General features: G+C 68.7%; 55 protein-coding genes, 1 tRNA gene and 1 pseudogene (1 of these 57 cut by a window edge). 27 read left to right on the forward strand and 30 right to left on the reverse strand.

Features of this window, described 5'->3' with window-relative positions; genetic code table 11:
* Window positions 1–834, reverse strand: a pseudogene (locus AD72_RS20535) (hypothetical protein); the annotation flags it as partial.
* 141 nt (window positions 835–975) lie between these two features.
* Between AD72_RS20535 and AD72_RS20540 the strand changes: the two are divergent.
* Window positions 976–1,464: an inorganic diphosphatase gene (locus AD72_RS20540; protein WP_031468158.1), complete on the forward strand. Its 489-nt coding sequence runs from the start codon at window positions 976–978 to the stop codon at window positions 1,462–1,464.
* A 49-nt stretch (window positions 1,465–1,513) separates the two neighbouring features.
* Here the strand turns inward: AD72_RS20540 and AD72_RS20545 are convergent, their stop codons facing one another.
* Window positions 1,514–2,044: a MarR family winged helix-turn-helix transcriptional regulator gene (locus tag AD72_RS20545; RefSeq protein WP_031468159.1), complete on the reverse strand. Its 531-nt coding sequence runs from the start codon at window positions 2,042–2,044 to the stop codon at window positions 1,514–1,516.
* Between the two features lie 113 nt (window positions 2,045–2,157).
* Here AD72_RS20545 and AD72_RS20550 point away from each other — a divergent pair, with 113 nt between their 5' ends.
* On the forward strand, window positions 2,158–4,659 hold the full coding sequence (locus tag AD72_RS20550) for a COR domain-containing protein (RefSeq protein WP_051898832.1): 2,502 nt from the start codon (window positions 2,158–2,160) through the stop codon (window positions 4,657–4,659).
* Here the strand turns inward: AD72_RS20550 and AD72_RS20555 are convergent.
* Window positions 4,626–5,051 (reverse strand): nuclear transport factor 2 family protein, encoded by a 426-nt coding sequence (locus tag AD72_RS20555; RefSeq protein WP_082469069.1) that lies wholly within the window; start codon window positions 5,049–5,051, stop codon window positions 4,626–4,628. The two genes, AD72_RS20550 and AD72_RS20555, sit on opposite strands and share 34 nt — an antisense overlap.
* Before the next feature lie 54 nt (window positions 5,052–5,105).
* On the opposite strand from AD72_RS20555, the gene AD72_RS20560 reads away from it, so the two are divergent.
* The 10 genes from AD72_RS20560 to AD72_RS36725 all read left to right on the forward strand — a co-directional run bounded on the left by AD72_RS20560 (window position 5,106) and on the right by AD72_RS36725 (window position 12,372).
* Window positions 5,106–5,687, forward strand: a complete 582-nt coding sequence (locus tag AD72_RS20560; protein WP_031468162.1) for a TetR/AcrR family transcriptional regulator — start codon at window positions 5,106–5,108, stop codon at window positions 5,685–5,687.
* 34 nt (window positions 5,688–5,721) lie between these two features.
* Window positions 5,722–6,534, forward strand: a complete 813-nt coding sequence (locus tag AD72_RS20565; protein WP_031468163.1) for an NAD(P)H-binding protein — start codon at window positions 5,722–5,724, stop codon at window positions 6,532–6,534.
* A gap of 60 nt (window positions 6,535–6,594) precedes the next feature.
* A complete protein-coding gene (locus AD72_RS20570) occupies window positions 6,595–7,050 on the forward strand; it encodes a universal stress protein (protein ID WP_031468164.1) in 456 nt (151 codons plus the stop codon).
* Window positions 7,047–8,030 (forward strand): adenylate/guanylate cyclase domain-containing protein, encoded by a 984-nt coding sequence (locus AD72_RS20575; RefSeq protein ID WP_037346725.1) that lies wholly within the window; start codon window positions 7,047–7,049, stop codon window positions 8,028–8,030. The genes AD72_RS20570 and AD72_RS20575 overlap by 4 nt, the downstream gene beginning before the upstream one ends.
* 76 nt (window positions 8,031–8,106) lie before the next feature.
* Window positions 8,107–9,393 carry a hypothetical protein gene (locus tag AD72_RS20580; RefSeq protein WP_031468166.1) on the forward strand — a complete coding sequence of 429 codons (1,287 nt, stop codon included), beginning with the start codon at window positions 8,107–8,109 and terminating at the stop codon, window positions 9,391–9,393.
* A 334-nt stretch (window positions 9,394–9,727) separates the two neighbouring features.
* Entirely contained in the window at window positions 9,728–10,057 is a 330-nt protein-coding gene (locus tag AD72_RS20585) for a hypothetical protein (protein ID WP_031468167.1), read from the forward strand.
* Window positions 10,058–10,078: 21 nt separating this feature from the next.
* Window positions 10,079–11,164: an NlpC/P60 family protein gene (locus AD72_RS36720; protein WP_051898833.1), complete on the forward strand. Its 1,086-nt coding sequence runs from the start codon at window positions 10,079–10,081 to the stop codon at window positions 11,162–11,164.
* A 9-nt stretch (window positions 11,165–11,173) separates the two neighbouring features.
* Window positions 11,174–11,566: a YbaB/EbfC family nucleoid-associated protein gene (locus AD72_RS20595; RefSeq protein WP_051898834.1), complete on the forward strand. Its 393-nt coding sequence runs from the start codon at window positions 11,174–11,176 to the stop codon at window positions 11,564–11,566.
* On the forward strand, window positions 11,563–12,138 hold the full coding sequence (locus tag AD72_RS20600; protein ID WP_031468170.1) for a hypothetical protein: 576 nt from the start codon (window positions 11,563–11,565) through the stop codon (window positions 12,136–12,138). Before AD72_RS20595 ends, AD72_RS20600 begins: the two co-directional genes overlap by 4 nt.
* Window positions 12,139–12,207: 69 nt before the next feature.
* A complete protein-coding gene (locus AD72_RS36725) occupies window positions 12,208–12,372 on the forward strand; it encodes a hypothetical protein (RefSeq protein WP_156365300.1) in 165 nt (54 codons plus the stop codon).
* On the opposite strand, the gene AD72_RS20605 is transcribed toward AD72_RS36725, so the two are convergent.
* Window positions 12,347–13,552, reverse strand: a complete 1,206-nt coding sequence (locus tag AD72_RS20605) for an MFS transporter (protein ID WP_051898835.1) — start codon at window positions 13,550–13,552, stop codon at window positions 12,347–12,349. The two genes, AD72_RS36725 and AD72_RS20605, sit on opposite strands and share 26 nt — an antisense overlap.
* Window positions 13,553–13,639: 87 nt before the next feature.
* Entirely contained in the window at window positions 13,640–14,746 is a 1,107-nt protein-coding gene (locus AD72_RS20610; RefSeq protein ID WP_031468172.1) for an adenosine deaminase, read from the reverse strand.
* A 277-nt stretch (window positions 14,747–15,023) separates the two neighbouring features.
* Between AD72_RS20610 and AD72_RS20615 the strand changes: the two genes are divergently transcribed.
* A complete protein-coding gene (locus AD72_RS20615) occupies window positions 15,024–16,193 on the forward strand; it encodes a coiled-coil domain-containing protein (RefSeq protein WP_197285029.1) in 1,170 nt (389 codons plus the stop codon).
* 79 nt (window positions 16,194–16,272) lie between these two features.
* On the opposite strand, the gene AD72_RS20620 is transcribed toward AD72_RS20615, so the two are convergent.
* From AD72_RS20620 to AD72_RS20645, 6 genes are all read right to left on the reverse strand, one after another.
* Window positions 16,273–17,553 (reverse strand): thymidine phosphorylase, encoded by a 1,281-nt coding sequence (locus tag AD72_RS20620; RefSeq protein WP_031468174.1) that lies wholly within the window; start codon window positions 17,551–17,553, stop codon window positions 16,273–16,275.
* A gap of 4 nt (window positions 17,554–17,557) precedes the next feature.
* Window positions 17,558–17,950 (reverse strand): cytidine deaminase, encoded by a 393-nt coding sequence (locus AD72_RS20625; protein WP_031468175.1) that lies wholly within the window; start codon window positions 17,948–17,950, stop codon window positions 17,558–17,560.
* Window positions 17,951–17,952: 2 nt separating this feature from the next.
* A complete protein-coding gene (locus AD72_RS20630; protein ID WP_031468176.1) occupies window positions 17,953–19,218 on the reverse strand; it encodes an ABC transporter permease in 1,266 nt (421 codons plus the stop codon).
* Window positions 19,219–19,294: 76 nt separating this feature from the next.
* Entirely contained in the window at window positions 19,295–20,365 is a 1,071-nt protein-coding gene (locus AD72_RS20635; protein WP_031468177.1) for an ABC transporter permease, read from the reverse strand.
* Window positions 20,362–21,918: an ABC transporter ATP-binding protein gene (locus AD72_RS20640; protein ID WP_031468178.1), complete on the reverse strand. Its 1,557-nt coding sequence runs from the start codon at window positions 21,916–21,918 to the stop codon at window positions 20,362–20,364. Before AD72_RS20640 ends, AD72_RS20635 begins: the two co-directional genes overlap by 4 nt.
* Window positions 21,915–23,072, reverse strand: coding sequence for a BMP family lipoprotein (locus AD72_RS20645; protein ID WP_031468179.1), 1,158 nt, complete (start codon window positions 23,070–23,072; stop codon window positions 21,915–21,917). Before AD72_RS20645 ends, AD72_RS20640 begins: the two co-directional genes overlap by 4 nt.
* A 363-nt stretch (window positions 23,073–23,435) precedes the next feature.
* Here AD72_RS20645 and sdhC point away from each other — a divergent pair, with 363 nt between their 5' ends.
* The 6 genes from sdhC to AD72_RS20675 all read left to right on the forward strand — a co-directional run bounded on the left by sdhC (window position 23,436) and on the right by AD72_RS20675 (window position 29,159).
* Window positions 23,436–23,864, forward strand: a complete 429-nt coding sequence (sdhC, locus tag AD72_RS20650; protein ID WP_020496142.1) for a succinate dehydrogenase, cytochrome b556 subunit — start codon at window positions 23,436–23,438, stop codon at window positions 23,862–23,864.
* A 5-nt stretch (window positions 23,865–23,869) separates the two neighbouring features.
* Window positions 23,870–24,286 (forward strand): succinate dehydrogenase hydrophobic membrane anchor subunit, encoded by a 417-nt coding sequence (locus AD72_RS20655; protein ID WP_020496141.1) that lies wholly within the window; start codon window positions 23,870–23,872, stop codon window positions 24,284–24,286.
* A gap of 28 nt (window positions 24,287–24,314) precedes the next feature.
* Window positions 24,315–26,069: a succinate dehydrogenase flavoprotein subunit gene (gene sdhA, locus AD72_RS20660; RefSeq protein WP_031468180.1), complete on the forward strand. Its 1,755-nt coding sequence runs from the start codon at window positions 24,315–24,317 to the stop codon at window positions 26,067–26,069.
* A complete protein-coding gene (locus AD72_RS20665; RefSeq protein WP_031468181.1) occupies window positions 26,069–26,836 on the forward strand; it encodes a succinate dehydrogenase iron-sulfur subunit in 768 nt (255 codons plus the stop codon). The genes sdhA and AD72_RS20665 overlap by 1 nt, the downstream gene beginning before the upstream one ends.
* Before the next feature lie 175 nt (window positions 26,837–27,011).
* On the forward strand, window positions 27,012–27,782 hold the full coding sequence (locus tag AD72_RS20670; protein WP_156365301.1) for a DUF3800 domain-containing protein: 771 nt from the start codon (window positions 27,012–27,014) through the stop codon (window positions 27,780–27,782).
* A 123-nt stretch (window positions 27,783–27,905) separates the two neighbouring features.
* Window positions 27,906–29,159, forward strand: coding sequence for a D-alanyl-D-alanine carboxypeptidase family protein (locus AD72_RS20675; RefSeq protein WP_231644915.1), 1,254 nt, complete (start codon window positions 27,906–27,908; stop codon window positions 29,157–29,159).
* A 72-nt stretch (window positions 29,160–29,231) separates the two neighbouring features.
* Here AD72_RS20675 and npdG read toward each other — a convergent pair whose 3' ends face one another.
* From npdG to AD72_RS20700, 5 genes are read right to left on the reverse strand one after another with little or no spacing between them, the layout of a single operon-like run.
* The gene (npdG, locus tag AD72_RS20680; protein ID WP_051898836.1) at window positions 29,232–29,945 is read right to left on the reverse strand and encodes an NADPH-dependent F420 reductase; all 714 of its coding nucleotides are present in this window, start codon (window positions 29,943–29,945) and stop codon (window positions 29,232–29,234) included.
* A 29-nt stretch (window positions 29,946–29,974) separates the two neighbouring features.
* Window positions 29,975–31,387 carry an NAD-dependent succinate-semialdehyde dehydrogenase gene (locus AD72_RS20685; RefSeq protein ID WP_231644916.1) on the reverse strand — a complete coding sequence of 471 codons (1,413 nt, stop codon included), beginning with the start codon at window positions 31,385–31,387 and terminating at the stop codon, window positions 29,975–29,977.
* A gap of 32 nt (window positions 31,388–31,419) precedes the next feature.
* Complete coding sequence (locus AD72_RS20690; protein WP_031468186.1) at window positions 31,420–32,160, reverse strand: transglutaminase-like domain-containing protein; 741 nt, start codon at window positions 32,158–32,160, stop codon at window positions 31,420–31,422.
* A 35-nt stretch (window positions 32,161–32,195) separates the two neighbouring features.
* A complete protein-coding gene (locus AD72_RS20695) occupies window positions 32,196–33,236 on the reverse strand; it encodes a TIGR03619 family F420-dependent LLM class oxidoreductase (RefSeq protein ID WP_037346730.1) in 1,041 nt (346 codons plus the stop codon).
* A gap of 5 nt (window positions 33,237–33,241) precedes the next feature.
* On the reverse strand, window positions 33,242–34,063 hold the full coding sequence (locus tag AD72_RS20700) for an Rv0792c family HTH-type transcriptional regulator (RefSeq protein ID WP_031468188.1): 822 nt from the start codon (window positions 34,061–34,063) through the stop codon (window positions 33,242–33,244).
* A gap of 128 nt (window positions 34,064–34,191) precedes the next feature.
* On the opposite strand from AD72_RS20700, the gene AD72_RS20705 reads away from it, so the two are divergent.
* A complete protein-coding gene (locus AD72_RS20705) occupies window positions 34,192–34,503 on the forward strand; it encodes a putative quinol monooxygenase (RefSeq protein ID WP_031468189.1) in 312 nt (103 codons plus the stop codon).
* Here AD72_RS20705 and AD72_RS20710 read toward each other — a convergent pair whose 3' ends face one another.
* The 4 genes from AD72_RS20710 to AD72_RS20725 all read right to left on the reverse strand — a co-directional run bounded on the left by AD72_RS20710 (window position 34,504) and on the right by AD72_RS20725 (window position 38,164).
* Window positions 34,504–35,640, reverse strand: coding sequence for a methyltransferase domain-containing protein (locus tag AD72_RS20710; protein WP_031468190.1), 1,137 nt, complete (start codon window positions 35,638–35,640; stop codon window positions 34,504–34,506).
* Window positions 35,637–36,608 carry a YhjD/YihY/BrkB family envelope integrity protein gene (locus AD72_RS20715; protein WP_197285030.1) on the reverse strand — a complete coding sequence of 324 codons (972 nt, stop codon included), beginning with the start codon at window positions 36,606–36,608 and terminating at the stop codon, window positions 35,637–35,639. Before AD72_RS20715 ends, AD72_RS20710 begins: the two co-directional genes overlap by 4 nt.
* 130 nt (window positions 36,609–36,738) lie before the next feature.
* On the reverse strand, window positions 36,739–37,776 hold the full coding sequence (trpS, locus tag AD72_RS20720) for a tryptophan--tRNA ligase (RefSeq protein ID WP_082469072.1): 1,038 nt from the start codon (window positions 37,774–37,776) through the stop codon (window positions 36,739–36,741).
* A gap of 85 nt (window positions 37,777–37,861) precedes the next feature.
* Complete coding sequence (locus AD72_RS20725; protein WP_031468193.1) at window positions 37,862–38,164, reverse strand: hypothetical protein; 303 nt, start codon at window positions 38,162–38,164, stop codon at window positions 37,862–37,864.
* Between the two features lie 402 nt (window positions 38,165–38,566).
* Here AD72_RS20725 and AD72_RS36730 point away from each other — a divergent pair, with 402 nt between their 5' ends.
* A complete protein-coding gene (locus AD72_RS36730; RefSeq protein ID WP_156365302.1) occupies window positions 38,567–38,719 on the forward strand; it encodes a hypothetical protein in 153 nt (50 codons plus the stop codon).
* 84 nt (window positions 38,720–38,803) lie between these two features.
* On the opposite strand, the gene AD72_RS20730 is transcribed toward AD72_RS36730, so the two are convergent.
* From AD72_RS20730 to AD72_RS20760, 7 genes are all read right to left on the reverse strand, one after another.
* The gene (locus AD72_RS20730) at window positions 38,804–40,186 is read right to left on the reverse strand and encodes an MFS transporter (protein WP_031468194.1); all 1,383 of its coding nucleotides are present in this window, start codon (window positions 40,184–40,186) and stop codon (window positions 38,804–38,806) included.
* A 302-nt stretch (window positions 40,187–40,488) separates the two neighbouring features.
* The gene (gene pth, locus AD72_RS20735) at window positions 40,489–41,058 is read right to left on the reverse strand and encodes an aminoacyl-tRNA hydrolase (RefSeq protein ID WP_031468195.1); all 570 of its coding nucleotides are present in this window, start codon (window positions 41,056–41,058) and stop codon (window positions 40,489–40,491) included.
* Between the two features lies 1 nt (window position 41,059).
* Window positions 41,060–41,680 carry a 50S ribosomal protein L25/general stress protein Ctc gene (locus AD72_RS20740; protein WP_031468196.1) on the reverse strand — a complete coding sequence of 207 codons (621 nt, stop codon included), beginning with the start codon at window positions 41,678–41,680 and terminating at the stop codon, window positions 41,060–41,062.
* 239 nt (window positions 41,681–41,919) lie between these two features.
* Window positions 41,920–42,900, reverse strand: a complete 981-nt coding sequence (locus tag AD72_RS20745; protein ID WP_031468197.1) for a ribose-phosphate diphosphokinase — start codon at window positions 42,898–42,900, stop codon at window positions 41,920–41,922.
* 8 nt (window positions 42,901–42,908) lie between these two features.
* On the reverse strand, window positions 42,909–44,372 hold the full coding sequence (gene glmU / locus AD72_RS20750) for a bifunctional UDP-N-acetylglucosamine diphosphorylase/glucosamine-1-phosphate N-acetyltransferase GlmU (protein ID WP_156365303.1): 1,464 nt from the start codon (window positions 44,370–44,372) through the stop codon (window positions 42,909–42,911).
* A 10-nt stretch (window positions 44,373–44,382) separates the two neighbouring features.
* The gene (locus AD72_RS20755) at window positions 44,383–46,113 is read right to left on the reverse strand and encodes a GGDEF domain-containing protein (protein ID WP_051898837.1); all 1,731 of its coding nucleotides are present in this window, start codon (window positions 46,111–46,113) and stop codon (window positions 44,383–44,385) included.
* A 57-nt stretch (window positions 46,114–46,170) separates the two neighbouring features.
* Window positions 46,171–46,241: transfer RNA gene (locus AD72_RS20760), tRNA-Gln, on the reverse strand.
* A 236-nt stretch (window positions 46,242–46,477) separates the two neighbouring features.
* Between AD72_RS20760 and AD72_RS20765 the strand changes: the two genes are divergently transcribed.
* The 3 genes from AD72_RS20765 (at window position 46,478) to AD72_RS20775 (ending at window position 49,223) form a co-directional block, all read left to right on the forward strand.
* On the forward strand, window positions 46,478–47,431 hold the full coding sequence (locus AD72_RS20765; protein WP_031468200.1) for an acyl-CoA desaturase: 954 nt from the start codon (window positions 46,478–46,480) through the stop codon (window positions 47,429–47,431).
* 390 nt (window positions 47,432–47,821) lie between these two features.
* Window positions 47,822–48,454 (forward strand): TetR/AcrR family transcriptional regulator, encoded by a 633-nt coding sequence (locus tag AD72_RS20770; RefSeq protein WP_197285031.1) that lies wholly within the window; start codon window positions 47,822–47,824, stop codon window positions 48,452–48,454.
* On the forward strand, window positions 48,447–49,223 hold the full coding sequence (locus tag AD72_RS20775) for an enoyl-CoA hydratase/isomerase family protein (protein WP_031468202.1): 777 nt from the start codon (window positions 48,447–48,449) through the stop codon (window positions 49,221–49,223). Before AD72_RS20770 ends, AD72_RS20775 begins: the two co-directional genes overlap by 8 nt.
* Here AD72_RS20775 and AD72_RS20780 read toward each other — a convergent pair.
* Window positions 49,220–50,767 carry an APC family permease gene (locus AD72_RS20780; protein WP_031468203.1) on the reverse strand — a complete coding sequence of 516 codons (1,548 nt, stop codon included), beginning with the start codon at window positions 50,765–50,767 and terminating at the stop codon, window positions 49,220–49,222. The genes AD72_RS20775 and AD72_RS20780 overlap by 4 nt on opposite strands.
* 127 nt (window positions 50,768–50,894) lie before the next feature.
* Between AD72_RS20780 and AD72_RS20785 the strand changes: the two genes are divergently transcribed.
* Both AD72_RS20785 and AD72_RS20790 read left to right on the forward strand, forming a co-directional pair.
* Window positions 50,895–52,286, forward strand: a complete 1,392-nt coding sequence (locus AD72_RS20785) for an aspartate aminotransferase family protein (RefSeq protein WP_031468204.1) — start codon at window positions 50,895–50,897, stop codon at window positions 52,284–52,286.
* Between the two features lie 89 nt (window positions 52,287–52,375).
* Entirely contained in the window at window positions 52,376–53,806 is a 1,431-nt protein-coding gene (locus AD72_RS20790) for a hypothetical protein (protein WP_031468205.1), read from the forward strand.
* Here AD72_RS20790 and AD72_RS20795 read toward each other — a convergent pair.
* Window positions 53,785–54,423, reverse strand: a complete 639-nt coding sequence (locus tag AD72_RS20795; protein ID WP_231644918.1) for a spermidine synthase — start codon at window positions 54,421–54,423, stop codon at window positions 53,785–53,787. The genes AD72_RS20790 and AD72_RS20795 overlap by 22 nt on opposite strands.
* Window positions 54,424–54,526: 103 nt before the next feature.
* Here AD72_RS20795 and AD72_RS20800 point away from each other — a divergent pair, with 103 nt between their 5' ends.
* Complete coding sequence (locus AD72_RS20800) at window positions 54,527–55,516, forward strand: malate dehydrogenase (RefSeq protein ID WP_031468207.1); 990 nt, start codon at window positions 54,527–54,529, stop codon at window positions 55,514–55,516.
* A 127-nt stretch (window positions 55,517–55,643) separates the two neighbouring features.
* Here AD72_RS20800 and AD72_RS20805 read toward each other — a convergent pair whose 3' ends face one another.
* Window positions 55,644–55,843, reverse strand: the 3' portion of a protein-coding gene (locus tag AD72_RS20805) for a DUF3017 domain-containing protein (RefSeq protein ID WP_031468208.1). Its footprint extends 88 nt past the window's final position; only the last 200 of its 288 coding nucleotides appear in the window; the start codon falls outside the window, past its right edge — the gene reads right to left on this strand; its stop codon occupies window positions 55,644–55,646.

Raw genomic sequence — 55,843 nt, forward strand, 5'->3', positions numbered from 1 at the left:
CTGCCGCTGGACCGCGATCGGCTCGGGCGGCGCATCGGTACCCCGCAGGGCACTCGGCAGCGGCACCCCGATGCGGTCGGCGAGCCCGGGAACCCCGACCAGCGCCCCGGCCGCGAGCAGGATCACCACCACGACGGCCGCGGTGATGACCAGGCCGCGTTTGCGGCGCTTCGGTTTCGGCCGGTCCTGCTCGGGTTCCCAGTCCTCGGCGTGGTCCTCGGGGTGGTCGTGATCCCCCTCGTGTTCGTCCCGGGGCTCCTCGGCGGCTTCGCCCGCCGGTTCGATGCGCACCGGCATGGCGCGCTCGGTCGGCAGGTACCGGTCCTCGTCCTCCTCGGGCAGCGGCAGCATCCGCGTCGGCCCCTCGACCGGGTTCGGCACATCCCGCGGCTGCGGTTCGGGCCGTGGTGGTTCGGGCCGCGGTGGTTCCGGCGGCCGCGGGGCGTACCTCGGCGGCTCGTTCCCGGGCAGTTCGTGCCTGCGTGGTTCCGGCCTGGATGGTTCGACCGGGCGCACGGCCGCATCGGTCGGCGGGTCCTCGTAACCGGGCTCGTCGTACCCGGGCTCCTCGTGCCCGGGTTCCTCGAGGTTCCGGACCGGTTCGAGCACCGAGGTCACCTCGCCGGGGCGCGGACCGGGCTCCTCGTCCGGTTCCTCCTCCCGGTCCCCCTCCGCGGTGATCGCGGGAAACACCGTTGTGGACTCGCCGACGGTTTCGGCCTGCCCGGCCGGTTCCCGGTCCTCGTCCTGCCTGTCGGGCTCGCCGTCCACGTCCTCGTCGACCTGCGGCCACAACGGCGGCTGCTCGTCTTTGCCCGGTTGCTCGTCGGTCACCCGACCACCTTTACATCCTTGCCCGGTTCGGCGTCTGCCGCGCTCATGGTTCAGACTAGAGCGTCACATCGACAACACAGCGACGTGTTGACCGAACATCAGCGTTGGCGCATCGTTTCGCGCCGGGAGCGAGGACATTCCGTGGAGTTCGACGCCACTATCGAGATCCCCCGAGGGGAGCGCAACAAGTACGAGCTCGACCACGAGACTGGTCGCATCAAGCTCGACCGCACCCTGTTCACCGCGACGCAGTACCCGGCGGACTACGGGTTCATCGACGACACCCTCGGCCAGGACGGCGACCCGCTCGACGTGCTCGTGATCGTGCAGGAACCCACCTTCCCCGGCTGCCTGATCCGCTGCCGCGCGATCGGCATGTTCCGGATGACCGACGAGAAGGGCCCGGACGACAAGGTGCTCGCGGTGCCCACCGATGACCCGCGCCAGGAGCACCTGCGCGACATCCACCACCTCAACGAGTTCCACCGGCTGGAGATCCAGCACTTCTTCGAGGTGTACAAGGACCTGGAGCCGGCCAAGAGCGTCGAGGGCGCGAACTGGGTCGGCCGCGCCGAGGCCGAGGCCGAGATCAAGGCCTCGCTGGACCGCGCGAAGAACGCCGGACACTGAGCGAACCCGTCCGGGGCACCCGCGCCACGCGTGCCCCGGACGGACCGGTTCAGCGCCCCTCGGCCTGCTGGTTCACCTGCTGGACGAACGCCTCGAGCAGTTCGGGCATGCGCTGCTCGTAGTCCGCGGTGAACTGGTCGAACAGCTCGGCGAACCGCTCGCGCTGCGCCTGCGGCCAGTGCGCGACCACGCTCGCGATGCTGCGGTTGCGCCGCTCGCGGTGTTGCTCGAGCAGTTCGATGCCCTGCGCGGTGATCCCGAGCATGCTCACCCGCCCGTCACTGGGATCGGCCCGGCGTTCGACGAGGCCGTTCGTGACGAGACCGGCGACCTGCCTGCTCACCGTGGACTGGTCCACGAACACCAGCTCAGCCAGCGCGCTCGACCGGCAGGGCCCGTTCTTGGCCAGCTCGATCAGCAGCATGAACGCCGATCGCTCCAGTCCGCCGTTCGCGCTCGCCTTGGCCTGCGCGGCAGCCGACATCCGGCCGAGTCTCGCCATCGCCATCCCGATCGAGTCGGCGAGGCGCAGCTCCTCCTCGGTGGGCCCCGGAGCTCCGGAGGACTCGGCGAAGGTCATGCTCACAACCAATCCATGCGGGTCGCAACTACTTGTATGTACCAAGTATTGCTTCCGGAGTTCGGAACAGACAACGTGACCTCGCTCGCAACGGCCGCTACGCTCACCTGATCATGGGCAGCGCAGAGGACGAGGCGACCCGCCGCATCGAACGGGCCCTTGCCTCCAGGGACACCCGCCTGGACCTCTCCGGGCTTGGCCTGTACGAGCTGCCCGCCCGCCTGCGCCAGCTCACCCACCTGCGGGTGCTCAACGTCCGGTTCAACTCGCTGGCCGCGCTTCCCGAGTGGTTCACCGGCCTGCGCGAACTCGAAGTGCTGCACGCCAATGGCAACGAGCTGACCACCCTGCCGGATTCACTCGCCGAACTGCCGATGCTGACCGTGCTCGGGGTGCACGACAACCCGATCCTCAGCCCGCCACCGGAGATCACCGCTGCGGGTTCGGACTCGGTGCTCGAATTCCTGCGAGCCAGGGCCAAGGGCAGCACCGCGCAATGGGTGTCCAAGCTGATGGTGGTCGGCGAGGGCGGGGTCGGCAAGACCTCCCTGGTGCGCGCGCTCGCCGAGCAGCCACACGATCCGCACGAACCGTCCACGCACGGCCTGCGCATCGAACGCCTGGAGGTGGACCACCCGTTCCTCCCGGAGATCCAGATGCGGCTGTCCGCGTGGGATTTCGGCGGCCAGCAGATCTACCACGCCACCCACCAGTTCTTCCTCACCAACCGCTCACTGTTCCTGCTGCTGTGGAATTCCCGGCTCGGCTGGGAACAGGGCAAGCTGCGCTACTGGCTGGACATCATCACCGCGCGCGCACCGGAATCCCCGGTGCTGCTGGTCGCCACGCACACCGAGCACCGCGAGCCCGATCTTCCGCTGGACGAACTGCGCGCCGAATATCCCAATCTGCGCGCGCATTTCGCCGTGGACAACGCCTCCAGGACGGGCATTCCGCAACTGCACGAGCAGATCGCCGAACTGGCCGCGCGGCTGCCGCTGATGGGTTCGGAGTGGCCGACCAACTGGTTGCGCGCGGCCAACGCGGTGCGCGAGGCACCCGAACGCACCGCGGCCTACCGGCACGTGACCCCGACCCGGTTGTGGTCGATCATGACCGAGGCAGGGGTCACCGATCCCGCCCACCAGCACTACATCGCCACCGCGCTACACCAGCTCGGCGAGATCCTCTACTACGACCAGGACCCGGAACTCTCGCAAACCGTTGTGCTGCAGCCGGAATGGGTCAACGAGTACATCAGCAAGGTGCTCGACAGCCCGGAGGTCGCCGCGCGCAAGGGAGTGCTGTCCCGGCGCCATCTCGGGCAGTTGTGGGCCGATCTGGACATCGGCATGCGCGAGCATTTCCTTGGCATGATGGACAAGTACGACCTGTCCTACCGGATCGACGACGCCGAGGATGTGAGCCTCGTCGTCGAACGGCTGCCCTGGTCCGCGCCGGACTACGCGGCGCTGTGGGAGGAACTGGGCGAGCAGACCCAGATCCGGGTGCGCTATCAGCTCAACACCATGCCGCCGGGGATCCCGACCTGGTTCATCGCGCGCTCGCACCGGTTCTCCACCGGCATCCACTGGCGCACCGGCGCGCTGCTGCGGCACACCGACCGCCGCCATCTCGCCCTGCTGCGCGCGCACACCGGGCGCAACACCGTCGAGCTGACCGTGCGCGGGCCCATGCCGCTGGCGTTCTTCTCCATTCTCGACGAGGGCCTCAACCGCACCCTCGAACGGTTCCCCGGGCTGCACATCTCCCGGCGCATCCCGTGCCCCTGCCAGGACGGCACCGGGCGCGCCTGCGATGAGCTCTACGAGTACGAGGATCTCGTGCACCGGCTCACCCGCGATCCACCGCGCGAGGAGATCGAGTGCCACAAGACCGGGGAGTTCGTGAACGTGCGCGAACTGCTGCTCGGCCTCGCCCCTTCCGAGCACGAGCGGGAGAGCACCCGGCTGGACCGCATCGAGGCCAAACTCGACCAGCTGCGCGAGAACGGGGAATACAACCAGCTGGAATTCCTGCGGCTGCGCCGGATCATGCAGCACCAACAGGAAACCCGCTGCCCGAGCGTGTTCGCGATCGTGCCCGCCAAGCGGCGCAAGCTGTTCGCCACCGCCTACGAGCTGCACCTGTACTGCGAGCAGCCGGGCGCCTGGCACCGGCTGCCCGAACCCGAGGGCTGTTATCCGGTCTCCGAACCCGCGGAGTGGCTACGGAGATTCGGCCCCTATCTGAGCACCCTGTTGCGCGTGCTCAAACACGTCGCCCCGCTCGCGGGCCCGATCCTCGGCATGACCGTGGACCAGCTGGACGAGAGCCTCAAGGCGGACTGCGAGTTCATGAAGGAACTCATGCAGCAGGTGCCGGTCGAGCTCCCCGAATCCGGCCCGGCCGCCGCGTACCCGGAAACCGAGCCCGCCGCGCACGCCGCGACCGACGCGGATTTCCGCGCCCTGCTCGCCATGCTCACCGAGCTCGATCCCGCGCAGCGCTGGGGCGGGCTGAGCAGGCACACCACCCCGGAGGGGCTCACCCTGTACCTGTGCCCGCACCACCTCACCGCCTACGAACCCGCGACCAGCTCCGCGGGTGAGTAACCCAGGATTTCCATGCCCTGCAAGGGACTCCAGTAGTCCCGCCAGTGCGCGATCCGCCCGTCCCGGACGGTCAGCACGTTCACATACCGCAGCACATAAGGCTTTCCGGTCGCGGTGACCACCCCGTGCGCCGCGTACTCCGCGATCGCCACATCCGGATCGGTGGTCTCGTGCACCACGAGATCCGCGAACTCCCGGTGCTCCAGCGGCGCCTCGCGCACCGCGGTGACATAGGCCCGGATCTCCTCGCGGCCGGTGATCACCCGCGGCACCCCGGGCGGGGCGAAGGGCAGTTCATGCACCCCGTCCTCGGCGAACAGGTCCACGAACCCGTCCATGTCCTTGGCGAGGAACAGCGGGAAAAGCTTCTCGAACATCTCGACTGGTTTCATGAAACCAACGTACAACGAAACTGATGATTCAGGCAACGCTCGTACAATGAACTCATGGGACAGCACTCCCCGGACACCACACGGGCCGCACAGCGCAGGGAGACCGAACAGCGCATCCTCGACGTGGCAAGGGAAGCATTCGCCGAACTCGGCTACGACCGGGCAACGGTGCGGGCGATCGCCGAGGCCTCCGGCGTGAACCCGGGACTTGTCATGCACTACTACGGCAGCAAACAGCGGCTGTTCCGGACCGCCACCGCCGAACCACCGGACCCGGCACCGGGCGAACCGCCGGAGGACCCCGGCGAACGCTGGCTCGCCGCGCTGCGCGAGAAGCTGGCAAGCGAACCCACGGCCACCCTCGCCATGCTGCGCTCGATGCTCACCCATCCCGATGCCCAGGACGAGGTGCGCGAGTCGATGCGCGCCCAGCAGCGTGAACTGGCCGCGGAACTGGACGCCGCGGACGCGCTGCTGCGCACCGGACTGCTCGGGGCGCTCACCCTCGGCGTGCTCGTCTCCCGCTATCTGCTGCGCCTGGACGGGATGCCGGAGGCCGATCCGGACACGCTGCTCGACCTGCTCCGGCCCTGCGTGGATTCCCTCAACGGCAAGACACCCGGCGAGAAATCATAGGCGCGAGCCGCCCGAAATCCGGAGAATCGCCGCCATGACGATCCTGGTGACCGGCGCGACCGGCAATATCGGACGAATCCTGGTGGACAAACTCATCGAACAGGGCGCGGAGAACATCCGGGCGCTGACCAAGAACCCGCGCAAGGCCGCGCTCCCCGACGGTGTCGAGGTGGCCGAGGGGTACCTGCGCGAACCGGAGACCCTGCCGAAGGCGTTCGCGGGCGTGGAGCGGATGTATCTCGCCCCGACCCCGGACACGGTCACCGAGGTCCTGGCGCTCGCCCGCGCCGCCGGGATCGGGCACATCGTGGACCTCTCCGGGGAGAAGGACGGCTGGTGGGGCACGGTCACCCTGGCCGTCGAGGAGTCCGGGATCCCGTGGACCCACCTGTCGCCCGGCGACTTCATGGAGAACACGACCATCTGGGCCGAACAGATCAACCGCCTCGGCGAGGTGCGCGAGCCGTATCCGGACGGTTCCAGTGCCCCCATCGCGATGGCGGACATCGCCGAGGTCGCCGCGACGGCGCTGCTCGGCGAAGGACACCTCGGCGAGTCCTACCCGCTGACCGGGCCGGAGACCCTGCGCCGCACCGAACTGCTCGAGCACATCGGCGCGGCGCTCGGCAGGCGGATCCCGTTCGTGACCGCGAGCTCCGCGGAGACCGCCGAGGCACTGCGCCCGGTCATGGGCGAGCAGTCCGAGTGGTACGTGCAGAACATCCTGGACGACTTCGTGGCCGGGGCCGTCGGCGTGCACAACGACACCTTCACCCGGGTGACCGGGAAACCAGGGACCCGGTTCGGGGACTGGGCCCTGGCCAACGCCGAGAAGTTCCGCGGATGAACGCGAGCCCGATTTCCGGTACGGTCCACACCACCTACCCACCAGTATCAGGAGATCGCGATGGGGACCTACGGGACCGTACTCGTCGGAACGGACGGCTCCGATTCGTCGTACCGCGCCGTGGACAGGGCAGCCGAGATTGCCAGGGACACCTCGGCGAAGCTGGTCGTCGTGTGCGCCTACTACCCGGCGAGCAAGCGCGAGGTGGACGCGGCGGCCGATGAACTCGGCGACATCGCCTACCAGGTCGTCGGCTCCACCCCGGCGGAGGAGACCCTGCGCACCGCGAGCGAGCGGGCCACCGCGCAGGGGGCCGCCGACATCGTGACCGACGCGGTCGTCGGGGAACCGGTGAAGACACTGATCGAGGCGGTCGAGCGGCACAAGGCGAACCTGCTCGTGACCGGGAACCGGGGCCTGAACACCCTCGCCGGGCGCATCCTCGGTTCGGTGCCCGCCAACGTCACCCGGCAGGCGCCCGCCGACGTGCTGATCGTGCACACCACGGGCCGGTGACCGGGAACGAGGCCGAGCCGGACGACCGGGCGGAACTCGTCGGCGAACTCGAGAACACCCTGCTCGGCGGGCAGCGCCGGTACACCAGGGGCGAGGTCGCCGAGCTGAGCGGGCTCGATCCGGAACGCACCCGCAGGCTCTGGGTGGCGATGGGGTTCCCCGCCGCGGGTGACCAGGACCGGATCTTCACCGACGGGGATGTCACCGCGGCCCGGCTGCTCGGCAAGCTCGTCGAGTTCGGCGCCCTGGACTCCGAGGCGGAGCTGGCCATGGCCCGCACCCTCGGCCAGTCGCTTTCCCGGCTCGCCGAATGGCAGACAAGGGACATCACCGCGCGGATCGGTGAACTCGCCGCGAACGAGCAGGAAGCCCTGGAACTGGCCGTCGGGCTGCTGCCACTGATCGAGGAACTCATGTCCTACGTGTGGCGCAGGCACGTGGCCTCGGCAGCGGGCCGGGTGGTCGGTTCCGCCGAAGGACAGGACCGCCAGGACAAGACGGTCGGGTTCGCCGACATGGTCGGTTACACCAGCACCACCCGCAGGCTGCGCGCCACCGAGCTCTCCGCGCTGCTCGAGCGCTTCGAGGAGGACGCGAGCGAGATCATCGCGACCCGGCGCGGCCAGATCGTCAAGCAAGTGGGGGACGAGATCATGTTCACCGCCGACGATCCGGGCGACGCCGCCGAGATCGCGCTGGCCCTGTGCGCCGAGGACCGCCCGGAGCGGGGACTTCCCGAACTGCGTGTCGGGCTCGCCGCGGGGGACGTGCTGCTGCGCTACGGGGACGTGTTCGGTTCGGTGGTCAACCTGGCCGCGCGGCTCACCACGACGGCGCACCCTTCCTCGGTGCTCGTGGACGCCACGCTGGCCGAACGCCTCTCCGGGGACCCCCGGTTCGCGCTGCGGCAGCTGCGTCCGGTCTCCGTGCGCGGCTACCGGCACCTGCGCCCCTGGGTGCTGCGCGTGAACCGTGGGTGAGCCGCGTGCGCGGGCACCGTGGCGATGCCGATAGTGTGTGCGTTGTCCCCGCGCAGCCGACCAGGAGAGCGGTTACATGGCGTCCGACATTGTGCCGATCGAACTCGGCCTGCCCCAAGGTGATCTCGTCACCCTGTGGGCCCCGCGGTGGCGGGAGGACGGCGAGGAATGGGAGGCCTTCCTCGGCGACGAGGACGACCTCTACGGCTTCGAGAACCCCGCCCAGCTGGCGGCCTTCGTCCGTACCGTTCCCTCGCACGATCTGGCCGACCACCCAGCCTGGCACGTGGTAGCCGGCCTCGCGGCCAGCGAACTCGTGCCCGATGACGACCACTCCTACGACCTCGTCGGAGTGCCCGAGCTCGTGGCGGAGAACCCCGACTCGTGGACCATCTCCGAGCTGGACGAGATCGTCGGGATGGTGCGTTCCATCGCCGAGGTCTGCGAGCTGGAGAAGACCGAGGAAGTGCTCGGCTCGACCCAGGGATTCCGGCTGCTGCATCAGGGCACCCTGCCGTTCACCGGCAAGGACGGGCAGCGCGTCTGGGAGGAGCTCTGCGAGGTCGTCGCCGAGCGCTGGGACGAGGTGCTCGACGAGATCGACGAGATCGTCTCGGTCCCCGGCGTGGACGCCGCGGCCGTCGCCAAGGCGGACGAGGAGCTCGCCGCCTACTCCGCCGAGGTCAACGACGACGAGGACGAAGAGGACGAAGCCGGTCTCGTCGGTGTGGACAGCGACGACATCGACAGCGAAGAGGAAACCGCCACTCCGGCCCTCGGCAGCGAGGACGAGGAGGAGGAACCCGGCTTCTGGGCCGAGATCGGTATCGATCCGATCAAGATCATCGCCGACGGCACCGAGTACTACACCCTGCGCTGCTACCTCGACGACAAGCCGATCTTCCTCGGCTCCGAGGGCCGCATCGACGTGTTCGGCTCGCCGCGCGCCCTGGTCCGCCACATCGCCGGTGGCGAGGCCGCCGAATCCGGCTCGGCCCTCACCGAGGTCGCCACCTGGAGCGAGGTCGCCACCAAGGCCACCGCGGGTGAGCTCGAGGTGGAGGTCGACGAGGAGAACACCTACGTGCTCACCGGGATCGCCGAGGACATCGCCGAGGGCCCGGACGCGATCGACCCCAACCAGCTCGACCTCGCCGTCGAACTGTTCGGGGACGCGGCGCAGTGGGCCGGGGACGACTCGGTGGACGAGGCGCTGGCGCCCGCGGAGAGCCTCGGCTGGTTCATCTCCTTCGTGCTGCGCCCCGACCCGACCAGGCTGGCCCCCAGCGAGCCCTACACCGACGAGGAAGCTGCCTGGCGCGAGCTCGCCCAGAACTTCGAAGAGCGCCTCCGCACCCACTGAATTCCTGTTGCCGGCGGGCCTGAGTGGTGGGTCCGGTAGCGGAACCTCCGGCGCCACCTCGCTCCGGGATCGGCCTCCTCGTGTATCCCCCATACACCACGTCGGCGCTGTCCTCGGGAGGCGAAGCCGGAGAACCCGCCGCGGTGCCGGTTGCTTGGTGGCGAAGGCGCTACGCCGTCAAACCCGACGGTCCGAACCCCCTGATCGGTCGTCTCTCGCGCGCTGCTTTGCCGTTTCGGCACCGTTCGAGGAAAATATGCGCCATCATTCCTCTTGAACGGAACCGTGGCCGGAGCCGCCGCGTCCGAGGATTGGCCGACGAACGGGGAGCACGGTGGAGAACATCAGGGCGGATCTGAACGAACTCGGGAGCTATTCCTCGAAGGCTTCCGGGCTCTCCGAGCACATCGGCTCGATCGCGGGCAAGCACCTCGCCGATCAGCACATCGGCGCGGACATGCTCGGTGACCTCGGCGAGGAGTCCGGGCTGCACGGCAGGATCTCCGCGCACATCGGCTCGTTGCACGGCGCGACGAACACGGCCTCGAGTTACGTGCAGAGCCTGGGGCACGCGGTCTCCGGGGCGCACGGCGACTACCAGTCCGACGCCGAGGCGCACAAGGCCACCTTCGACAAGATCCGCAACGAGCAGCTGGGACAGTAGACCGAGGGGGAAGGCCAGGCGATGGGCGACATCAACGTCGAGTCCTACATGGGGCCGCTCAACACGGCCGTGCAGAAGCTGACCATCAACGAGGGCGCGGCAGGCAAGGTGCAGGGCAGCCTGAGCAGCGCCTCCTCCGCGCTGGACGACAGTGCCGCACAGGCCAAGGGGGACGCGGGCAAGCTGCGTTCGGAGTGGTCCGGCGGCAAGGGCACCACCTTCGAGGGCAAGGCGGGACCCGCGCCCAAGGAGCTGGAGCAGGCGAGCGCGGACGCGAAGAAGATCGCCGACATGGTCGGCAACGCCACCGCGAAGCTCAAGGCCGCCCAGCAGGAGGTGCAGCAGCTGCGCGACGAGTTCCGGCAGAAGGCGCAGGCCATCGCGGACGTGGCCAACGCCGCCAAGGACAATCCCAGCCTGCAACAGCAGGCCACCGGGATGCTCGAGCAGATGAAGGCCCAGTACGCGCAGGCCGCCGCCAAGATCGTGGCCGCGGCCAAGGGCGCGCTGTCCGAGGGCGGGGGCAACGCGGGCGGGACCACCACCGCGAGCGCCGGGCCCAGCAACGCGGGCAGCATCGGCTCCAGCGGTGGTGGAAGCGGGGGCACCGGCGGGGGCGGTGGCGGCGGTGGAGCAGGAGGAACCACCCCCTCCTCCGGGAAGGCCGAGTTCGTCGAACCGCCCAAGAACAACTACAACGACGGCACCAAGAAGGTGCAGCTGCCCGGCGGCAAGGAGGTCGAGGCGCCGAACGAGCGTGCGGCCGCCGCGGTGCGCGCCGCGCTCAGCCGCAAGGGACTGCCGTACGTGTGGGGCGGCACCAACCCGACCAAGGGCATGGACTGCTCCGGGCTGACCCAGTGGTCCTACGGCCAGGCCGGGATCAAGATCCCGCGCACCGCGGCCAGCCAGACCGTCGGGCAGAAGGTCGACCCGAAGGACATGCAGCCCGGCGATCTGCTCATCTGGACCGGGCACGTGGCGATGTACATCGGTGACGGGCAGATCATCGAGGAACCGCAGCCCGGGGAGAACTGCCACATCCGGCCGGTGCGCATGACGAACGCGGGCGAGAAGATGCTCGGCGTGTTCCGGCCCGCGGCGTAAGGTCGGCGCATGAACTTCGCGGAGTTCTCCCGCGCCGCGCAACACCAGCGCGAGCAGCGTGTGTACGAGCACAGCGAACGGGTCAAGGAATCGGTCGCCGGCTCCGGCCCGCTGACCGGTTCGGCGAGCAGCGCGGACGGAACGGTCACCGTCGAGGTCGCCGCGGGCGGGCTGCTGCGCGGGGTGCGGATCTCCCCGCAGGCACTCACCAGGGGCGCACCCGCGCTGCGGGCGAGCATCCTCACCGCGGCGAAGAAGGCGACCGCGCGGGCCAACCACCGCGCCCAGCAGGCGTTCGCCAAGGCGATGGGCGAGCCGGGCGCGGACACCGCCCGCCGGCTCGGGCTCGGCTACGATCCCGCGCTGCTCGAGGACGAGGAACCACCGAGGAGCTGGCGGTGACCGGACCGAACGAACCGAACGGGCCGCGTCCCGGAATGCGCCCGGACGCGATGGGGTATCTGCCGAACGGGCGCCCCACCACCGAACGGCTGGTGCAGGACGCAGAGGAACGCCTGGAGCGGGCCGAGAAGCTGCCCGAGGCGCTCACCTCCATCCGGGGCTGGGCGGTCAACGAGCCGGAGACGATCACGGTCACCGTGAACAACCTCGGCGAACTGGTGGACATCGACATCGCCGAGATCGTGCTCACCGCCGACCCCACGGCGATCGGCGAGCAGATCGTGCGGCTCGCCGCCGAGGCACACCGCGCTGCGCAGGCCGAAGGGCTCGGCGTGCTCGCCCCGGTCGTCGGCGATGCGCAGGTCCTCGAACTGGCGCGGGAAGCGGGACTGGCCGAGCGCATCGAGCCGGACGCCCCCGTGGTCGCACACGAGGACGGCATCCTCACCCCGGGTTCCGCGCTGGAGCCGGAACCGGTTCACAGCGATACATCCGCTCCGGGACGAGACTGGCAGGAAGACGAGGACGACATCAGCCAGTTCGACTTCTCCAGATTCCGCTCCGATCGCTGAACGCGACCTCGACCGCCGAAACCTGGCACAATCACCGCCACCACGCGCAACGGATGGATGTGGGCAACGATGACCGAACCCAGCACGCCGGAGACCCCGCGGCCGCCCGCCGAGTTCACCGACGACACCCCGACTCCCCCGAGCGGGCTGTCCATCGAGGCACGGCAGTGGCAGCAGGACGACCAGGAAGACGTGCGCGAGCTCGACTTCAACCAGTTCCGGACCGACCGCTGACCGGTTCCGGATCGGCCGTCATCCGCTCCCCGGAGACCGGGGTGACCACGATCGCGAGCAGCGGGAACGCGGTGGCGATCACGAACGCCATGCCATAGCCCGTCGCGCCGATCAGCGCGCCGAGCAGCGGCGGGGTCAGCGCGGCGGAGACGTTCTGCGCCGCGTTCTGCGTGCCGAGCGCCCGGCCCGCCCAGTCCGGGCCCGCCAGCTCGGCGACCGAGGCGAACGCCAGCCCGTTGTCCGCGACGGTGAGCACCGCGCCCAATCCGAGCGCGAGGATCGCCAGCCACGGGGTCCAGGCGTCCCCGAGCGCGAACAGCAGCAGCACCCCCGCGCTGGCCACGGCGAGCAGCCGCATCGGGCGCAGCCGGGACCCGGCCCGATCCGACCACCAGCCCGCACCGATCCGGCCGAACGCGCCCGCCAGCTGGAAGCCGGCCACCACCACCCCGGCGAACTGCGGGGCCCAGCCGTCCGCACGCACCAGGTACTCCAGCGCGAAGGCCGAGATCGCGAACTGCGGCACCACGAGCAGGGTGCTCGCCGCGTGCAGCCGGGCGAGCACCGGCGAACCGCGATAGGGCGAGCGGGACCGCCGGACCCGCCGCGTGCCCGCCGGACGGGCCGGGTCCCGCGCGAACACCGCGACGAGCGCCGCACCCAGCACCGAGAACAGCGCGGGGAACACCAGCGCGAGGCGGAACCCCCAGGCCGCGCCCAGCATCGGGAGCCCGAGCGAGGCGAGCGCGGCACCCACCGGCTGCGCGGTCTGGCGCAGCGCCATCGCCCTGCCCCGCTCGTCCGCGGCGAACCAGCCGAGCACCAGCTTGCCGCTGGCCGCGTTCACCGAGGCCGCCGCGGCACCCGCGACTCCGAGCAGCACGGTGAGCGCGGTCAGCCCGTGCACCGCGGCGGCCACGTACAGCACCAGCAGCCCGGAAACACCGAGCCCCAGGGCGAGCGGGTACCGCTCACCGAACCGATCCACGACCGCTCCCCAGGGGATCAGCCCGATGGTCAGCCCGGCGAGCGGGGCCGCGGCCACCACACCGGCCCCGGAAAGCGCGAGCCCCTCCTGCGAACGCAGCGCGGGGATCAGCGAGGGCATCCCGTAGAGGAACGAACAGCTCCCGACCTGGGCGAACCACCCGAGGCCGAGCATCAGCCAGCGATTACGCATCACGTCTCATATCTCAGGAACGGACTCCTGCCATATGGACGTTAGTGAGCAGGGCTCAGTAACCGCAACCTCCGTCCCAGCGAGTGGTCAGCCCTCGTGCCAGGTCAGTGCCGCGTAGCCGGGTTTGATCTGGTTATTGATGATCTCGAGCCGGTCGTCGAATCCGATGAAGGCCGATTTCATCGCATTCACCGTGAACCACTGAAGATCACTGAGCGTATAACCGAACGTGTCGGCGAGCTTGCGCATTTCGGAGGTCATCGTGCAGTGGCTCATCAAACGATTGTCCGTATTCACGGTGACCCGGAAACGAAGCGCGGAAAGCAGTTTGATCGGGTGCTCCTCGATCGAATTCGCCGCCCCGGTCTGCACATTCGAGGAGGGGCACATCTCCAGCGGGATTCGCCGGTCCCGCACGTAGGAGGCGAGCCTGCCCAGCTGGGCCGATCCGTCCCCGGCGGCCTTGATGTCGTCCATGATCCGCACCCCGTGCCCGAGCCGTTCGGCACCGCAGTGCTGGATGGCCTCCCAGATCGAGGGCAGCCCGAAGCCCTCACCCGCGTGGATGGTGAAGTGCGCGTTCTGCTGGCGCAGGTACTCGAAGGCGTCCAGGTTGCGGGTGGGCGGGAACCCGGCCTCCGGGCCCGCGATGTCGAACCCGACCACCCCGGAGTCCCGGTAGCGCACCGCGAGCTCGGCGATCTCCAGCGAGCGCGCGTTCTGCCGCATCGCGCACAGCAGGGTGCCGATCCGGATCCGGTGGCCGCCCTCGGCCGCCTCGCGCACCCCCTCGGCGAACCCGGCCTGCACCGCCTCCACGATCTGCTCGAGCCGCATACCCTGCTCGGTGAACAGTTCCGGCGCGTACCGGATCTCGGCGTAGACGATGCCGTCCGCCGCGTAGTCCAGCACGCACTCCTTGGCCACCCGGCGCACCGCCTCCTCGTGCTGCATGACGCCGACGGTGTGCACGAAGGTCTCGAGATACCGTTCGAGGGAACCCGAGTCGGCGGACTCGCGGAACCACGCGCCGAGCGCGTCCGCCTCCTGCGCAGGCAGTCCGGGGTAGCCGAACTGGTCGGCGAGTTCGATGATGGTGCCCGGCCGGGGTCCTCCGTCAAGGTGATCGTGCAGGAGAACTTTGGGGGCCGCGAGGATCTGCTCGTCGCTCGGACGATTCACTGGGTCGATCATGGGCCAACCTTACGCAATGCGACGGTAGCGGTACCATGACATCGGGTGGTCTTCACCAGCAAAAAAGCGCGCACGGCGAGTAGTTTCCGGCGATCGCGCACACCCTGCGTGTGCATGTATTGGGTACTAATCGAATGCTCATCCCGCGAACTGATGATATCGATTCCACTTGCCTGACAGACAATAGCGAACCCGGTGAAAAGCGCTCGCGGAATGGTGGCTAGGCTCGCGGCATCAATCAGCACGCACTCCCCAAGCCCGACCCTAGGTGGTTGCCGTGAACGAGATCACCCAGTCGACGATGTCTTTCGACAGGATGCGCACGATGTTGGTGCGCGCTGCCGAAATTCGGGAAAGCGAGCAGCAGCAGATCTTCGACACGCTCGACGAGATCCACGGCAAGCTCTCCTCTCTCGACTCGATCGGCGCCATCCGCAAGCGCATCTCCGAGCTGCCCGACCGCACCGAGATGAGCGTGCTCGCCGAGCGGCTCGACGAGACCGTGGCCAAGCTGGAGGCGAACGACACCGCCGTCGCCTCGCTGTCCCGCTCGGTCGAAGCGATCGTGGACAAGCTGGCCAAGCCCTTCGCCCAGCTGGACGGGCGCCTCGACGGCGTCGCCGGACGGTTCGAGGGCGTCGCGGGGCGGATGGACGGCCTCGAGGACAAGCTCTCCAACATTCACCGCAGGCTCGACGAGCTCGAACTGCACCTGGACAAGCAGGACAACAAAACCGACGGTCTGCCGCGCGAGATCAACGGCAACATCAAGGACCGGTTCGAGAACTTCGAGTCCAATCTCCAGGGCAAGTTCACCGATCTGGACTCCTCGGTGCGGGACACCGTCACCACGATGTCGAACAGCATCTCGGAAAGCCGCGAGGAACTGAACTCCATGCGCAGCGACCTGAGCGGGAAGATCAGCTCGGGTACCGAGGAACTGCAGGGCGCCATCGCCGAGACCACCGATGTACTGCACGGCAAGCTCGCCGAGAACCACGCCGCGGCGACCGACACCACGCAGATGGAACTGCTCGGTGAGCGGATCGAGGCACTCGCCGGTGCCATCGAGTCGATCACCTCGCGGCTGGACACCGTGGAGTCCGACCTCGGCTCCCGGGTCACCGGGCTCTCCAGCGAACTGCGCACCGAGATCGCCGGGGTCAAGGACACCGTGGAGACCCGTCCGGACGCGGAATCCCTGGATGCCCTGGTGCGCAAGGCCAACAACGAGTCCGAGCAGCGGAACGCGGGCCAGTTGGACGAGGCCATGGCCACCTTCGCCGAGCTGATCCTCGGCGGCGGAGCGGCGAACCTGCCCGCGGCCACTCCCTCGCTGCCCAAGCAGGCCGCCCGCAGGCGCACCTCGAAGGCGCGTACCAACGGGAACGGCAACACCAACGGGAACGGCAACGGCAACAAGGAGCCGGAAGACGAGTCGGTCTGAATTCCCCTTGCAGGAACCTGAAACGGGCCCCCGCTCACTGAGCGGGGGCCCGTTTTTCCGTTGCCCGGCTTTCGGTTGATCAGCCGCGCAGCACGTCGATGATCAACGGACGCGGTTCGGGCTCGGTCGCGGTGACGGTGACCGCGCCCTCGAGCTCGGCAAGCGCCGGTTCGATGGCCTCTTCGGTGTCGGTGTGCAGCCAGGCGAGCGGTTCACCGGCACGCACCCACGCACCGCGCTTGGCGTTCAGCACGATCCCGGCCGCGTGCTGCACCGGATCCTCCTTGCGGGTCCGGCCCGCGCCGAGCCGCCAGGCCGCGACCCCGAAGGAGTACGCGTCCAGTTCGGCGAGGTAGCCGTCCGCCGGTGCGGTCAGCTCGCGCACGTGGGCCGCGGCGGGCAGCGGCGCGTCGGGATCCCCGTCCTGGGCGCGCAGCATCGCCCGCCAGGTCTGGTACGCCGCCCCGGAGGCGAGCACCCCGGCCGGGTCGGCGGAGAGCCCGGCCAGCCGCAGCATCTCCTCGGCGAGCACCGTGGTCAGCTCCACCACGTCGGCGGGCCCGCCGCCGCGCAGCACCTCGACCGACTCGGCGACCTCCACGGCGTTCCCGATCGCGTAACCGATCGGGGCGGACATATCGCTGAGCACCGCGGTGGTGCGCACCCCGGAGGCGGCGCCGATGGAGACCAGGGTCTCGGCCAGCTCGCGCGCCCGCGGCAGGTCCTTCATGAACGCGCCCGAACCGACCTTCACATCCAGCACGAGCGCCGAGGTGCCTTCGGCGATCTTCTTGCTCATGATCGAGCTGGCGATCAGCGGAATGGATTCCACGGTCGCGGTGACATCGCGCAGCGCGTAGAGCTTGCGGTCCGCGGGAGCCAGGGTCGGGGTGGCCGCGGCGACCACCGCGCCGATCTCGGCGAGCTGACTCGCGATCTCGGCCGCGGAAAGGCCCGCCCGCCAGCCGGGCACCGACTCCAGCTTGTCCAGGGTGCCGCCGGTGTGCCCGAGTCCCCTCCCGGACAGCTGTGGAACCGCCGCACCGCAGTGCGCGAGCAGCGGGCCGAGCGGGAGCGTGATCTTGTCCCCCACTCCCCCGGTGGAATGCTTGTCCACCAAAGGTTTCACCAGTTTGGGCAAGCTCAGCCGTTCCCCGCTGTCCACCATCGCCGCGGTCCAGCGCGCGGTCTCGGCCGCGGTCATCCCGTTCAGGTAGATCGCCATCGCCAGCGCGGACATCTGCTCCTCGGCGACCACTCCCCTGGTGTAGGCATCGACGATCCAGTCGATCCGGTCCGGGGAGAGCTCGCCGCCGTCTCGTTTCTCGCGAATGATCTCGACGGCGGTGAACGGTTCCATCTACTCACTCCGGTAGGTGTTCGGGGCCAAAGGCGTACGGCAGGATCCGGGCCACGGTGACGATCCCGTCCGGGGCATCCACCAGGCAGTCGGGTCCGCCGTGTTCGTAGAGCAGCTGGCGGCACCGGCCGCAGGGCATCAGCAGCTGCCCGTCCCCGCCCCGGCAGGCGAACGCGGTGAGCCGCCCGCCGCCGGTCATCCGCAGCTGCCCCACGAGCGTGCACTCCGCGCACAGCGCGAGGCCGTAGGAGGCGTTCTCCACATTGCAGCCGGTGATGATCCGGCCATCGCCGACCACCGCGGCCGCTCCCACGGCGAGCCCGGAATAGGGCGCGTAGGACCGCGCGGTGGCCTCGATCGCCTTGGCGCGCAACAGCTCCCAGTCGATCCCGGCCACCCTCAGCCACCTCTGCCGCGTTGATAGATGAACCCGTCCGCGGCGGGCATCCGCAATCGCTGCGCGGAGACCGCGAGCACCGCGAGGGTCACGAAGTGCGGCGTGTAGGGCAGCAGCTCGCTCGGGATCTCGTCCACCGCCCAGTAGAACCAGTAGAGCAGCCCCGCGCAGGCACCGGCGATCACACAGGCCAGCCACTTGCGCTGGAGCAGCTTCCACACCGCGATCGCGCCGATGAGCAGCACCACCCCGTACACCAGCGCCATCACGATCTTGGGCCCGGTGGTCAGCTGCAGCCCGTCGGTGTAGCCGAACAGCGCCGAACCGGCGAGCAGCCCGCCCGGTTTCCAGTTCCCGAAGATCATCGCGGCGAGGCCGATGTATCCGCGGCCGTCGGTCTGCCCTTCCAGATAACCCGAACCACCCCGGTTGAGCACCAGGGTCGCCCCGCCGATCCCGGCGAGCGCCCCGGAGGCGATCACCGCGACGTACTTGTGCAGATAGACCCGCACCCCGAGGGATTCGGCGGCGACCGGGTTCTCCCCGCAGGAGCGCAACCGCAGGCCGAACCTACTGCGCCAGAGCACCAGATAGGTGATCGGCACCAGCGCGAGACAGAGCATGGTCAGCGGGGAGACCCCGGTGATCAGCCCGTGCACGATCCCGGCGAGATCCGAGATACCGAACCAGTTCTTGTTCTCCAGCCCCTCCAGCCAGGGGCCGATCCCCACCGAGGAATAGGTGTCGAACTTGGGCACCAGCGGGGATTCCCGCGGGTTGTTCGAGATCGGCTGGAAGATCAGCGTGGACAGGTACTTCGTCACGCCCTGGCCGAGCAGGTTGAGCGCGACACCGGAGACGATGTGGTTCACCCCGAAGGTCACCGTGGCCACCGCGTGCAGCAGGCCACCGAGCGCGCCGAACACCGCGGCGGCGAGCAGGCCGATCCACGGCCCGGCGAAATAACCGCCCCAGGCCGCGCCCCAGGTCCCGAAGATCATCATGCCCTCGAGGCCGATGTTGATCACCCCGGAGCGTTCCGCCCACACCCCGCCGAGCCCGGCGAGCAGGATCGGCAGCGCCCGCAGCAGCCCGTTCTGCACGGTGTTGGTCGAGGTGAGATCGACCGCGTTGGTCAGGTACTCGGCGAGGAACACCGCGAGCAGCGAGACCACGACCCAGATCAGCGAGGTGGTGCCGCGCGGCATCCGGCGGTTCGGCTGCTCGAGCGGAGCCGTGGCGGGAGCGGGCGGACTGAGCAGGCTCATGCCTCGCCTCCTCGCCCGGTCCGCTCCTCGCTCGCGAGGGCTCGCTGCGATGCTCCCGCGCTCGTCGTCTTCGGGCTCATGCCACACCTCCGGCCGTCTTACCGGAGAGGAACTCCGTACCGACCTGTTGCTGCTGGGTCTTGAGCTCCCTGCGCCGGAAGATCTCGTACGCGACGACCACGGAGAGCACGATCACCCCCTGCATGATGGTGACGATCTCCCGGGAAACCCCGATGTTGTCCAGGGAGACCGCCGACTTGTCCAAAAAGGACCACAGCAGCGCGCCGATCGCGATCCCGGTCGGCGAGTTGCGCCCGATCAGCGCGACCGCGATCCCGGTGAACCCGTATCCCTGAGGCGCGTTGATGCCGTAGGAGAAATCCCGGCCGAGCAGTTCGGGCATCGCGATCAGCCCGGCGACCGCCCCGGAGAGCAGCATCGCGATCAGCACCATCCGGCGGGCGTTCACCCCACCGGCCGCGGCCGCGGTCGCCGATTCCCCCGAGGCCTGCAGTTCGAAACCGAACCTGGTGCGCCCCAGCATGAACCAGTATCCGACACCGAGCAGTACCGCGAGGAAGACCAGCCCGAACAGGGTGCCCGCCGAGCCGAGCGGGATACCGGGCACCCGCCCCGATGGCGGGATCGCCGCGGTGGCCAGGTTGTTCCCGCTCTGCACCCCGAACATGTCCGGTTTCACCAGCACTCCGGTGATCCCGGCGACGATCGAGTTGAGCATGATCGTGGAGATCACCTCGCTGACCCCGCGATAAGCCTTGAGCAGCGCGGGAATCAGCGCGTAGAGCGCACCGGCCACCGCCGCGACGAGCAGGATGGTCAGCGTGTGGATACCCGGCGGCAGGTGCACCGAACCGCCGTAGATCGCCGCGACGATCACCGCGAACCGGTACTGGCCCTCGATGCCGATGTTGAACAGGTTCATCTTGAACCCGATCGCGACCGCCAGCCCCGCGATGAAGTACACCGCGCCGGTGTTGATCACGTTCACCGCGGTCTGGCCCTCGCCGACCTGGGTGATCATCGTGGCGAAGGCTGCCACCGGATCGTCCCCGGAGATCAGCAGCGCCACCGAGCACAGCAGCACGGCGAAGATGACCGCGAGGATCGCGGGAAGGATCCGGTTCACGAGGCGGCACCCCCTTCGCGGGCGCCGGTCATCGCGGCGCCGAGTTCCTGTGGGGTCACCGTCGCCGGATCGGCCTCGGCGACCAGTCGTCCGCGCAGCATCACCTGAATGGCGTCGGAGAGCCCGATCAGTTCGTCCAGATCGGCCGAGACGAGCAGCACCGCGAGCCCGGCCGAGCGCGCCGCGCGGATCCGTTCCCAGATCAGTGCCTGGGCACCGACATCCACCCCGCGGGTCGGATGCGCGGCGAGCAGCAGCACCGGATCCTGCGAGAGTTCCCTGCCCACGATCAGCTTCTGCTGATTGCCCCCGGAAAGCGCGGCCGCCTCCACGTTCACCGAAGGCGTGCGCACGTCGTACTCGGCGACGATGCGCTCGGTGTCCCGGCGCGCCCCCGCCGGATCGAGCAGCGCGCCCTTCGCGATCGGCGCGCGCGTCTGATAGCCCAGGATCCGGTTGACCCACAGCGACTGGTGCTCGAGCAGCCCGTGCCGGTTACGGTCCTCGGGAATGTAACCGATGCCGAGTTCCCTGCGGTGCAAGGTGTCCAGCTCGGTCAGCTCGTGCTCGCCGCCGTCCGAACCGCGCATGGTGATGGTGCCCGCGCTCGCCTTGCGCAGGCCCATGATCGTCTCCACGAGCTCGGTCTGACCGTTGCCCTCCACCCCGGCGATACCCAGGATCTCCCCCGCGTGCACCCGGAGGCTCACCCCGTCGAGCAGCTTGCGGGTGCCGTCCTCGCCGAGCAGGTCCAGCCCGGCGCATTCCAGGGTGACGGTCTCGGTCACCGTGCCGTCCTCGGTGCACGGGGAGGGCAGGCTCGCCCCGACCATCATCTCGGCCAGTTCCCTGCTGGAGACGGTGCGCGGATCCGCGGTGCCCACCGACTCGCCCCTGCGGATCACGGTGACCGAATCGGCGATCGAGCGGACCTCGTCCAGCTTGTGCGAGATGAACACGAAGGTGTAGCCGTCCGCGCGCATCCCGCGCACCGTCGCGAACAGTTCCTCCACCTCCTGCGGCACGAGCACCGCGGTCGGCTCGTCCAGGATCACGATCCGCGCGCCCCGGTAGAGCACCTTGAGGATCTCGATGCGCTGCCGGTCGGCCACCCCGAGCCGTTCGACGAGGGTGCCCGGATCGGCGCGCAGCCCGGTCTGTTCGGCGAGCTCGGCGATCCGCGCGCGGGCGCGCCTGCCGATCCCGTGCAGCGCTTCGGCGCCGAGGATCACGTTCTCCGCGACGGTCAGATTGTCCGCGAGCATGAAGTGCTGGTGCACCATGCCGATCCCGGCCGCGATCGCATCGGTGGGGCTGCGGAACCGCACGGGTTTCCCGCTCACCCGGATCGTGCCCTCGTCCGGAGCCTGCATCCCGTAGAGGATCTTCATCAGCGTGGACTTGCCCGCGCCGTTCTCCCCGCAGATCGCGTGCACCTCGCCGCGGCGCACCCGCAGCGACACGTCCGAGTTGGCCACCACACCGGGGAACCGTTTGGTGATCCCCTCGAGTTCGACGGCCGGTTCGGCCTCCTCGCTCCCCTTCTCGGTCACGGCTTGTCCTTGACCTGGATCTTGCCGTCGATGATCTGCTGTTTGTACGCGTCCAGCGGCCCGGTGATGTCGTTGATCTTGCCGCCCGAGCGGGTGTAACCGACCGCCCCGGTGGACAGGTCGAACCGCTTCGGATAACCGCCGAGCTTGTTCGAGGCGAAGGCCGCGAGATAACCGAACACGGCCTGGTCCACCTTCTTGACCATCGAGGTCATGATGATGTCCTTGTCATTGGCCACGGTCGGCTGAAAGTACTGGTCGGAGTCCACCCCGATACCGAGCGCGCCGCCACCGGCCTGCTTGACCGCGTCGAACACGCCCTTCCCGGAGGCGCCCGCCGCGTGGTAGATGACGTCGGCGCCCTTCTGCAGCTGCCCGCTGGCCTTCAGGCTCGCCGTGGAGGGATCGTTGAAGCCGGAGTTGTCCCCGGCCGGTTTGAGGTAGTCGTCCTCGATCCTGATGCCCGGCGCGGCGGCCTTCGCCCCCTGCAGGTAGCCCGCCTCGAAGGCCTGGATCAGCGGGGTGCGCACCCCGCCGACGAAGCCGATGTGGCAGTTCTTGGACTTGTACGCCGCGGCCACCCCGATCAGGAAGGACCCTTGCTCGGAGGCGAACACCAGCGGGTGCACGTTCGGCAGCTTGATCGTGTCGTCGTCCACGATCGCGAACTGGGTGTTCGGGCGCTGCTTCGCGACCGCCTTCAGCGACTCGGCGTAGGAGTAGCCGACGGTGATGATCGGGTTGAAGCCGTCGTCGGCGAGCTGGCGCAGCCGGGACTGGCGCTGGTCCTCGGTCTCGTTCGGCTGCGCGCTGACCTCGCGGCTGTCCTTGACCCCCAGCTTGGCACGCGCCTCCTCGAGGCCACGATAGGCGGCGTCGTTGAACGAGGCGTCCCCGCGCCCGCCGATGTCGTAGGCCAGCCCGACCCGCATCTTCGAGCCGTCCACCCCCGCACCCTGCTCCTGCGAGCTGGTGGCCGCCGCGGGCGCGGCGGGCGGCTGCGGCGCCAGCTTGCAGCCCTGCCCGGTGCTCGAACCACCGCCGGAGGAGGCGCCGGAACCCGGGCCGTTCACGTCCTTGGCACACCCGGCGAGCATCAGCGTGCCCGCGAGCGCGGCGACGCCAAGCGCCCCTAGGCGCCTCCTGTGCTTCATTGCTCGGCTCCCTCGTCACCTGCACTTGACGCGCGAACGGTACCCGGACGAGTGGTGAATTGGGTAACAGCCCGCCGATTCCGTTGCCAATAATTTTCGGATGGAGTACTCATCGTCCACACACGTGCGCACGTCGTGAACGGAGCGCTGCCCGTGTCTCCTCGATCACACGAGCGAGATGCCGTGTTCTCGGTGTTAAGACCCGGGACTAGCATCCGGAAACGTGCTGCTCGCGGTCGATTTGACCGCGCGGCGAACATACGTCCCGACTGTGAAGCGCGAGACGACGATCGAGTCCGGACCCCGCTGCCGGCGGGACCGGGCGAGTGAGGAGTCAAGCAATGGTTTGGAGGGCCCGACACCATGGCCACCAGTGAGGTAACGACCGCGGGCTCGGGAGGCCGCGCGCGGAAGAAGGCGGGCACGCTCTACCGCGGCGACATCGGCATGTGGTCCTGGGTCGCACACCGGATCACCGGGGTCGCGACCTTCCTGTTCCTGTTCGTGCACGTGCTGGACACCGCGCTCGTCCGGGTCTCGCCGAACACCTACGACTCGGTGATCGACACCTACAAGACCCCCCTGGTCAACCTGATGGAGCTCGGGCTGGTCGCCGCGGTGCTCTACCACGCGCTCAACGGCATCCGCGTGATGCTCGTGGACTTCTGGAGCAAGGGCGCGAAGTACCAGCGGCCGATGCTGTGGGCGATCATCGTCATCTGGGTCGTCGTGCTCATCCCCAGCGCGTACTTCATGCTGCGTCACAACGTCGAGAAGATCTTCGGGGCCTGATCACCATGACCACTACACCGAGCGAACTCGCCGCACCACGCACCCAGCGCCGCCCCGCCGCGCGCCGGTCCAACTTCGAGCTCTACAGCTGGCTGTTCATGCGGCTGTCCGGGCTCGTGCTGATCATCCTGGTGCTCGGCCACCTGCTGATCATGAACATCCTCGACGGCGGCGTGCACCGGATCAACTTCGCGTTCGTCGCGGGCCGCTGGTCCTCCCCGTTCTGGCAGTTCTGGGACCTGGCCATGCTCTGGCTCGCCGAGCTGCACGGGACGAACGGCCTGCGCACCGTGATCAACGACTACGCGCGCAAGGAGACCACCCGGTTCTGGCTGAAGATGCTGCTCTACGCCTCCGCGGTGCTGATCATCGCACTCGGCAGCTTCGTGATCTTCACCTTCGACCCGAACATCTCGAACTGATCCCTCGCGGACTACAGGAGCTCCCACCATGCAGGTTCACAAGTACGACGTGGTCATCGTCGGCGCGGGTGGCGCCGGGATGCGGGCCGCCATCGAGGCCGGTCCACGGGCCCGCACCGCGGTGCTCACCAAGCTGTACCCGACGCGTTCGCACACCGGCGCCGCCCAGGGCGGAATGTGCGCGGCACTGGCGAACGTCGAAGAGGACAACTGGGAGTGGCACACCTTCGACACGATCAAGGGCGGCGACTACCTGGTCGATCAGGACGCCGCGGAGATCATGGCCAAGGAAGCCATCGACGCGGTGCTCGATCTGGAGAAGATGGGGCTGCCGTTCAACCGGACCCCGGAAGGCAAGATCGACCAGCGCCGGTTCGGCGGGCACACCCGCGAGCACGGCAAGGCCGCGGTGCGCAGGGCCTGCTATGCGGCCGACCGCACCGGGCACATGATCCTGCAGACGCTCTACCAGAACTGCGTCAAGCACGGCATCCAGTTCTACAACGAGTTCTACGTGCTCGATGTGCTGCTCACCCCGGACGCCGAGGGCAACCCGGTGGCCTCCGGAGTGGTCGCCTACGAGCTGGCCAGCGGCGAGATCCACGTCTTCCACGCGAAGTCGATCGTGTTCGCCTCCGGCGGGGCGGGCAAGATCTTCAAGACCACCTCGAACGCGCACACCCTCACCGGTGACGGGCTCGGCATCATCTTCCGCAACGGCCTCCCGCTCGAGGACATGGAGTTCTTCCAGTTCCACCCGACCGGGCTGGCCGGGCTGGGCATCCTGATCTCCGAGGCGGTCCGCGGCGAGGGCGGCATCCTGCGCAACGCGGACGGCGAACGGTTCATGGAGCGCTACGCCCCGACCATCAAGGACCTCGCCCCGCGCGACATCGTGGCCCGCTCGATGGTCCAGGAAGTGCTCGCCGGGCGCGGCTGCGGACCGGACAAGGACTACGTGGTCCTGGACGTGACCCACCTCGGCGAGGAAGTCCTGGAGTCCAAGCTCCCGGACATCACCGAGTTCTCCCGCACCTACCTCGGCGTGGACCCGGTCAAGGAGCCCGTCCCGGTGTACCCGACCTGCCACTACGTGATGGGCGGTATCCCCACCAACGTCGAGGGCGAGGTCCTGCGGGACAACGAGAACGTGATCCCCGGCCTGTACGCCGCCGGTGAATGCGCCTGCGTCTCGGTGCACGGCTCGAACCGGCTGGGCACCAACTCGCTGCTGGACATCAACGTGTTCGGCCGCCGCGCCGGGATCGCCGCCGCGGAGTACGCGGTCAGCCACGACTTCGTGGAACTGCCCGAGGAAGCCACCAAGACCGTCGACGACCAGCTCGCCCTGCTGCTCTCCGAGCACGGCCACGAGCGGGTCGCCGACATCCGCACCGAGCTGCAGGCCACCATGGACGCCAACGCCTCGGTGTACCGCACCGAGGAGACGCTCAAGCAGGCGCTCAACGATGTGCAGGCGCTCAAGCAGCGCTACGAGCACATCCAGGTGCACGACAAGGGCAAGCGGTTCAACACCGACCTGCTCGAGGCCGTCGAGCTCGGCTTCCTCCTCGAGATCGCCGAGGTACTCGTCGTCGGCGCACTGGCCCGCAAGGAATCCCGCGGCGGGCACGCGCGCGAGGACTACACCAACCGCGACGACACCAACTACATGCGCCACACCATGGCCTACAAGCAGGGCAGCACCCTCGCCGCGGACATTCGCCTGGACTACAAACCGGTGACCCAGACCCGCTACGAACCGATGGAGCGCAAGTACTGATGACCACTACCGAGGCCGCACCGAAACCGGCACCCGTTCCAGAGGGGTCGCGCACCGTCACGCTGAGGATCCAGCGGTTCAACCCCGAGGTGGACGATGCACCGCACTTCGAGACCTACGATGTGCCCGCGCTGCCCACCGACCGGGTGCTCAACCTGCTCTTCTATGTGAAGAACTACCTGGACGGTTCGTTCGCGTTCCGCCGCTCCTGCGCGCACGGGGTGTGTGGTTCGGACGCGATGCGGATCAACGGGGTCAACCGGCTCGCGTGCAAGGTCCTGATGAAGGACATGTTCGCGGCGAACGGGAAGCAGACCACGCTGACCATCGAGCCGATCAAGGGTCTGCCGCTGGAGAAGGACCTCTACGTGGACATGGAGCCCTTCTTCGAGGCCTACCGCGCGATCAAGCCGTACCTGATGACCTACCGCAACGAGCCGACCCGCGAGCGGATCCAGTCGGCCGCGGACCGCGCGCGGTTCGACGACACCACCAAGTGCATCCTGTGCGCCTGCTGCACCACGTCCTGCCCGGTGTACTGGAACGAAGGCTCCTACTTCGGCCCGGCCGCGATCGTCAACGCGCACCGGTTCATCTTCGACTCCCGGGACGAGGGCGCCGAGGAGCGGCTGGACATCCTCAACGACGTCGAGGGTGTCTGGCGCTGCCGGACCACCTTCAACTGCACCGACGCGTGCCCGCGCGGCATCCAGGTCACCAAGGCCATCCAGGAGGTCAAGCGCGCGCTGCTGTTCAAGCGCACCTAGCGGGGAGAGCGATCCGAAACGGGCGTCGTACCGGCCGGTACGGCGCCCGTTTTCCATTTGCCCAGGTAGGACGAATGGAGGACGGGCGATCACTCGGTCAGCCGCTACCGGCCCAGACGACACCGGCGGCACGATGAAGTGACCGGGTGTGACGAGTCGGTCGGAGGTGGTCGCGATGAGCCTGAAACCTCCCGGCAAGCCAAGGCTGCTGGCGTTCGTGGACGAGTCCGGACACAGCTCAAGGTCGGAGACCGCGAGCACGCACTTCGTGCTGACCGCGGTGGCCTTCTCCGAGACCGACGAACCGAAGGCCGCCGAGCTGATCGCCGACCTCAAACGGGACACCGGCCAGCGGGACAAACTGCATTGGCAGAAAGCATCGCATCACTTCAAACGGCTACGGATGGCGCAGCTGCTCGGCTCCGCCGAATGGTTGACGATCGCCAGCGTCGTCACCTGCAAGACCCGGCTGCGTCCCTCGGGTCTCGACGCTCCAGGTGCCTACAACTACGCGGCGAAGTTCTTGCTCGAGAGGCTGACCTGGCTGGCGAAAAGCCGCGACCACGAGCTCGACTGCACACTTTCCCACGTACGCGGCGGCCACCTCGAAGAACGCCTCGGCGACTACCTCCGCACCCTGAGGAAGCAACGCGAAGAAGGCATCGAGTGGGACTGGGTGCACGCCATCGATGTCCGTGGCCAGGAAGACGACGAGCGCCTGGACCTTGCCGATATCGCCGCCTCCGGGATCGCGAGCGCCTTCGAGGTCGACGAGTTCGGCAGCTACGAGACCCGTTACCTGCGGCGGATGCGCGAGCGCTTCTACCGGAAGGGGCAGAACCTGTTCTCCTACGGGCTCAAGGTCTTCCCCCATCCCGACGACGCCGATACCCATCCCTGGCTGCCGAAGCTCGCCCGCGCCATGGGCGTAGACGCACCGAGCTGACACCGCGACCAGCGCCTTCTTTCTGTCCGGATGTCGGAGTTCACCTCCCCCTCGGCGGGAGAACCACCCTCGGTAATCCCCCGCGCGGGCCCGCAGCGCTTTCCTGCAAGCTAGCCTGTCGCGGTGCTAGTGACACGCGCAAGCAAGGCCCTGGTCGCGTTGTTGATCGCGGGGCTGCTCGGCGGCCTCTCGGCGCCGCTCGCCGCCGCCGCGCCGCACCGGCACTCGGTGCCGCTCACCGACACACGGCCGAACACGACGCACTGCCCGCAGAAGCAGGCGCCGCCGAAGGCCGTGGACACCTCGGAGAAACCGAAGCCGGGTGCCACCGCACCGCAGCCGCTCCCGGTCCCCGCGACCCCGGCGGGCGGCCCGCGCATGGCCGAGTGCGGCTTTGTGCTCCCGGAGGGGGCCGGTCCGCTGCCGAAACACCTGGACTTCGGCTCCTGGGTGCTGTTCGACCTGGACAGCGGGAACGTGCTCGCCGCGAAGGACCCGCACGGACGGCAGCGCCCCGCCTCGATCCTCAAGAGCCTGTTCGCCCTGGTCGTGCTGCGCGATCTGAAGATGAACAAGGTCGTCACCGGCACCCAGGCGGACGCGAACGCCGAAGGCACCCGGGTCGGCATCGTGCCCAAGGGCCGGTACACGGTCGAACAGCTGCTCACCGCGCTGCTGCTGAAATCGGGCAACGACCTCGCGCACGCGCTGGCCATGCAGCTCGGCGGGATGGACAAGGCCGTCGAGAAGATGAACAAGCTCGCCGCGCAGCTCGGCTGCAAGGACACCAGGGCGGCCACGCCGTCCGGCCTGGACGGGCCGGGCATGTCCACCTCCGCCTACGACATGGCCAACATCTTCCGCACCGCCATGGGGAACCCGACCTTCGCCAAGATCGTGCGCACCCAGAAGATGAGCTTCCCGGACGGGCACGGCAAGTCCTACGAGGTCGCGAACGACAACAAGCTGCTCGGCAAGTACCCGGGCGACCTCGGCGGGAAGACCGGGTTCACCGACGACGCCCAGCACACCTTCCTGAACGCGGCCGAGCGCGACGGGCACCGGGTCGGGCTGGTGATGATGCGCGGAATGAACCACCTCGAGGGCATGTACCAGAACGCGACCGGGCTGATGGACTACGGATTCGCGCTCTCCGGGGCGAACGTGGCCCCGGTCGGGCATCTCGATCAGCCGGCCCCCGCCGCGCAGGAGCAGCACAACCAGGGTTCCCCCGCGATGGCGAACTCGGCGAACGACAGCTCGAACCCGACCTGGTTGATCGTGGTCGCAGTCCTCGCGGTCATCGTGCTGGCCCTGCTGGTGGTGCTGTGGCTGTACCGTCGCGGCCGCCGCAAACCCGCCGCGGACACCGACTGAGGCGACAACCAGGGCGACAACCAGGGCGACAACCAGGGCGAGACCCGGCCCGGCGCACGGCCATCGGGGCGATCAGGCGGGCCGGTCGAGGCCCGAGCACGTCTGCGGCGCGGGCAGTCCCGTGAGGCGGATACCGGCGTGGGTCTTGTACCGGCGGTTGACTCCGACCAGCAGTGCGGTGATCCGTTCGCTGACGCCGCTGATGTCCAGCGGGCCGCAGTCGATGGCGCGCAGTCCCCGGATGCGCTCGATGAGGGTGGCGGCCACGGCTTTGTCGGCGGCCGTGTCGCCGCAGATCAGCACGTCCTCGTCGAGAGTCTGCTCGAGGTCCCGCAGGGTTGCGGCGCTGACGGTCTGCATCGCGGAGACGATGGACACGCCGGCCGGGAGCAGGTCCTGGGCTTGTTCGGCGGCCGAACCGGACCACGGGGTGATGGGGCGAAGCCCGCGGCGGGCGGGCACCATCGGGGCGGTCGTGTCGATCAGCAGCTGACCCGGCTGGATGACTTTGGCGATCGAGCGCACCGTTTCGACGTGCGCGCTGAACGGCACCGCGACGACCACGACCGGCGCGCCGTCGATCACCGCGGCGTTCTCACCGCCGGAGGCCCCCGGGAGTGCAGCGGCGGCGGTTTGGGCGGCCTCCGGACGGCGCGAACCGATGCGGACGTTGATCCCGGCGTGCGCCCACCGTGTCGCGAGTCCGAACCCGAGGGCACCGGTACCGCCGACGATGGCGACGGTGTCGGTGCGCTGGGGCGACTCGCCAGGCTGTGGGGATGTCATGGGAGCTCCTTAGTGCTCGGCTTGGTGGTCTATTCGCTGAGCGGGTGGTCCTGGCCGTTCTGCGCGGGCCCGGTCCAGACGCTCTTGACGTTGGTGAACTGCCGGGCTCCGAACACTCCCAGCTCGCGCCCGTAGCCACTGCGCTTGACTCCGCCGAAGGGCAGCCGCGGGTCGGAGGCGACGATCCCGTTGACGAACACGGCACCCGCGTCGATGGAGGGCACGAGGTGGCTCGCGCGATCGAGGTCCGAGGTCCACAGGGCGGCACCAAGGCCGAACTCGGTGCCGTTGGCGATGTCGACGGCTTCAGCCGGACCCTTCGCCTGGATGACCGCGGCCACCGGACCGAAGGTCTCCTCGGCCGCGACGGCCATCTCCGGGGTGACGTTGTCGAGCACGGCGGGCCGGAAGTAGAAACCCGGACCGTCCGGCGCCGTGCCGCCGGTGACGACCCTGGCGCCCGCCGAGATGCTGCGGCGCACCTGGTCGAGCAGGTCCGTGCGGATGCTCGCCCTGGCCAAGGGGCCGACCCGCACATCGCGGTCGAACGGGTCGCCGACGGTGAGCGCGGCGACTCCCGCGGCGAACGCCTCGGTGAACTCTTCGGCGACCGCGTCCTCCACGATGAAGCGCTTGCCCGAGATGCAGCTCTGCCCGCCGTTGAGGGTCCGCGCGGTGACGGCGGCGGCCGCGGCGGCGGGGATGTCGGCGTCGGCGAGCACGATGAACGGATCGGAGCCGCCGAGCTCGAGCACCTGCGGCTTGAGGTGTGCGGCGGCCATGGCCGCGACCTGGGCTCCGACCTCGGTGGAGCCGGTGAGGGTCAGGGCGCGGATGCGATCGTCGGCGATGAGGCCCGGCACGGCGTCCGGACCGGCCAGCAGTGTGCTGAACAGCCCGGCCGGGCAGCCCGCCTGCTCCCAGATCTCGGCGATCGCGAGGGCGCAGCGCGGCACGTTCGACGCGTGCTTGAGCACGGCACCGTTGCCCGCCAGCAGCGCGGGTGGGGCGAACCGGAACACCTGCCAGAGCGGGAAGTTCCACGGCATCACGGCGAGTACGAGACCCAGCGGCTCGTAGGTGATGTGACTGCGGGTCGCGGTGGTCTCGACCGGCTCGTCGGCGAGCATCGCCGGGCCGTGCTCGGCGTAGTACTCGCAGCACCAGGCGGACTTCTCGACCTCGGCCTCGGCCTCGGCGATGGGTTTGCCCATCTCCTCGGTGATCAGCGCGGCGAGCCGGTCCCGGTCGGCGCGCAGGATGGCCGCGGCGCGCTGCAGGTGCTGGGCGCGGACCTCGATCGGAACCGAGCGCCACTGGGCGGCGGCGGTCGCGGCCTTGGCGAGGGCGGCCTCGATCCGGTCCGGGGTGTGCGGGTCGAAGCGGCCGAGGACTTCTTCGGTCGCGGGATTGACAGAGGTGATCTGGCGAACGGACATCATGGTGTCTTTCTCGAGTGGGTACGCGGGGCTGATCAGGCGACGGCCTGGCGGCGGACGAGTTCGGGGTCGGGCCCGCTCCAGAGCACGTCGTCGTTCGCGACGCGGTCGTGCGCCGCCCGCGATTCGAGTGCGGCGAGCACTTCGCGGGCCACGCGCAGGTACCAGTCCGCGACCTCGGCGGGGTAGTCGGCGTAGCTGCCGTTCTCCCGCAGCACCGGTCCCTCGACGGTGGGAATGTCGGTGCGGCCGTCGAACTCGACCGTGTAGGGCTTACCGAGCTTGGTCGCGGTGGGCGCGTCGATCGTGGCGTCGAGCTTGACCCACCGGCCGTCGATGAAGGCCTCGCCGAGCGAATGCCAGGGCAGCGGGCGGCCGACGGGCCCGCCCCAGAGCACGCGCACCTCCGGGGACAGGAACTCCATCTCCGGCGCGTCCAGCGCCTGGAAGGCGACGCGCGCCGGGATGCCCGCGGCCCGGGACAGAGCGACGAAGGAACTGGCCTTGCCCATGCAGAACGCCACACCGTTCGCCAGGACGTCGCTGGCCGCCGTCTGCCCCTTCGCGAGATAGCGGAGCGAGGCCAGGATGTCGTAGGGCAGGTCGCGGACGTAGTGGTAGATGCGGCCCAGCCGGTCGACCTCGGTCGTGGCGCCCTCGGTGATCCGGCGGGCGGCCTCGACGATCCTCGGGTGGTCGGAGTCGATGTAGGCGGTCGGGCGGAGGTATTCCGCCCCGGCGGTCGCGGTTTTCCGGTCAGTGATGTCGGAGGTCATCGTGAAACTCGCTTTCAAACGGGTGCGCGCGAAGGTCAGGCGGCGTCGAGGTGCGGCAGGATCTGTTCGCCGACCACATCGAGGTGGTCGGAGTCCGCTACATCCGGGATCGTGAACAGGAAATGGTCGATCCCGGCGGCCTGGTACTCGCGGATCTGTTCGAGGCAGGCCTGGGCGGAACCGGTGATCAGGCCGCTGTCCGGGATCGAGCTGAACCGCGCACGCAACCGTTCCGCGGCCTCGGGCGACTCGGTGGGCGCGAGCAGCAGCGTCACCGACATCCCGAAGCTCGACGGATCACGGTCGATCGCCTCGCACTCCCGGTCGAGCAGCGCCCGGCGCTCGGCGCATTTTCCGGCCGACCACCACCGGACATTGACCCCGTTCGCGTGCCGCACGGCGATGCGGCTGACCCGCGGCCCTTCGCCACCGATCCACAGCGGCGGATGCGGCTGCTGAACCGGCGGCGGATCGCAGATCGCGCCGTCGATCGTGTAGAACTCGCCGTGAAACTGCGGGTTCGCCTCCGTCCAGACGCTGCGCAGCACCTGCAGCGACTCGGCGAGCGCCGAAACCCGGTCACCGGTCGAGGGAAACGGGATCCCGTAGGCCTCGAACTCCTGCTGGAACCAGCCCGCCCCCAGCCCCAGATCCACGCGCCCCTCTGAGATCACATCCAGGGTCGCGGCCATCTTGGCCAGCACGGCGGGATAGCGGTACGAGTTGCACAGCACGCTCGTCCCCAGGCGCAGCGAGGTCGTGTCCCGGGAAAGCGCGGACAGCGCCGTCCAGCACTCGAGCAGCGGAATCGAGGAGGGCCCCTGGGACTCGGGTGCCTCGCCGCTCGCCTCGGCGGTGATCCCGGCATCCCGGACGTAGTCGTCGGGGCTCAGGGTCAGGAAATGATCACACAGCCACGCGGAGTCGAACCCGTGGGACTCCGCCGTCCGCGCGACCCGGGCCATGTCCGGGTAGTTGCCCACGGACAGGCCCCGGATGGTCAGGGCGAGGATCAACCCGACGTGCGGGCCACCCCCGCGAGGGGGTGCCGGTGTGCCGGGATCCGTGTCAGTCATTGGCGTTACCTCTCTGTTCTCTCTGTCATGCCGACCGGGCCGCCGGAGATGATGCGGGGAAGCGTCACCGAGAAGCCGTAGCGATCCGGCCGGTAGTGGAAGACAACGACCTCGAGCGGCCGGTTGTCGTGGTCGTAGCTGACGCGATCGAGCACCAGGACCGGTGCCCCCTCGTCGACGCCGAGCGCCGTCGCGACCTCCGTGGAAGCGCCCGCGGCATGGATCTCGTGCCGGGCCTCCGCGATGCGCGTGCCCAGCCGCTGCTCCCACATCGTGTACGTGGTCTCGGTGGCCGGTTCCGCCGACCGCAACGGCTCGGCGGCGTCCCGCACCCGGCTCGGAAGGTGGATCGTCACCAGCGCCAGGGGCTGCTCGCCGTCGCTGTAGCGGCGGCGGATGGTGAGCACCTCGGGCTCGCCGAGCGTCCGCTCGACGTACGCCGGCGAACGCTCGACCCCGAAGCTCATGACCTCGATCTGCGGGGTCACCCCTCGATCGAGCAGGACCTCGGTGATCGTGCGGACCCCCGAGGACAACTCCTGGTCAAGCGGTTCGGACACGAACGTGCCCAGGCCCTGCTTACGCACCACCCACCCTTCGGACTCCAGGGCACCCACCGCCGCGCGGACGGTGATGCGGCTCAGCCCGGACTCCTCGATCAGTTCCTTCTCGGTGGGCAACCGCGCCCCCGGGGGCAGCTGCTGCTTGACGATCAGGGTCTTGATCCGTTCGGCCAGCTGAACCGTTGCCGATGTACTGCCGCGCTGAATCCGCAGATCGGCCTCGGACAGGTCCAGGTGGGCCGCGGAATTCTCAGGTGATGTCATAAGTCGTATTGAACCAGGCGCCGGACAGCCCGCCCGCTCCTCAACCTTGACACCGTCCATAAGACGTTTTATAACGTATTATCGACAGCGGCGCAAGAGTCGCCCCACCCCAACCGACTGGAGACACCGTGCCCGACGAGAACCCCGTGACCGTGATCGCCCGCTTCACCCCGGCCCCCGAGCACGCCGAGCAGCTGCGGAAACTGCTCGAGGGGATGGTGGCGCCCACCAGGGCCGAAGCGGGCTGCCACTCCTACAACCTGTTCACCACCCAGACCGAGGACACGCAGTTCGTGCTCGTTGAGCGCTACCGGGACTCCTCCGCGCTCGAGGCACACCGCGCGTCCGCGCACTACAAGAACTACCGGGCCCAGCTCCCCGACCTGCTCGCGACACCGCTCGACGTCACCGTCCTGGCCCCGGTCGACGTGCGCGACTGATCACTCGGGCGGCACCGGCGAACCGAGCACCCAGCTCGGTTCGCCGCCCGGTTCACCGAACCACACGGTCTGCCGCTCGGGGGTGACCGTGAGGCCGAAGGCGTCCCACCCCGGCTTACCGAGCGCCACCCAGTGCTCGTGCGCCGCCTCGACGATCCGCCACAGCTGCCGAGGTCCGTACTCGCGCACCTGGTGGACACCCGAACGCGGGCGCACCGAGACCGAGGCGAGCGAGCCGTCCGCGGTCGCGAGCCGGAACTGCCGCCGTTCGTAGCCGAAGAACCCGGAGACGGTTCCCGGTCCGAGCTCGAGGCAGGCGAGAAACCACACCACCAGTCCGTGGTCGAACAGCGGCCCGGGCGCGAGCTCGCTCTCTCTGCGCTGTCCCTCGCCCCGTGGCGGCGGCCAGCCCGATTCGGCGACCAGGCCCGCGGTTTGGCGCAGGTCCATGAAGGTCGCGTAGCCGCGCTCGAACCGCCCCTGCGCCCGCTGTCTGCCGACCCGCACCAGCCGCACCAGGTTGCCCGCCGAGCGCACCGGTTTCAGATCGCCGAGCAGCACCCCGCCGATCCGGCACTGCTCGACCCAGGCGAACGGGATCGCGGGCACCGCGCAGGTCGCCAGCACCCGGTCGAACGGGGCGTGTTCGGGCAATCCGGCGGAACCGTCCCCGACCGCGAGGTTCGGGTGATAACCGAGCCCGGCGAGCCGGTCCCTGGTGGTGGCGACCAGTTCCGGTTCCACGTCGATCGAGTACACCCGCCCGGCGCCGAGCCGATGACAGAGCAGGGCCGCGTTGTAGCCGGATCCGGTGCCGATCTCGAGCACCCGCATCCCGTCCCGGAGCGCGAGCGATTCCAGCATCCTGGCCATCACCCCCGGCTGCGAGGACGTGGAGAGCACCTCGCCGTCCCCGCCGACCGCGGTGACCAGAACCGTGTCCGAGTAGACGGTGGCCAGTTCGCGCGCGGATTCCCGGCGCCGCCAGCCGTGTTCGGTGCGCTCCAGGTAGACCGGGACGAGCACGTGCCTCGGCACCTCGCGGAAGGCCGCGCCGAGCCGCGGATCGGTGAGCAGGCCGGCAGCGGCCAGTGCCCCGGTCAGTCGCCGGGAGCGGCGCCGCCAGCCGCCGTTCACCGTCTGCGCCAGAGCAGGATGCCCAGCAGCGCGCCCGCGCCGAACAGGCCCGCGGCCTGTCCCCCGCTCGGCCCGGTGTGCACCCCGAGCACCGGACGGACCACCGCTCCCGGTGCGGGCACCTCGACGTGCTGGTTCTCCTTCGCGGTCGCGGTCCACGCGGTGAGGAACAGCAGCAGCTGGGAGACGAAATTGGCGAACACCATCAGCCCGAGGATCGGCCCGAACAGCGTGAACGCCGGGTTGCTCTGCAGCGAGCGCAGGTAGATCGTCATCACCTGCTTCAGTATCTCGAATCCGACCGCCATCACCAGGGCGCCGCGGACCGCGGTACGCATCGAGACCCTGGCCCGTGGCAGGCGGGCGATCACCCACAGGAAGATCAGCCAGTTCGCCGCGATGGAGAGCAGCAGCGAGACGACCACGAGCACGTACCTGGCCGGGCCGTGCGGGTCGAAGCCGGCGAACGTGACGATCTGGCGGGTGAACCCGCTGCCGAGCGCGGTGAGCCCGAACGACACCATCAGCGCGACGCCCAGACCGAGCATCGCGAGCAGATCCTTGACCAGGGTGGACAGGAACGGCAGCGCGGGCTTCTTCAGTCCCCACTGCGCAGTGAGCGCATTGCGCAGGTTGCCCATCCAGCCGACCCCGGAGTACAGGGCGATCACCAGGCCGACGATTCCGGTCCCGCCGCGCTGTTTGATCGCCGTGTCCATCACGTCGCCGATCAGCTCGCGCAGTGCGCCGGGCGGGAGCGCGGCCTTGATGCCGTCCCGGATCTGGTTCTGCAGCGCCATGTCCCCGGCGAGCACGAAGCCGAGCACGGAAAAAGCCAGCAGCACCATCGGGAACAGGGACAGCACGCTGAAATAGGTCAGCGCGGCCGCGTAGTGCACCCCGTAGCGCTCGGTGTAGGCGTCATAGGCGCGCAGGACGTGATCGATGCCCGGCCTTCTGCGGCGCAACCGCGTGATGAACCCAGGTCGTTCCTCGGCAGGTTTCGCACCCGTGTCTACTCGTGTACCGCGCGCCACGGATGGACCGTATCCACCGGGACGGACTACCGCAAAACCGACGCACCGAACGCACGCGGAGCTACCGCGCCGGGGCGAACCCGACCTTCTCGTAAGCCTCGGCGAGGGTGACCGCGGCGGTTTCCCGGGCCCGCGCGGCGCCCTTCGCGAGCACCCTGCCGAGCTCGGCCCGGTCGTCGAGGTACTCGTGCACCCGGTCCCGGATCGGGGTGACGAACTCGACCAGTACCTCGGCGAGCGCCTTCTTCAGGTCCCCGTATCCCTTGTCGGCGAAGGTGTTCTCGAGTTCGGCGATCTTCTCCCCGGTCAGCGCGGAGTAGATGGACAGCAGGTTGGAAACCCCGGGCTTGGCCTGCTCGTCGTAGCGGATCTCGCGGTCGTTGTCGGTGACCGCGGACCGGACCTTCTTCGCCGAGCGCTTCGGGTCCTCGAGCAGTTCGATGATCCCGTTCGGCGAGGAGGCCGACTTCGACATCTTCGCCGTCGGGTCCTGCAGATCGAAGACCTTGGCCGTCTCCTTGAGGATGTAGGCCTCGGGAACGGTGAACGTGGCACCGTACCGGCTGTTGAACCGCTGCGCGAGGGTGCGGGAGAGCTCCAGGTGCTGGCGCTGGTCCTCGCCGACCGGCACCTGATTGGCGTTGTACAGCAGGATGTCCGCGGCCTGCAGCACCGGATAGGTGAACAGCCCGACGCTGACGTGATCGCTTTCCTGCTTGGCGGACTTGTCCTTGAACTGAGTCATCCGCGAGGCCTCCCCGAATCCGGCGAGGCATTCGAGCACCCAGCTCAGCTGTGCGTGCTCGGGAACGTGCGACTGCACGAACAGGGTGCTCACATCCGGGTCGATCCCCGCGGCGAGCAGCTGGGCGGCCGAGACGAAGGTGCGCTCGCGCAGTTGCGCCGGATCCTGCTCCATGGTGATCGCGTGCAGGTCGACGACGCAGTAGGTGGTCTCGTGAGTCTCCTGCAGAGCGACCCATTGCCGGACCGCGCCGAGGTAGTTGCCGAGGTGGAAGGAATCGGCCGTCGGCTGGATACCGGAGAACACCCGGGGCCGCTCGGGAAGCGAGGATTCGTTACTGGCAGGCACACTCACGAAGGGAATCTTGCCAGGCGTACTACGAGCACCTCTGGCAGCCCCATGTCCTGCTACGGCGAACGAGGGCTCCCAGACGCACTCCTCAGCCGCGGTGTGCGCGCATCCGGACCTCGGTCTCACCGCGCGGGTGCGGGATCCGCTCGGCCCGTTCCCTGCGGGCGGCCTCGGCGACCTGGCGGCGTTTCCGCACCAGCCCGAAAACCAGGCCGATCGCGCCGAGTCCGATCGCGCCGATGGCGACCGGACCGGTCAGCGGCATCGAGGCATCAGAGCTTTCATCGACGGCGAGCGTTGCCGCGTTGCCGACGCCGCCGGGGAGCGTCAGCGCGCACGCGAGGACAGCCAGAGCGAGCACTCGGACCTGCCAGCGCAGGCGGGAGGGCATCAGTCATTCCTCCTGGTTTGACTTTCTCAGAACACGTCTCGCCCGCCACCCCGACATGGCTTCGGTGAGCACGTAGCGCCGCACCCTATCGAGAGCCGTCACCCGAACAGCGGCACCCCCTCGAACCGGCGTGTCACCCGGCGGTGATCCGGAGCCGCCGTGACCGGATGGTTATCTGCTTGCCGCGCGACTACCAGGTAAGACATAAAACAAATGTGTCATAGCACACAGGAAATCCCTAGTGCATCACGAAACGGCGTCGGGCATGCTTGCGATGTACGGGATGAAGACACCAACCAGGGTTCTTACGGCAGTCTCGCCGCCTGGGTAAGGCCTTCCCGCTACACCCAACCCCATACCTTCAAAGACCTTAGATCTTTCTGCCCAAAAAAGGAGTCCATCATGGCTAGCATCATCATTGCCATCGGCGCGGAGGCCCTGGCGCTGTTCGGTGTCGCAGGCATCATCACCAAGGCGACGCGCAGCCACATGCGCAAGAGCTCGGTCGAGACCGTCGAGGCCACCCCCGCTCCGGCCCTCGCGATGGCCGAGTAAGCCGCCAGGTACAGACGACGAAGGGGCGTGGCGCCCGGAAGCGCCACGCCCCTTCTTCTGTCTCTGTCGTTGCTATCGCCTGACTCAGGCCTTCTCCGCGGCCCGCTGGCTCGCCTCGACGAGCTCGCGCGCCTCCTCCTCGGTGGCCACCGCGGGCGGAGTGCCCTGCATCGGCCGGTTCGCGGACTCCTTCATGAAGAACAGCGCCACGAGGCCGAGCACCCCGACGAAGATCAGGTAGTAACCGGGCCAGTTGTGGTCCCCGGTCGCCGCGATCAGCGAGGTGATGATCACCGTAGCGGTCCCGCAGAACGCCGAGATCGAGATGTTGAACGCGACCGAGAGACCGCCGTAGCGCACTTCGGTCGGGAACAGGCTCGGCAGCGTGGACGGTGAGGTGCTGTTGAAGCACAGCAGCATCAGCGTCATCATCACCATGCCGCCGGCCACCATCGGGACCGAGGTGGACTGGGTCAGCAGCGTGGACGGAATGGCGAGCACGATGATCAGCCCGACACCGGTGAACATGACCGGCTTGCGGCCGATCTTGTCGGAGAGCTTCCCGATGAACGGGATGATGAACAGCATGATCGCCAGTGAACCGATCTGCAGGTACTCGCTGACGTGGTTCTCGGTGATCGGCTTGTTGTAGGAGTTGAAGTAGGCGGGCATGGTCGTGGTCAGCACGTAGTTGACGCCGTTCCAACAGACCACGAGGCCACCGCAGATCAAGATCGGCTTCCAGAACTTGATCGCGATCTCCTTGAGCTCCTTCAGCGACTGGCTGCCCTCGCGGGCCTCGGATTCCTTGGCCACCGCCTGGAAAGCCGGGGTCTCCTCCAGCTTCATCCGCAGGTACAGACCGATCAGACCGATCGGCCCGGCGACCAGGAACGGGATCCGCCAGCCCCAGGACATCACGAAGTCGTGCGGCATCAGGCTGACACCGAGCGACATGATCGCGCCCATCAGGTAACCGATCGCGGTGCCGTACTCCAGGAAGCTGCCGAAGAAACCGCGGCGCTTGTCCGGGGCGTACTCGGCGATGAACGTCATCGCGCCCGCGTACTCGCCACCGGTGGAGAAGCCCTGCACCAGTCGCAGGAACACCATCAGTAACGGTGCCGCCATTCCGATCGTGTTGTAGTCCGGAATGAACGCGATCAGGAAGGTGGCCGACGCCATCAGGATGACGGTGATCGCCAGTACCTTCGTCCGGCCGATCCGGTCCCCGAGCGGACCGAAGAACAGCCCGCCGAACGGCCGGACGGTGAACGCGATGGCGAACAGGATCGCGGTCCCGATCGTCTTCATGGTGTCACCGGCCGGTGAGAGGAAGACGTCTCCGAGCGTCGCCTCGAGGTTGGCGAAGACACCGAAGTCGTACCACTCGGTGATGTTACCGACCATCGCTGCGCCGACCGCGCGCTTGACGACTCCAGGATCGGTGACGGTCACATCCTTCATCGTCAGCGGCTTACCGCCCCCAGCTGCTGCTGCGCTCGTCAACGGCTCAACTCCCGTCTTGCGTTCGTGCTCATGCTTCGTGGACGCGAACCCCGATCGGTGGCCATGTGGGCCACTACGCGCCGTCCGCTGCAGACGCACCTTAGTTGCCAAGACACCGAGAATGTCCATGCACCCGCAAAATACGCACGAATCTACGGGATCTTTCCCAATAAATCGGACAAATCGGACACATGTTGATCGCCCGATGAACCGGGACTATCACCCGGCGCGATAACCGTGGGGAGATCCGGACCGATTCGTCAGCTCGCGTTGACGGTGTTCTGTGCCGCCTCGAGGCCCTTCGCGAGGACGGCCGCCACGGCATCCGCCCCGGCGTCGACGGCGAACGGGAGTTCCTTGCGCTCGACGCTGGAGAAATCGCGGAGCACGAAGTCTGCGGGGTCCATCCGGCCGGGAGGACGTCCGATACCGAAGCGGACCCGGGCGAAGTCGTTCGTGGCCAGGGATTTGGCGATCGAGCGCAGGCCGTTGTGGCCGCCGAGACCGCCGCCGAACTTGAGCCGGATGGTGCCGAAGGCGAGATCGAGCTCGTCGTGCACGACGAGGATCCGCTCGTTCGGGATCTTGTAGAACTTGGCGGCCGAGGACACGTGGCCGCCGGAGAGATTCATGTACGAACGCGGTTTGGCGAGCACGACCCGGTGCCCGTCGAGCTGCCCTTCGAGCACCTCGGCACCGGATTTGTGCGCCTTGAACTTCCCGCCGAGGCGGGTTGCGAGCTCGTCGAGCACCAGGAAACCGGCATTGTGCCGGTTTCCTGCGTGCCCGGGGCCCGGGTTACCGAGCCCGACTACGAGGTGTTGCTCCAACTCAGCTCTCGTCCGAGGACGCGGACTCTTCACCGGCCTCGGCGGGCTCCTCGGCGCTCTCGTCGCCCTCGGTGTCGGCGTCCTGGATCGCCGCGATGTGCGCGACCAGGTACTCGCCGTCGGTGACCAGTTCGACGTTCGGCGGCAGCTGGATCTCGGAGGCGTGGATCTGGGTGCCTGCCTCGGCGCCCTCGATGGAGACCTCGAACTGCTCGGGAATGTGCAGCGCCTCGGCCTCGACCGAGACGGTGTCCATGTCCTGGTAGTACTCGGCGCCGGCGCCCGGCTCACCGGTGACCACCACCGGCACGTCCACGGTGACCTTCTCACCGCGCTTGACCACGAGCAGGTCGACGTGCTCGATGTAGTTCTTCAGCGGGTGCACGGCGACCGTCTTGGTCAGCGCGAGCTCGTTGCGCCCCTCGATGCTGAGCGTGAGCACGGCGTTCTGGCCGTTCTCCCGCAGCACCCTGGCGAACTCGATGGTCGGGAGCGCGAGGTGACGCGGGTCCTCGCCGTGGCCGTACAGCACGGCCGGGACCTTGCCCGCGCGCCGGGCACGGCGGGCCGCGCCCTTCCCGAACTCGGTGCGTTGTTCGACGTCGAGACGAACCTCGGACACGGAAAACTCCTTGCGATGCTTGGGACAACTGGGCAGCGGTAGTGGTCGCTGGCGAAGGCTGAGCGGGCGCGCGAATCACGCGCGCACTGCGCGAGAACGCCACGTCGATCACGGTCACGCGATCGACACGCGGACCCTCGCCGAGACAACCCGGAAAGTATACGTGCCCGCCTGGCAGGTAACCGAATCGGGGTCCGCGTGAACACCGCGGACCCCGATTCGGAACAGCTGGAAAACGGTCAGGCGTCGCCGTCGAACAGGCTGGTCACCGAACCGTCGTCGAAGACCTCCTGAATCGTGCGCGCCAGCAGCGGAGCGATCGAGAGCACCGTGAGGTTGGCGAACCGCTTCTCCTCGGGGATGGGCAGCGTGTTGGTGAAGATGACCTCACGCGCGCCGCAGTTGGCCAGCCGCTCGGGCGCCGGACCGGAAAGGATGCCGTGCGTCGCGGCGATGACCACACCGGACGCGCCCTCGTCGAGCAGCTGCTGCACCGCCTTGGCGATGGTGCCCCCGGTGTCGACCATGTCGTCCACGACCACGCACAGCCGGCCCTTGACCTCGCCGACCACCCGGTTTGCGACGACCTCGTTCGGCCGCAGCGGGTCCCGGGTCTTGTGCACGAAGGCGATCGGGCAGCCGCCGAGCCGGTCGGCCCACTTCTCCGCGAGCTTGGTGCGCCCGGAATCCGGGGAGACCACGGTGATGTCCTCACCGCCGTAGGTCTCGGAGACGTGCTCGGTGAGCACCTTCTGCGCCCGCATGTGATCGACCGGCCCGTCGAAGAAACCGGTGATCTGGTCGGTGTGCAGGTCCACGGTGATCAGCCGGTCCGCGCCCGCGGTCTTGAACAGGTCGGCGATCAGCCGCGCGGACACGGGCTCGCGGCCCTTGTGCTTCTTGTCCTGGCGCCCGTACGGGTAGAAGGGCATGACCACGGTGATGCGCTTGGCGGAACCGCGCTTGAGCGCGTCCACCATGATCAGCTGCTCCATGATCCACTTGTTGATCGGATCGGTGTGCGACTGGAGCACGAAGGCATCGGTCCCGCGCACCGACTCCTGGAAACGCACGAAGATCTCGCCGTTGGCGAAATCATAGGCGTCCTGCGCGGTCACGGAGATGTCGAGCTCCTTGGCGACCTCGTCGGCCAGCTCCGGGTGCGCGCGCCCGGAGAAGAGCAGCAGATTCTTTTTCGGTGTGCCGGACTTGGAACTCATGACCGCTTCTACTCCTGATCGTTCGAATCAGCGGACGCCTGTGCTGCCTCGGCGGCCTTCGCCGCCGCTGTTCCCGGACGCTTCTTCGCGACCCAGCCCTCAATATTGCGCTGCGGTCCCCCGGACACCGCGAGCGCCCCCGGTGGCACATCCTCACGGATCACCGCACCGGCCCCCGAGTACGCCCCGTCCCCCACCGTCACCGGGGCCACGTACATGTTGTCCGAACCCATCCGCACGTGCGAGCCGATCACCGTGCGGTGCTTGTTCGTGCCGTCGTAGTTCACCACGACGCTCGCCGCCCCGATATTGGAGTGCTCGCCGACGGTCGCGTCCCCGAGGTAGGACAGGTGCGGAACCTTCGAACCCGCCCCGATCGAGGACCCCTTGACCTCCACGAAGGTACCGATCTTGCCCTGTTCGCCTAGCTCGGTGCCCGGCCGCAGGTAGGCGAACGGCCCGACCGAGGCCCCGTCCCCGATCACCGCGTCGGTGCCGTGGGTGCGCACCACCGCGGCACCGGCCCCGATGCGCACCGAGTTCAGCGTGGTGTCCGGGCCGACGGTGGCCCCCTCGCCGACCACGGTCCGCCCGCGCAGCTGCACGTTCGGCTCCACGAGTACATCCCTGCCGAGTTCCACCTCGGCGTCCAGCCACACCGTCGAGGGGTCGGTCATGGTCACTCCGCCGAGCAGCGCGGTGCGCACCAGCCTGCGGTTGTACTCCGCGCCGAGGGTGGCCAGCTGGGCCCGGTCGTTCACGCCCTCCACCTGCCACGGATCCGCACACACCAGCGCGCCGACCGAACGCCCCTGCGCGCGGGCGATGGCGAGCACATCCGGAAGGTAGAGCTCGCCCTGCACGTTCTCCGTGGACAACTGGCCGAGCGCCCAGCGCAGCAGGGGCAGGTCGAAGGCGTAGACGCCCGCGTTGATCTCCTGGATCCCGCGCTGCTCGGCGTTCGCGTCCTTGTGCTCGACGATCCCGGTGACCGCACCGGATTCGCGCACGATGCGCCCGTATCCGTTCGGGTCCGGCACGACCGCGGAAAGCGCGGTGACGGCATTGCCGCGTTCGGTGTGCTCGGTGAGCAATTCCTCGATGGTCGCGGTGTCCAGCAACGGCACGTCACCGTAGGTCACCACGACGGTCCCGGTCAGGTCCTCCGGAAGGGCGGCGAGCCCGCAGGCGACCGCGTGCCCGGTACCGAGCTGCCGCTCCTGCACGGCCAGTGCGATAGGGGCGTCGATCCGCTCGCCGAGCTCGGTCAGATGTGCGCCGACCTCTTCACGCCCGTGCCCGGTCACCGCGACCAGGTGACCGGGGGAAAGCGCGGCGACCGCGCGCACCGCGTGCTCCACCAGGGTCCGCCCGGCGATCCGGTGCAACATCTTCGGGGTGCGCGAGCGCATGCGCGTGCCCTCGCCCGCGGCGAGCACGATCGTGCTCAGTTCTCGTCCAGCCAGCGTCACACCCGGAATCCTACGGGCCTGCCGTCACGCCCTCGTCGCCCGTGCCGTCCAGCACCACGACGGTGTTGCCCCCGCGCCGCTTCGCCTCGTACATGGCGGCGTCCGCGCGGGCGAGCACCCCGGCCTCGGTCTCGGTGCGGGTCATCGAGACCACGCCGACCGAGAGCGTCACCCCGCGGGTGACCTCCTCGGGGAGCCGGTCCACCGCGGCGACCGCCCTGCCGAGTGCCGCGTGCGCGGCGTGCAGCGGGGCACCGCCGAGCACCGCGACGAACTCGTCCCCGCCGTAGCGCGCGACCAGATCGTCCCCGCGCAGCACCTCACGGAGAGTGTTCGCGATCGCCCGCAGCACCTCGTCCCCGCGCCCGTGCGAGTACCGGTCGTTGACGAGTTTGAACCCGTCCAGATCGATGAGCGCGATCGCGAGCGGGAAGCAGCGCGCGTCATCGCTCATCGCCAGCAGTCGTTCGGTCAGGGCGCGCCGGTTGGGCAGTTCGGTGAGCGGATCCTGCATGGCCTGCGCGGAGACGGCACCGTGTTCCCGGGCGAGGCGCTCGTGTTCCCTGCGGGTGTTCAGGGTGACCATCCTGGTCTCGCGCAACTGCCACAGTTCCAGCTCCAGCTGGTGGATGTAGTCCTGCACCGCGCCCGTGCGCTGGGCGTTCTCGGCGAGCTCGGTCATCCTGGCCAGTTCGCGGTACAGCGAGACACGCAGCAGGGGGAACAGCATCCGCACTCCCGCGGTGCTCGCCACCACCGAGGACAGCAGCTCGGTCGCCCGCGCGTACTCCCCCTCCCGCTCCATGCATCTGGCCAGTGGAAGCGCGACGTCGATCTTGTCGTGCGGGGCGGTCGCGCGCTCCAGCCGGTCACCGAGCCGGGCGTAGTGGTGCCTGCCCGGATTGGCGTAGGCGTGCGCGACCGCGAGCGCCTGGTGCTGGTCGGCGACCGGGCGGTCCGGATCGACCGGGAACCGCGAGCTCAGGAACACCTGTTCGGTCTGTTTGGCCAGCATCGAGGCCTTGACGAAGTTCTGCCGCGCGGTGTCCGGGAAGTTGAGCCGCTCCAGCCGCCTGCCCCATTCCAGGAGCAGGAAGATGCGGTTGCTGTTGAGCACGACCTCGAGGTGGGTGTCGTTGGTCGCCTCGGCCACCTTCTGCGCGCGGCGCATGATCTGGTCGGCGATCTCGAACACGCCGAGCGCCATGAGCACCACGGAGATGTCCACGAGCACGGTGCCGAGCACCGCGTGCGGGGAACGGACCTCCTCGGCGGCGTCCACGTCGTCGAGCACCGCGAGCGCGCGGGCGATCTCGCTGATCGCGGTGTCCTCGTGCCCGGAGCCGAGCGCCACCTTGGCACGCAGCGCACCGGCATCGGAGAGCAGCACGAGCAGTCCGTTACGCCGGCAGTACGCTTCGAATTCGGCGAGTGGTTCCCGGGTGGCCTGTTCCCCGCCGTCGACCGCGAGCCGCACCACGACGGCGTAGCGGAGCAGCTGCCCGACGACCGAGACCTCGCCCATCCGCTTGGCCACGTCCACCAGCTGGTCGACCTCGGCGATGTGTTGATTGGAGCGGGAATCGCTCTGCGCCGCGGCGAACACCACGCGTGCGCGCTCGAGCAGGATCTCCGAGCCGGACGGATCCTCCGGGGAGTTCCCGGGCAGCCTGCCCGTGTCCTCCTCCGGCTCGTCATCCAGCGTGCCCTGTTGTCGTAGCACGTAGCGTGGGTCGCCCATGTCCCGCATCGACCAACCCAATACCCATCTGCCAACGACCGATAAGCTCACTTACCGCTCCGCCGCCAGGACTCGAACCTGGACTATTGGAACCAAAATCCAAGGTGCTGCCATTACACTACGGCGGATCAGCACGATCAACGGCTCCGGTCCGTACGGACCCTGTCTCCGTATGGACGCTGTGCAGTCGCGACCAAGCCCATCTTTGCATGCGTACGATATCGCCCACGCAAGGGTTCCGCCTGATCGAAAAAGGCGCGAAAATCACAGTGTCCGCCATTCGGACTCGAGCGCGAGTAACCTACGGTGAAGTAAGTTACGGTGTCGTAAGCAAAGATCCCCTAATTTTGGGTACGGTGAACCCATGACAAGCGCCCTCGCCCCCGAAACTCCCCCGGAAGCGAACGGCCCAAAACCGATCATAACGGGCAAGCGGCCGTTCAGCGCCCAGCTCGGCGTGATCGTGTTCCTCCTGCTGCCGATGGTCGCCCTGCTCGCCGCTATCCCGTTCGCCTGGGGCTGGGGCCTGAGCTGGCTCGACATCATCCTCGGCTTCGCCTTCTACTGGGTCTCGCTGCTGGGTGTGACCGCTGGATTCCATCGCTACTTCACGCATGGCTCGTACAAGGCAAATCGTGGCCTGCGTACCGCGCTCGCCATCGCGGGCATGACCGCCCTGCAGGGCCCGGTGATCTTCTGGGTCGCCGACCACCGCCGCCACCACGCCTTCTCCGACCGGGAGGGCGATCCGCACTCCCCGTGGCTGTTCGGCAACAGCCCGGCCGCGATCGCGCGCGGTTTCTGGCACGCGCACATGGGCTGGGTCTTCGACCGGGACAAGACCAACAAGGAGCGGTTCGCCCCCGATCTGCTCAATGACCCGCTGATCACCAAGCTGTCCAAGCTGTTCTGGCTCTGGACCCTGCTGTCCCTGCTCACCCCGGCCCTGCTCGGCGGGCTGATCTCGTGGTCCTGGTGGGGCGCGCTGACCGCGTTCTTCTGGGCTGGCCTGGTGCGCGTGGCGATCCTGCACCACGTGACCTGGTCGACCAACTCGATCTGCCACATGCTCGGTGAGCGGCCGTTCCGCAGCAGGGACAAGTCGGCGAACTTCTGGCCGCTCGCGGTCCTCTCCGGCGGCGAGGCATGGCACAACCTGCACCACGCAGACCCGACCTGTGCCCGGCACGGCGTGCAGCGCGGGCAGATCGACATCTCCGCCCGGCTGATCTGGTTCTTCGAGAAGTTCGGCTGGGCCAAGAACGTTCGCTGGCCCACCTCGAACCGCCTGGCGCGGCTCGCCGTGGCGAACGAGTGAGCCTGGCATCCGGATCCCCGGCGGACTGCGCGTCCGCCGGGGATTTTCGCGCTTCGCGGGGTGTTCGGGGGCGTGCTCAGAGTGCGCATGGGGACTCTCGTCCGTCGCGAGCGGGAGTCAGCGTGGCGGGCTCCCTGCGGGATACCCGCACCCAGGATCAGCAAGGCGGAGGATCGAGCCATAGCGGAGCTATGGTGATTGCGCGCCTGCGCAGCGAGGCTCCGCGCTGGCACGCGAAGGTACTTCGCCAGCGTCGCAACGCAGCAGGACATGGAGTCCCCATGCGTGCTCTAGGGTTGGCCCGTGGCGAGTAAGCGAAGGGAACGCAGGGCGGCCGAGGCCGCGGGCTCCGGGCCGGACGCGGAGCAGAACCCGGTGCCCAGGGTGCGGATGACCGGGGTGCAGCGCCGGACCCAGCTGCTCGACGTGGCCCGCTCGCTGTTCGCCGAGAAGGGGTTCGAGGCGACCTCGATCGAGGAGATCGCCGCGCGGGCCGGGGTGAGCAAGCCCGTCGTCTACGAGCACTTCGGCGGCAAAGAGGGCGTGTACGCGGTGGTCGTGGACCGCGAGATGCAGGTGCTGATGAACCGCATGGTCGCCGCGGTCTCCGCCGACGAAGATCCGAAACTGCTGCTCGAACGCGCCGCGCTGGCCCTGCTCAACTATGTGGACTCGAACGCGGACGGATTCCTGATCCTCGCCCGCGATTCCCCGGTCGCCTCCACGAGCGGCACGTTCTCCAGCCTGCTCAACGACATCGCCACCCAGGCCGAGGAGGTCATCGGGGTCTACTTCGACCGCCAGGGCCACGACCGGAAACTGGCCGCGCTCTACGCGCAGGCCCTGGTCGGCATGGTCGCCTTCACCGGCCAGTGGTGGCTGGTCACCGGGAAGCCCCGCATGGAGGAAGTGGCCGCGCACCTGGTGAACATCGCCTGGCACGGACTGGAGAACCTGGAGAGCAGGCCCCGCCTCGAAGTGCTCGAGCGGGCCCGGCAGGGAAAGGAACGCGAACGTGAGTGACGAACTGCGGCTGGAGATCGGGGCCGGAGTGGCCACGCTGACCATCGACCGCCCGGCGAAGCGCAATGCGATCTCCTTCGAGATGTGGTCCCGGCTGCCCGAGATCACCGCCGAGGTCGAGCGCTCCGGCGCCGAGGTGCTCGTGGTGCGCGGCGGCGAGCACTTCTCCGCGGGCGCGGACATCTCCGAGTTCACCACCCTGCGCGCGGGTGCCGAGGGCGCCGAGCGCTACGCGGCCGCGGTGCACCTCGGGGAACGCGCACTCGCCGGGCTCAGTGTGCCGACGATCGCGGCGATCAACGGCTTCTGCATCGGCGGCGGCTGCGAGATCGCGCTCGCCTGTGATATCCGCCTCGCCGCCGAGGACGCCACCTTCGGGATCACCCCGGCCAAGCTCGGCCTCGTCTACCACTTCACCTCGACCCGCGCGCTGGTGCACGCGGTCGGGCCGGCGTGGGCGAAGCAGATCCTGTTCTCCGGCGAGTTCATCGACGCGAGCACCGCGCTGCGCATCGGGCTGGTCAACGAGATTCATCCCGGTGAGGCGCTCGGCAAGCGGGTGGACGAGCTCGCGGCCACGATCGGCTCGCGCGCCCAGGTCAGCCTGCGCGGCGCGAAGACGATCATCGGCCGCATCCAGGACGGCCTGGACAGCGAGGACCGGGCGGTCACCGAGCTGTACGCGAATGCGCACACGAGCGCGGAGTACGCCGAGGGAGTGGCCGCCTTCCTGGAGAAGCGCAAGCCGTCCTTCCGCGACGTCCGTTAGTCGCGCGGTTCCAGGCGCATGGCATCGGTGGCCGGGTCCACCGAGCCGCGCGCCATCCCCGCCGAGGTGAAGAACCCCCGGGTACCGCGGGCCCGGCGCAGCCAGCCGAGCAGGGCGACCCCGATCAGCAGGCACACGATCGCGATCGCGGCCACCCCGCCGAAGCCGAACACCGAGGTGTCCCCGTAGCCCGGATCGCTGTACTCGACGAAGGCCAGCACCAGGACCGTGAAGAAGAACAGCGCGCCGAGACCGGGCACCAGCCCGCGCAGCACCAGGTTCCGCACACTGCGGGACAGGGTTTTGCGGAATACCCACACACAGCTCAGCCCGACCATGCCGTACTCGATCGCCACGGTGATCCCGGTGGCCTCGACCGAGTCGGAGAGCACGCTCTCGCTCCACAGCGACAGTCCGATGTAGACGATCGCGGAGACGAGGCCGAAGGCCCAGGTCCCCAGCACCGGGGTCTGATACCTGGGGTGCACCCGCGCGAAGGCCTTCGGCAGTGCCCCGTAACTGGCCATGGCGAGCGTGCTGCGCGCGACGGGCATGATCGTGGCCTGGCTGGTCGCCGCGCTCGAGGTGAGCACCGAGATCACCATCAGCACACCGAACAGCGCGCCGAGACCACCGGTGCCGAACACGGCGCCGCTGAGCCCGGCGAGCACATCCTCGGCGTTGTCCGGGTTGCCCAGCCCGATGCCGTGCGTGCCGACCCCGGCGAACGCGACCGCGGCGACCGTGACGAGCAGGTAGTTCACCACGAGCAGCGCGGTGGAGACCACGGCCGCTTTACCGGGCCCGTGGCGGGGATTCCGCGACTCCTCGTTCACCGAGAGGCAGCTCTCGAAGCCCCAGTAGATGAACACGGCGAGCAGGGTCGCCGAGATGAACGCGCCCGCGCCCACCCCGCCCGGCCAGAACCAGTCCCAGTCCGGGGTCAGCGACTGCGGTCCCGCGGTGCCCGAACCGACCCTGGTCAGCGCCACGATCGCGAACGCGATCAACACGACGAGCTCGGCGAACAGCAGCACCCACTGCACCCGCGCGGACACCTCGATGCCGCGATAGGACAGGTAACACAGCGCGGCGAGCCAGCAGAGCCCGACAACGGCCGAGACGAACCGGTTGCCCGCGAGCGAGTCCAGTCCGAAAAGCAGCAGGGTGTACTTGCCGGTCAGCGCTGACTGGCTGGTCATCACGAGGATCTGGGCGATGATCACCACCCAGCCGGTGAACCAGCCGACGTGCGGGCCGAATGCCCGGGAGGCCCAGGTGAAGTTGATCCCGCAGTCCGGCTCGGCGCGGTTGAGTTCGCGGAACCCGATCGCGATGAACAGGATCGGGATGAAGGCCAGCACCAGGAAAGCGGGGGCCTTCACTCCGACACCGGCGATGACGAGGAAACCGAGCGTCGCGGCGATCGAATAGGCCGGTGCGGTCGCGGCGACCCCGATCACGATCTGCGAGACCAGGCCGAGCGCCCCCGCGCGCAGTCCCTTGGCCGTCCCGGGTTCCTGCTCGCTCACCGAATCCGTCATACGGAGATGATGGCAGCCGCAGTTTCCGTATGTGATCGCACATAAAACTACGAATTCGGTTGCAAAATGGCGCGGGATATGCGATACATGAAGTACGAAGGAACGTAACGTTTGGAGTACGTGGAACATGACCGCGATAGCCGACAATGCGAACACCGCACTCGAACACCGGCGCGCAGCCGCGAAGGCGCACCTGTGGCCGCACTTCACCCCGCTGACGGCCCACGACTCCCCCGGCGTTCCGACCATCGTGCGCGGCGAGGGCGCCTACGTCTACGACGACACCGGCCGCCGCTTCTTCGACGGGCTCTCCGGGCTGTTCGTGGTGCAGGCCGGGCACGGGCGCGCGGAGCTCGCGGACGCGGCCGCCAAGCAGGCGCGCGAGCTCGGCTACTTCCCGCTGTGGTCCTTCGACCACCCGAGCGCGATCGATCTCGCCGAGCGCATCGCGAACGAGGCACCGGGCGATCTGAACCGGGTGTTCTTCACCAGCGGCGGAAGCGAGGCCGTCGAGACCGCGTGGAAGCTGATCAAGCAGTACTTCAAGCTCACCGGGAAACCGATGAAGCACAAGGTGATCAGCCGCACCATCGCCTATCACGGCACTACGCACGGCGCGCTGTCCATCAACGGCATCCCCGCGCACCGGCAGAACTTCGAGCCGCTCGTACCCGGCACCCACAAGGCCGCGAACACCAACATCTACCGCTCCCCGATCTTCGGCGACGACCCGAAGGCGTTCGGTGAGTGGGTCGCCGACGAGATCGAGCGCGCGATCCTGATGGAGGGCGCGGACTCGGTCGCCGCCGTTTTCCTCGAACCGGTGCAGAACGCCGGCGGCTGCTTCCCGCCGCCGCCTGGCTACTTCCAGCGGGTCCGGGAGATCTGCGACCGGCACGACGTGCTGCTCGTCTCGGACGAGGTCATCTGCGCGTGGGGCAGGCTCGGGCACGCGTTCGGCGCGAGCCGCTACGGCTACCAGCCGGACATCATCACCTGTGCCAAGGGACTCACCTCCGGGTACGCCCCGCTCGGCGCCACGATCATCTCCGACCGGATCGCCGAGCCGTTCCTCGCCGACGGCGTGACCTTCCCGCACGGCATCACCTTCGGCGGGCACCCGGTCGCCTGTGCGATCGCGCTGGCCAACCTGGACCTGTTCGAGCGCGAGGACCTCTACGGCAACGTCCAGCGCAACGAGGGCGCATTCCGCTCCACCCTGGAGAAGCTCCACGATCTGCCGATCGTCGGCGATGTGCGCGGTGACGGGTACTTCTACGGCGTCGAACTGGTCAAGGACAAGGCGACCAAGGAATCGTTCACCGCCGAGGAAGCGAACCGGATCCTCTACGGCTACCTCTCACCCGCGCTGCTCGAGCACGGCCTCTACTGCCGCGCCGACGACCGCGGTGACCCGGTCATCCAGCTCGCCCCGCCGCTGATCTGCGGCCAGGAGCACTTCGACGAGATCGAGGGGATCCTGCGCGAGGTGCTGACCACCGCCTATTCGAAGCTGTAACCACCGGCGCGAACGGGCCGCTGCCCATGATCCGGACTCCGCCGTCTGGATCATGACAAGGCAGCGGCCCTTCTGCCATCGTGTGCCGAATGCGCGACCCACTGCGATTCGGTCACCGGGTGCTCGCCATCGCCGTCTCGGCAGCCGCCCTCCTGCTACTCGGTACCCCCGCTCCGGCCGCCGGGCCACCGGCGAATCCGTGGCTCGGTCCCGCCGGATCCGCGACCATGCACGGGGACGCGGAGTCCTCGGACACGACCACCGCCGCGGGGCCGGGCACCGGGCCCGTGCGGGTGCGGACGGCCAAGCTGGGCGCCGCCTGCCCGACAGTGCTCGCCGGACGGGACGGATATCCGGTAGCGCTGTGCACCACGCAGCTCGGGCGCACCCCGACGGTCTTCCTGCTCGATCCGGAGACCACGCGGCCGCTCGCCCGGTTGGCGCTGCCGAAGGGCTCACTGCTCGGCGGGGTCTACGCCTACCTCGACAACCGCGACCGGCTCGTCTTCGTGGACGGCGACAACGAACTGGTGCGGGTGGCCCACCGGCACACGAGCTCCGGGTGGCGGCTGACCATCACCGAGCGAACCCCGCTGGGCTCGGCGATCCCCGAGGGCGACGGCGTTTCGAGCCTCATGCCGGACTGGCGTGGCCGGATCTGGTTCGGCACGAACCGGGGCACCGTGGGTGTGCTGGACGGCTCGGTGGCCCGCACCGTCCGGCTCGGTGAGCAGATCGCGAACAGCATCTCCACCGCGCCCGGAGGGACCGCCGTCGCCACCACGCACGCCCTGTACCGGCTCTCGGCGGGCCCGGACGGAGTACCGCACGTGGACTGGCGGGTGGCCTACGAGCGCGGACCGGGCCGGAAACCGGGGCAGCTGAGCTGGGGAACCGGCGCTTCACCGACTTTCTTCGGACCGCGCACCGGCACCGAATACCTCGCGATCACCGACAACGCGGCGCCCGGGGAGAACCTGGTCGTGGTGGACGCGCGCACCGGGGCGCCGGTGTGCACCACGCCGAGCGGCATCGCCGGGACCGAGCTCTCCCCGGTGGCCTCCGGGGATTCGGTGTACCTGGCGAGCACCTACGGGTATCCGTATCCCGCCCTTCCCGAGGGCGCGGGGCCGAGCACCCCGTTGCTCGCCCCGTTCACCGGCGGTATGACCAGGATCGATGTACACGCGGGCGGCTGTTCCACGGTATGGCGGAACCACGAGCGTTCGGCCGCCGTGCCGCGACTGTCCACGGCGGACGGGAAGCTGTACACGATCACCAGGGAGAAACCCTTGGGCGGTGCCCGGGGCAGCACCCTGTTCGATCACTACGAGGCAGCCGTGATCGACGCGAAGACCGGTCACACCTCCACCGCGGGGCGGATCGGTTCCGGTTTCTTCTCCGACACCCTGCAGATGGTCGGCAGCATCGTGCCCGGCCGGGTGCAGTACCAGGGCACCGTCGACGGCGTGGTCGCGATCCGGCCGGCGGACGCCGCTCAGCCCGCGATCGCGAGATAGACCACATCGGGTTCGCCGCGGGGCACCGGCACCTCGTGCACGGCGACCTCGGCGAACTCCGCGCGCAGGGCCCGCTCGAAACCCGGATCCGCCGCGGCGCTCCACACGCCGAGCACACCGCCGGCGGAAAGGCAGCGGCGCAACCGGGCCAGACCGGCTCCGGTGTACAACGCGGCGTTCTCCTCGTTGACCGTCCACTGTGGACCATTGTCGATATCGAGACAGATCGCCTCGAAGACCGGCTCCCCCGCCAGGTAGTCGAGCAGATCCTCGTTCCGGACCGTCACCGCGGGCTCGGCGAGCGCATCCCCGTGCCAGGGCGCGAGCGGACCACCGCTGGCGTTCCAGTCCACGACGGCACGCTCGCGTTCCACGACCACCACCTGGCCGACGTTCGGCTGGTCGAGCGCGGCGCGTAACGAGAAGCCGACCCCGAGGCCGCCGATGAGCATCCGCCCGCCCGCGCGCATCCGCTCGGCCGCCGCGGTCACCAGCAACCGCTCCGAGGCACCGCCCCTGGTGTCCATCAGGAAGGTGCCGTTCGCGATGACCTCACAGTGCCCGCCGACCTGCCGGAGCACCAGTTCACCGCACACCCCGGCCACGCGCTCGAGCATCGTCACACGAGTCATTGTGCACATCCCGGGTCGGACCGGATGAGCACGGAGATAGCATCGCGGCATACCAACCCCTCAGAAACCCCGCGACCAGGAGTATCGAATGGCACAGACGCCAGTGAACGTCACCGTGACCGGTGCGGCGGGCCAGATCGGCTACGCGCTGCTGTTCCGTATCGCCTCGGGGCAGCTGCTCGGCCCGGACACCCCGGTGCGCCTGCGGCTGCTCGAGATCCCGCAGGCGGTCAAGGCCGCCGAAGGCACCGCCATGGAGCTCGACGACTGCGCGTTCCCGCTGCTTTCCGGGATCGACATCACCGATGACGCGCGCACCGCGTTCGACGGCGTCAACGTCGCGCTGCTCGTCGGCGCACGTCCGCGCACGAAGGGCATGGAGCGCGGCGACCTGCTCGAGGCGAACGGCGGGATCTTCAAGCCGCAGGGCGAGGCCATCAACGCCGGTGCCGCCGAGGACGTCAAGGTGCTCGTGGTCGGCAACCCGGCGAACACGAACGCGCTGATCGCCAAGGCACACGCCCCGGATGTGCCCGGTGACCGGTTCACCGCCATGACCCGGCTCGACCAGAACCGCGCGGTCACCCAGCTGGCGAAGAAGACCGGTGTGGCCGTCGCCGACGTGAAGAAGCTGACCATCTGGGGCAACCACTCGGCGACCCAGTACCCGGACATCTTCCACGCCGAGGTCGCGGGCAAGAACGCCGCCGAGACCGTCAACGACGAGACCTGGCTCGCCGAGGACTTCATCCCGACCGTGGCCAAGCGCGGTGCGGCGATCATCGAGGCGCGCGGCGCGTCCTCGGCGGCCTCCGCGGCGAACGCGGCCATCGACCACGTGCACGACTGGGTACTCGGCACCGCCCCCGGCGACTGGGTCTCCATGGGTATCCCCTCGGACGGCTCCTACGGCGTGCCCGAGGGGATCATCTCCTCGTTCCCGGTCACCACCTCGAACGGCAAATACGAGATCGTGCAGGGCCTCGAGCACGGCGAGTTCTCCCGTTCGCGCATCGACGCCTCGGTGAACGAGCTCGTCGAGGAGCGTGACGCGGTCCGCGCCCTGGGGCTCGTCTAGTCCGGCCCGGTTTCCGTTCAGCACCGCCCCGCGGGGAGTTTCCCTGCGGGGCGGTCTGCTGTCCGGCCCAGTCCTGTGTGATTCAGTTCTGTGTGATTCAGTTCTGTGCGGCCCAGTCCCGTCCAGCTCAGCCGAGTGGCCCGCCGGTGATGGTCAGGGCCACCACGATCATGATCGCGCCGAACCCGCCGTAGAGCAGCACGTCGACCGGTTTGCTGCGCAGCGCGAGCAGGCCCATCTGTTCCCGGCCGAGGATGCCCCGCAGCAGCGCGGCGATCAGCAGACCGCCGCCGATCAGCGTCGATCCCCACCGCCAGTGGTAGAGGC

This window comes from Sciscionella sediminilitoris (assembly GCF_000737195.2).
Classification (GTDB): Bacteria; Actinomycetota; Actinomycetes; order Mycobacteriales; family Pseudonocardiaceae; genus Sciscionella; species Sciscionella sediminilitoris.

What these genes read in the sequence shown, in the direction of transcription:
- AD72_RS20545 (WP_031468159.1), bottom strand. Translation starts at nt 2,044, where the DNA reads ATGACCTTCGCCGAGTCCTCCGGAGCTCCGGGGCCCACCGAGGAGGAG.
- AD72_RS20550 (WP_051898832.1), top strand. Translation starts at nt 2,158, where the DNA reads ATGGGCAGCGCAGAGGACGAGGCGACCCGCCGCATCGAACGGGCCCTT.
- AD72_RS20555 (WP_082469069.1), bottom strand. Translation starts at nt 5,051, where the DNA reads ATGAAACCAGTCGAGATGTTCGAGAAGCTTTTCCCGCTGTTCCTCGCC.
- AD72_RS20560 (WP_031468162.1), top strand. Translation starts at nt 5,106, where the DNA reads ATGGGACAGCACTCCCCGGACACCACACGGGCCGCACAGCGCAGGGAG.
- AD72_RS20565 (WP_031468163.1), top strand. Translation starts at nt 5,722, where the DNA reads ATGACGATCCTGGTGACCGGCGCGACCGGCAATATCGGACGAATCCTG.
- AD72_RS20570 (WP_031468164.1), top strand. Translation starts at nt 6,595, where the DNA reads ATGGGGACCTACGGGACCGTACTCGTCGGAACGGACGGCTCCGATTCG.
- AD72_RS20580 (WP_031468166.1), top strand. Translation starts at nt 8,107, where the DNA reads ATGGCGTCCGACATTGTGCCGATCGAACTCGGCCTGCCCCAAGGTGAT.
- AD72_RS36720 (WP_051898833.1), top strand. Translation starts at nt 10,079, where the DNA reads ATGGGCGACATCAACGTCGAGTCCTACATGGGGCCGCTCAACACGGCC.
- AD72_RS20595 (WP_051898834.1), top strand. Translation starts at nt 11,174, where the DNA reads ATGAACTTCGCGGAGTTCTCCCGCGCCGCGCAACACCAGCGCGAGCAG.
- AD72_RS36725 (WP_156365300.1), top strand. Translation starts at nt 12,208, where the DNA reads ATGACCGAACCCAGCACGCCGGAGACCCCGCGGCCGCCCGCCGAGTTC.
- AD72_RS20605 (WP_051898835.1), bottom strand. Translation starts at nt 13,552, where the DNA reads ATGCGTAATCGCTGGCTGATGCTCGGCCTCGGGTGGTTCGCCCAGGTC.
- AD72_RS20610 (WP_031468172.1), bottom strand. Translation starts at nt 14,746, where the DNA reads ATGATCGACCCAGTGAATCGTCCGAGCGACGAGCAGATCCTCGCGGCC.
- AD72_RS20620 (WP_031468174.1), bottom strand. Translation starts at nt 17,553, where the DNA reads ATGGAACCGTTCACCGCCGTCGAGATCATTCGCGAGAAACGAGACGGC.
- AD72_RS20630 (WP_031468176.1), bottom strand. Translation starts at nt 19,218, where the DNA reads ATGAGCCTGCTCAGTCCGCCCGCTCCCGCCACGGCTCCGCTCGAGCAG.
- AD72_RS20645 (WP_031468179.1), bottom strand. Translation starts at nt 23,072, where the DNA reads ATGAAGCACAGGAGGCGCCTAGGGGCGCTTGGCGTCGCCGCGCTCGCG.
- sdhC (WP_020496142.1), top strand. Translation starts at nt 23,436, where the DNA reads ATGGCCACCAGTGAGGTAACGACCGCGGGCTCGGGAGGCCGCGCGCGG.
- AD72_RS20655 (WP_020496141.1), top strand. Translation starts at nt 23,870, where the DNA reads ATGACCACTACACCGAGCGAACTCGCCGCACCACGCACCCAGCGCCGC.
- sdhA (WP_031468180.1), top strand. Translation starts at nt 24,315, where the DNA reads ATGCAGGTTCACAAGTACGACGTGGTCATCGTCGGCGCGGGTGGCGCC.
- AD72_RS20665 (WP_031468181.1), top strand. Translation starts at nt 26,069, where the DNA reads ATGACCACTACCGAGGCCGCACCGAAACCGGCACCCGTTCCAGAGGGG.
- AD72_RS20670 (WP_156365301.1), top strand. Translation starts at nt 27,012, where the DNA reads ATGAGCCTGAAACCTCCCGGCAAGCCAAGGCTGCTGGCGTTCGTGGAC.
- npdG (WP_051898836.1), bottom strand. Translation starts at nt 29,945, where the DNA reads ATGACATCCCCACAGCCTGGCGAGTCGCCCCAGCGCACCGACACCGTC.
- AD72_RS20685 (WP_231644916.1), bottom strand. Translation starts at nt 31,387, where the DNA reads ATGATGTCCGTTCGCCAGATCACCTCTGTCAATCCCGCGACCGAAGAA.
- AD72_RS20690 (WP_031468186.1), bottom strand. Translation starts at nt 32,160, where the DNA reads ATGACCTCCGACATCACTGACCGGAAAACCGCGACCGCCGGGGCGGAA.
- AD72_RS20695 (WP_037346730.1), bottom strand. Translation starts at nt 33,236, where the DNA reads ATGACTGACACGGATCCCGGCACACCGGCACCCCCTCGCGGGGGTGGC.
- AD72_RS20700 (WP_031468188.1), bottom strand. Translation starts at nt 34,063, where the DNA reads ATGACATCACCTGAGAATTCCGCGGCCCACCTGGACCTGTCCGAGGCC.
- AD72_RS20725 (WP_031468193.1), bottom strand. Translation starts at nt 38,164, where the DNA reads ATGCCCTCCCGCCTGCGCTGGCAGGTCCGAGTGCTCGCTCTGGCTGTC.
- AD72_RS36730 (WP_156365302.1), top strand. Translation starts at nt 38,567, where the DNA reads ATGGCTAGCATCATCATTGCCATCGGCGCGGAGGCCCTGGCGCTGTTC.
- AD72_RS20730 (WP_031468194.1), bottom strand. Translation starts at nt 40,186, where the DNA reads ATGAAGGATGTGACCGTCACCGATCCTGGAGTCGTCAAGCGCGCGGTC.
- AD72_RS20745 (WP_031468197.1), bottom strand. Translation starts at nt 42,900, where the DNA reads ATGAGTTCCAAGTCCGGCACACCGAAAAAGAATCTGCTGCTCTTCTCC.
- AD72_RS20755 (WP_051898837.1), bottom strand. Translation starts at nt 46,113, where the DNA reads ATGGGCGACCCACGCTACGTGCTACGACAACAGGGCACGCTGGATGAC.
- AD72_RS20765 (WP_031468200.1), top strand. Translation starts at nt 46,478, where the DNA reads ATGACAAGCGCCCTCGCCCCCGAAACTCCCCCGGAAGCGAACGGCCCA.
- AD72_RS20770 (WP_197285031.1), top strand. Translation starts at nt 47,822, where the DNA reads ATGACCGGGGTGCAGCGCCGGACCCAGCTGCTCGACGTGGCCCGCTCG.
- AD72_RS20780 (WP_031468203.1), bottom strand. Translation starts at nt 50,767, where the DNA reads ATGACGGATTCGGTGAGCGAGCAGGAACCCGGGACGGCCAAGGGACTG.
- AD72_RS20785 (WP_031468204.1), top strand. Translation starts at nt 50,895, where the DNA reads ATGACCGCGATAGCCGACAATGCGAACACCGCACTCGAACACCGGCGC.
- AD72_RS20790 (WP_031468205.1), top strand. Translation starts at nt 52,376, where the DNA reads ATGCGCGACCCACTGCGATTCGGTCACCGGGTGCTCGCCATCGCCGTC.
- AD72_RS20795 (WP_231644918.1), bottom strand. Translation starts at nt 54,423, where the DNA reads ATGCTCGAGCGCGTGGCCGGGGTGTGCGGTGAACTGGTGCTCCGGCAG.
- AD72_RS20800 (WP_031468207.1), top strand. Translation starts at nt 54,527, where the DNA reads ATGGCACAGACGCCAGTGAACGTCACCGTGACCGGTGCGGCGGGCCAG.